60 protein-coding genes, 4 tRNA genes and 1 riboswitch (1 of these 65 cut by a window edge) are annotated in these 56,593 nt (G+C 39.9%); of the genes, 25 read left to right on the top strand and 39 right to left on the bottom strand.

Translation table 11 applies throughout. The features are described from left to right. Nucleotides 1-231 carry the final stretch of a tetratricopeptide repeat-containing sulfotransferase family protein gene (locus HJP15_RS16580; protein WP_249365885.1) on the top strand. Its footprint begins 1,290 nt before the window's first position, so 231 of the gene's 1,521 nt are visible here — the last part of the coding sequence; its start codon lies beyond the left edge, outside the window; the stop codon is at nucleotides 229-231. On the opposite strand, the gene HJP15_RS16575 is transcribed toward HJP15_RS16580, so the two are convergent. Further along, a complete protein-coding gene (locus HJP15_RS16575; protein ID WP_054203026.1) occupies nucleotides 228-1,070 on the bottom strand; it encodes a sulfurtransferase in 843 nt (280 codons plus the stop codon). The genes HJP15_RS16580 and HJP15_RS16575 overlap by 4 nt on opposite strands. Nucleotides 1,071-1,278: 208 nt before the next feature. On the opposite strand from HJP15_RS16575, the gene HJP15_RS16570 reads away from it, so the two are divergent. Continuing rightward, entirely contained in the window at nucleotides 1,279-2,019 is a 741-nt protein-coding gene (locus HJP15_RS16570; protein ID WP_170174175.1) for a glycosyltransferase family 25 protein, read from the top strand. Between the two features lie 126 nt (nucleotides 2,020-2,145). Here HJP15_RS16570 and HJP15_RS16565 read toward each other — a convergent pair whose 3' ends face one another. From HJP15_RS16565 to HJP15_RS16545, 5 genes are all read right to left on the bottom strand, one after another. Continuing rightward, on the bottom strand, nucleotides 2,146-2,565 hold the full coding sequence (locus HJP15_RS16565; RefSeq protein ID WP_170174174.1) for a group I truncated hemoglobin: 420 nt from the start codon (nucleotides 2,563-2,565) through the stop codon (nucleotides 2,146-2,148). Continuing rightward, entirely contained in the window at nucleotides 2,565-3,392 is an 828-nt protein-coding gene (locus HJP15_RS16560; RefSeq protein WP_170174189.1) for a DUF3034 family protein, read from the bottom strand. Before HJP15_RS16560 ends, HJP15_RS16565 begins: the two co-directional genes overlap by 1 nt. After that, nucleotides 3,385-5,703, bottom strand: coding sequence for a bifunctional diguanylate cyclase/phosphodiesterase (locus tag HJP15_RS16555; protein ID WP_054203022.1), 2,319 nt, complete (start codon nucleotides 5,701-5,703; stop codon nucleotides 3,385-3,387). Before HJP15_RS16555 ends, HJP15_RS16560 begins: the two co-directional genes overlap by 8 nt. Continuing rightward, on the bottom strand, nucleotides 5,696-6,355 hold the full coding sequence (locus HJP15_RS16550; RefSeq protein ID WP_170174173.1) for a methylamine utilization protein: 660 nt from the start codon (nucleotides 6,353-6,355) through the stop codon (nucleotides 5,696-5,698). The genes HJP15_RS16555 and HJP15_RS16550 overlap by 8 nt, the downstream gene beginning before the upstream one ends. Before the next feature lie 158 nt (nucleotides 6,356-6,513). Beyond that, complete coding sequence (locus HJP15_RS16545) at nucleotides 6,514-7,620, bottom strand: phosphoribosylaminoimidazolesuccinocarboxamide synthase (RefSeq protein WP_170174172.1); 1,107 nt, start codon at nucleotides 7,618-7,620, stop codon at nucleotides 6,514-6,516. A 186-nt stretch (nucleotides 7,621-7,806) separates the two neighbouring features. Here HJP15_RS16545 and HJP15_RS16540 point away from each other — a divergent pair, with 186 nt between their 5' ends. Genes HJP15_RS16540 through HJP15_RS16530 form a run of 3 tightly spaced genes read left to right on the top strand, consistent with a single transcriptional unit; the run spans nucleotide 7,807 to nucleotide 10,296 of the window. Beyond that, complete coding sequence (locus HJP15_RS16540; protein WP_170174171.1) at nucleotides 7,807-8,493, top strand: ABC transporter ATP-binding protein; 687 nt, start codon at nucleotides 7,807-7,809, stop codon at nucleotides 8,491-8,493. Continuing rightward, nucleotides 8,493-9,785: an ABC transporter permease gene (locus HJP15_RS16535; RefSeq protein ID WP_170174170.1), complete on the top strand. Its 1,293-nt coding sequence runs from the start codon at nucleotides 8,493-8,495 to the stop codon at nucleotides 9,783-9,785. The genes HJP15_RS16540 and HJP15_RS16535 overlap by 1 nt, the downstream gene beginning before the upstream one ends. A gap of 10 nt (nucleotides 9,786-9,795) precedes the next feature. Beyond that, complete coding sequence (locus HJP15_RS16530) at nucleotides 9,796-10,296, top strand: DUF3299 domain-containing protein (protein ID WP_054203017.1); 501 nt, start codon at nucleotides 9,796-9,798, stop codon at nucleotides 10,294-10,296. Between the two features lie 52 nt (nucleotides 10,297-10,348). Here HJP15_RS16530 and mutM read toward each other — a convergent pair whose 3' ends face one another. After that, nucleotides 10,349-11,158, bottom strand: a complete 810-nt coding sequence (mutM, locus tag HJP15_RS16525) for a bifunctional DNA-formamidopyrimidine glycosylase/DNA-(apurinic or apyrimidinic site) lyase (protein WP_169327580.1) — start codon at nucleotides 11,156-11,158, stop codon at nucleotides 10,349-10,351. A 1-nt stretch (nucleotide 11,159) separates the two neighbouring features. Next, nucleotides 11,160-11,678 carry a hypothetical protein gene (locus HJP15_RS16520; RefSeq protein ID WP_054203015.1) on the bottom strand — a complete coding sequence of 173 codons (519 nt, stop codon included), beginning with the start codon at nucleotides 11,676-11,678 and terminating at the stop codon, nucleotides 11,160-11,162. Nucleotides 11,679-12,025: 347 nt separating this feature from the next. On the opposite strand from HJP15_RS16520, the gene HJP15_RS16515 reads away from it, so the two are divergent. Further along, complete coding sequence (locus HJP15_RS16515) at nucleotides 12,026-12,952, top strand: manganese-dependent inorganic pyrophosphatase (protein WP_054203014.1); 927 nt, start codon at nucleotides 12,026-12,028, stop codon at nucleotides 12,950-12,952. 305 nt (nucleotides 12,953-13,257) lie between these two features. On the opposite strand, the gene rpmG is transcribed toward HJP15_RS16515, so the two are convergent. From rpmG to radC, 3 genes are all read right to left on the bottom strand, one after another. Next, the gene (gene rpmG / locus HJP15_RS16510) at nucleotides 13,258-13,413 is read right to left on the bottom strand and encodes a 50S ribosomal protein L33 (RefSeq protein ID WP_004335545.1); all 156 of its coding nucleotides are present in this window, start codon (nucleotides 13,411-13,413) and stop codon (nucleotides 13,258-13,260) included. Between the two features lie 11 nt (nucleotides 13,414-13,424). Next, nucleotides 13,425-13,661 (bottom strand): 50S ribosomal protein L28, encoded by a 237-nt coding sequence (gene rpmB / locus HJP15_RS16505; protein ID WP_054203012.1) that lies wholly within the window; start codon nucleotides 13,659-13,661, stop codon nucleotides 13,425-13,427. A gap of 275 nt (nucleotides 13,662-13,936) precedes the next feature. Then, nucleotides 13,937-14,611 (bottom strand): RadC family protein, encoded by a 675-nt coding sequence (radC, locus tag HJP15_RS16500; protein ID WP_054203011.1) that lies wholly within the window; start codon nucleotides 14,609-14,611, stop codon nucleotides 13,937-13,939. Nucleotides 14,612-14,790: 179 nt separating this feature from the next. Between radC and coaBC the strand changes: the two genes are divergently transcribed. From coaBC to HJP15_RS16485, 3 genes are all read left to right on the top strand, one after another. Continuing rightward, a complete protein-coding gene (coaBC, locus tag HJP15_RS16495; RefSeq protein ID WP_170174188.1) occupies nucleotides 14,791-15,984 on the top strand; it encodes a bifunctional phosphopantothenoylcysteine decarboxylase/phosphopantothenate--cysteine ligase CoaBC in 1,194 nt (397 codons plus the stop codon). A gap of 114 nt (nucleotides 15,985-16,098) precedes the next feature. Continuing rightward, on the top strand, nucleotides 16,099-16,686 hold the full coding sequence (gene slmA, locus HJP15_RS16490; protein ID WP_054203010.1) for a nucleoid occlusion factor SlmA: 588 nt from the start codon (nucleotides 16,099-16,101) through the stop codon (nucleotides 16,684-16,686). Between the two features lie 148 nt (nucleotides 16,687-16,834). Next, nucleotides 16,835-19,609 (top strand): alpha/beta hydrolase family protein, encoded by a 2,775-nt coding sequence (locus tag HJP15_RS16485; protein ID WP_170174169.1) that lies wholly within the window; start codon nucleotides 16,835-16,837, stop codon nucleotides 19,607-19,609. A gap of 83 nt (nucleotides 19,610-19,692) precedes the next feature. Here HJP15_RS16485 and HJP15_RS16480 read toward each other — a convergent pair whose 3' ends face one another. Both HJP15_RS16480 and HJP15_RS16475 read right to left on the bottom strand, forming a co-directional pair. Next, nucleotides 19,693-21,867 carry a YgiQ family radical SAM protein gene (locus HJP15_RS16480; protein ID WP_170174168.1) on the bottom strand — a complete coding sequence of 725 codons (2,175 nt, stop codon included), beginning with the start codon at nucleotides 21,865-21,867 and terminating at the stop codon, nucleotides 19,693-19,695. A 466-nt stretch (nucleotides 21,868-22,333) separates the two neighbouring features. Continuing rightward, nucleotides 22,334-24,529, bottom strand: a complete 2,196-nt coding sequence (locus HJP15_RS16475; RefSeq protein ID WP_170174167.1) for a bifunctional diguanylate cyclase/phosphodiesterase — start codon at nucleotides 24,527-24,529, stop codon at nucleotides 22,334-22,336. A 238-nt stretch (nucleotides 24,530-24,767) separates the two neighbouring features. Between HJP15_RS16475 and HJP15_RS16470 the strand changes: the two genes are divergently transcribed. Together HJP15_RS16470 and HJP15_RS16465 are read left to right on the top strand one after the other, a co-directional pair. Further along, nucleotides 24,768-25,298 carry an SRPBCC family protein gene (locus HJP15_RS16470; protein ID WP_054455874.1) on the top strand — a complete coding sequence of 177 codons (531 nt, stop codon included), beginning with the start codon at nucleotides 24,768-24,770 and terminating at the stop codon, nucleotides 25,296-25,298. Next, nucleotides 25,267-26,154, top strand: a complete 888-nt coding sequence (locus HJP15_RS16465; RefSeq protein WP_054203005.1) for a TIGR03899 family protein — start codon at nucleotides 25,267-25,269, stop codon at nucleotides 26,152-26,154. The genes HJP15_RS16470 and HJP15_RS16465 overlap by 32 nt, the downstream gene beginning before the upstream one ends. 31 nt (nucleotides 26,155-26,185) lie before the next feature. Here the strand turns inward: HJP15_RS16465 and HJP15_RS16460 are convergent, their stop codons facing one another. The 8 genes from HJP15_RS16460 to HJP15_RS16425 form a co-directional block, all read right to left on the bottom strand. Then, complete coding sequence (locus HJP15_RS16460) at nucleotides 26,186-26,962, bottom strand: TIGR04219 family outer membrane beta-barrel protein (protein WP_054203004.1); 777 nt, start codon at nucleotides 26,960-26,962, stop codon at nucleotides 26,186-26,188. A gap of 3 nt (nucleotides 26,963-26,965) precedes the next feature. Continuing rightward, the gene (locus HJP15_RS16455) at nucleotides 26,966-27,952 is read right to left on the bottom strand and encodes a DUF2333 family protein (RefSeq protein WP_054203003.1); all 987 of its coding nucleotides are present in this window, start codon (nucleotides 27,950-27,952) and stop codon (nucleotides 26,966-26,968) included. Between the two features lie 8 nt (nucleotides 27,953-27,960). Beyond that, complete coding sequence (locus HJP15_RS16450) at nucleotides 27,961-28,479, bottom strand: copper chaperone PCu(A)C (protein WP_054203002.1); 519 nt, start codon at nucleotides 28,477-28,479, stop codon at nucleotides 27,961-27,963. An 88-nt stretch (nucleotides 28,480-28,567) separates the two neighbouring features. Next, complete coding sequence (locus HJP15_RS16445; protein WP_054203001.1) at nucleotides 28,568-28,891, bottom strand: hypothetical protein; 324 nt, start codon at nucleotides 28,889-28,891, stop codon at nucleotides 28,568-28,570. A gap of 9 nt (nucleotides 28,892-28,900) precedes the next feature. Further along, nucleotides 28,901-29,107 (bottom strand): PspC domain-containing protein, encoded by a 207-nt coding sequence (locus HJP15_RS16440; RefSeq protein ID WP_054203000.1) that lies wholly within the window; start codon nucleotides 29,105-29,107, stop codon nucleotides 28,901-28,903. 10 nt (nucleotides 29,108-29,117) lie between these two features. Further along, entirely contained in the window at nucleotides 29,118-29,792 is a 675-nt protein-coding gene (locus tag HJP15_RS16435; protein ID WP_054455869.1) for a PspA/IM30 family protein, read from the bottom strand. Nucleotides 29,793-30,044: 252 nt separating this feature from the next. Further along, nucleotides 30,045-31,007, bottom strand: a complete 963-nt coding sequence (gene dusA / locus HJP15_RS16430) for a tRNA dihydrouridine(20/20a) synthase DusA (protein WP_212760701.1) — start codon at nucleotides 31,005-31,007, stop codon at nucleotides 30,045-30,047. Between the two features lie 175 nt (nucleotides 31,008-31,182). Next, nucleotides 31,183-32,061: a LysR substrate-binding domain-containing protein gene (locus HJP15_RS16425; protein ID WP_170174166.1), complete on the bottom strand. Its 879-nt coding sequence runs from the start codon at nucleotides 32,059-32,061 to the stop codon at nucleotides 31,183-31,185. A 94-nt stretch (nucleotides 32,062-32,155) separates the two neighbouring features. On the opposite strand from HJP15_RS16425, the gene HJP15_RS16420 reads away from it, so the two are divergent. The 5 genes from HJP15_RS16420 to HJP15_RS16400 all read left to right on the top strand — a co-directional run bounded on the left by HJP15_RS16420 (nucleotide 32,156) and on the right by HJP15_RS16400 (nucleotide 35,107). Next, nucleotides 32,156-32,782 (top strand): LysE family translocator, encoded by a 627-nt coding sequence (locus HJP15_RS16420; RefSeq protein ID WP_054202997.1) that lies wholly within the window; start codon nucleotides 32,156-32,158, stop codon nucleotides 32,780-32,782. 16 nt (nucleotides 32,783-32,798) lie between these two features. Then, nucleotides 32,799-33,515, top strand: a complete 717-nt coding sequence (locus HJP15_RS16415; protein WP_054202996.1) for a glutathione binding-like protein — start codon at nucleotides 32,799-32,801, stop codon at nucleotides 33,513-33,515. Nucleotides 33,516-33,517: 2 nt separating this feature from the next. After that, nucleotides 33,518-34,186, top strand: a complete 669-nt coding sequence (locus HJP15_RS16410; RefSeq protein WP_170174165.1) for a glutathione S-transferase N-terminal domain-containing protein — start codon at nucleotides 33,518-33,520, stop codon at nucleotides 34,184-34,186. A 139-nt stretch (nucleotides 34,187-34,325) separates the two neighbouring features. Then, complete coding sequence (locus tag HJP15_RS16405; RefSeq protein WP_170174164.1) at nucleotides 34,326-34,655, top strand: antibiotic biosynthesis monooxygenase; 330 nt, start codon at nucleotides 34,326-34,328, stop codon at nucleotides 34,653-34,655. Beyond that, nucleotides 34,652-35,107, top strand: coding sequence for a GNAT family N-acetyltransferase (locus HJP15_RS16400; protein WP_101154682.1), 456 nt, complete (start codon nucleotides 34,652-34,654; stop codon nucleotides 35,105-35,107). Before HJP15_RS16405 ends, HJP15_RS16400 begins: the two co-directional genes overlap by 4 nt. A gap of 289 nt (nucleotides 35,108-35,396) precedes the next feature. Here HJP15_RS16400 and HJP15_RS16395 read toward each other — a convergent pair whose 3' ends face one another. Beyond that, on the bottom strand, nucleotides 35,397-36,017 hold the full coding sequence (locus HJP15_RS16395) for a MarC family protein (protein ID WP_054202988.1): 621 nt from the start codon (nucleotides 36,015-36,017) through the stop codon (nucleotides 35,397-35,399). Between the two features lie 94 nt (nucleotides 36,018-36,111). Between HJP15_RS16395 and HJP15_RS16390 the strand changes: the two genes are divergently transcribed. From HJP15_RS16390 to HJP15_RS16380, 3 genes are all read left to right on the top strand, one after another. Continuing rightward, nucleotides 36,112-36,546 carry a transcriptional repressor gene (locus HJP15_RS16390; RefSeq protein ID WP_054203182.1) on the top strand — a complete coding sequence of 145 codons (435 nt, stop codon included), beginning with the start codon at nucleotides 36,112-36,114 and terminating at the stop codon, nucleotides 36,544-36,546. Between the two features lie 80 nt (nucleotides 36,547-36,626). Further along, nucleotides 36,627-37,094, top strand: a complete 468-nt coding sequence (locus HJP15_RS16385; RefSeq protein ID WP_054202987.1) for a chemotaxis protein CheX — start codon at nucleotides 36,627-36,629, stop codon at nucleotides 37,092-37,094. After that, a complete protein-coding gene (locus HJP15_RS16380; protein ID WP_054202986.1) occupies nucleotides 37,091-37,516 on the top strand; it encodes a secondary thiamine-phosphate synthase enzyme YjbQ in 426 nt (141 codons plus the stop codon). Before HJP15_RS16385 ends, HJP15_RS16380 begins: the two co-directional genes overlap by 4 nt. Before the next feature lie 115 nt (nucleotides 37,517-37,631). Here the strand turns inward: HJP15_RS16380 and HJP15_RS16375 are convergent. The 5 genes from HJP15_RS16375 to orn form a co-directional block, all read right to left on the bottom strand. Continuing rightward, a tRNA-Gly gene (locus HJP15_RS16375) sits at nucleotides 37,632-37,707 on the bottom strand. 49 nt (nucleotides 37,708-37,756) lie between these two features. Next, a tRNA-Gly gene (locus HJP15_RS16370) sits at nucleotides 37,757-37,832 on the bottom strand. Nucleotides 37,833-37,871: 39 nt separating this feature from the next. Next, nucleotides 37,872-37,947, bottom strand: a tRNA-Gly gene (locus tag HJP15_RS16365). Between the two features lie 39 nt (nucleotides 37,948-37,986). Then, a tRNA-Gly gene (locus HJP15_RS16360) sits at nucleotides 37,987-38,062 on the bottom strand. Between the two features lie 180 nt (nucleotides 38,063-38,242). Further along, nucleotides 38,243-38,788, bottom strand: a complete 546-nt coding sequence (orn, locus tag HJP15_RS16355) for an oligoribonuclease (protein ID WP_054202985.1) — start codon at nucleotides 38,786-38,788, stop codon at nucleotides 38,243-38,245. A 121-nt stretch (nucleotides 38,789-38,909) separates the two neighbouring features. Here orn and rsgA point away from each other — a divergent pair, with 121 nt between their 5' ends. Both rsgA and asd read left to right on the top strand, forming a co-directional pair. Continuing rightward, nucleotides 38,910-39,968 carry a small ribosomal subunit biogenesis GTPase RsgA gene (gene rsgA / locus HJP15_RS16350; RefSeq protein ID WP_054202984.1) on the top strand — a complete coding sequence of 353 codons (1,059 nt, stop codon included), beginning with the start codon at nucleotides 38,910-38,912 and terminating at the stop codon, nucleotides 39,966-39,968. A 17-nt stretch (nucleotides 39,969-39,985) separates the two neighbouring features. After that, nucleotides 39,986-40,852 carry an archaetidylserine decarboxylase gene (asd, locus tag HJP15_RS16345; RefSeq protein ID WP_170174163.1) on the top strand — a complete coding sequence of 289 codons (867 nt, stop codon included), beginning with the start codon at nucleotides 39,986-39,988 and terminating at the stop codon, nucleotides 40,850-40,852. Nucleotides 40,853-40,924: 72 nt separating this feature from the next. On the opposite strand, the gene HJP15_RS16340 is transcribed toward asd, so the two are convergent. From HJP15_RS16340 to HJP15_RS16305, 8 genes are all read right to left on the bottom strand, one after another. Next, a complete protein-coding gene (locus HJP15_RS16340) occupies nucleotides 40,925-41,698 on the bottom strand; it encodes a HesA/MoeB/ThiF family protein (RefSeq protein ID WP_170174162.1) in 774 nt (257 codons plus the stop codon). Continuing rightward, nucleotides 41,691-43,226 carry a thiamine phosphate synthase gene (gene thiE / locus HJP15_RS16335; RefSeq protein ID WP_169327572.1) on the bottom strand — a complete coding sequence of 512 codons (1,536 nt, stop codon included), beginning with the start codon at nucleotides 43,224-43,226 and terminating at the stop codon, nucleotides 41,691-41,693. The genes HJP15_RS16340 and thiE overlap by 8 nt, the downstream gene beginning before the upstream one ends. A 13-nt stretch (nucleotides 43,227-43,239) precedes the next feature. Continuing rightward, nucleotides 43,240-44,043 (bottom strand): thiazole synthase, encoded by an 804-nt coding sequence (locus HJP15_RS16330; RefSeq protein WP_054455861.1) that lies wholly within the window; start codon nucleotides 44,041-44,043, stop codon nucleotides 43,240-43,242. Nucleotide 44,044: 1 nt separating this feature from the next. Further along, entirely contained in the window at nucleotides 44,045-44,242 is a 198-nt protein-coding gene (gene thiS / locus HJP15_RS16325; RefSeq protein WP_054203180.1) for a sulfur carrier protein ThiS, read from the bottom strand. Between the two features lie 13 nt (nucleotides 44,243-44,255). After that, nucleotides 44,256-45,257, bottom strand: coding sequence for an FAD-dependent oxidoreductase (locus HJP15_RS16320; RefSeq protein ID WP_170174161.1), 1,002 nt, complete (start codon nucleotides 45,255-45,257; stop codon nucleotides 44,256-44,258). Nucleotides 45,258-45,336: 79 nt separating this feature from the next. Then, entirely contained in the window at nucleotides 45,337-47,289 is a 1,953-nt protein-coding gene (gene thiC / locus HJP15_RS16315; protein ID WP_054202979.1) for a phosphomethylpyrimidine synthase ThiC, read from the bottom strand. A gap of 152 nt (nucleotides 47,290-47,441) precedes the next feature. After that, nucleotides 47,442-47,552: riboswitch (TPP riboswitch) on the bottom strand. Between the two features lie 56 nt (nucleotides 47,553-47,608). After that, nucleotides 47,609-48,010 (bottom strand): META domain-containing protein, encoded by a 402-nt coding sequence (locus HJP15_RS16310; RefSeq protein WP_064435819.1) that lies wholly within the window; start codon nucleotides 48,008-48,010, stop codon nucleotides 47,609-47,611. A 125-nt stretch (nucleotides 48,011-48,135) separates the two neighbouring features. Then, on the bottom strand, nucleotides 48,136-48,531 hold the full coding sequence (locus HJP15_RS16305; protein ID WP_054202978.1) for an acyl-CoA thioesterase: 396 nt from the start codon (nucleotides 48,529-48,531) through the stop codon (nucleotides 48,136-48,138). Between the two features lie 124 nt (nucleotides 48,532-48,655). Between HJP15_RS16305 and HJP15_RS16300 the strand changes: the two genes are divergently transcribed. Further along, on the top strand, nucleotides 48,656-50,764 hold the full coding sequence (locus HJP15_RS16300; RefSeq protein WP_170174160.1) for a TonB-dependent receptor: 2,109 nt from the start codon (nucleotides 48,656-48,658) through the stop codon (nucleotides 50,762-50,764). A gap of 371 nt (nucleotides 50,765-51,135) precedes the next feature. Here HJP15_RS16300 and epmA read toward each other — a convergent pair whose 3' ends face one another. After that, a complete protein-coding gene (gene epmA, locus HJP15_RS16295) occupies nucleotides 51,136-52,110 on the bottom strand; it encodes an elongation factor P--(R)-beta-lysine ligase (protein ID WP_170174159.1) in 975 nt (324 codons plus the stop codon). Between the two features lie 61 nt (nucleotides 52,111-52,171). Further along, the gene (gene efp / locus HJP15_RS16290) at nucleotides 52,172-52,738 is read right to left on the bottom strand and encodes an elongation factor P (RefSeq protein ID WP_054202975.1); all 567 of its coding nucleotides are present in this window, start codon (nucleotides 52,736-52,738) and stop codon (nucleotides 52,172-52,174) included. Between the two features lie 42 nt (nucleotides 52,739-52,780). On the opposite strand from efp, the gene epmB reads away from it, so the two are divergent. Then, a complete protein-coding gene (epmB, locus tag HJP15_RS16285; RefSeq protein ID WP_170174158.1) occupies nucleotides 52,781-53,794 on the top strand; it encodes an EF-P beta-lysylation protein EpmB in 1,014 nt (337 codons plus the stop codon). Between the two features lie 9 nt (nucleotides 53,795-53,803). Here the strand turns inward: epmB and HJP15_RS16280 are convergent, their stop codons facing one another. Beyond that, a complete protein-coding gene (locus HJP15_RS16280; protein WP_054202973.1) occupies nucleotides 53,804-54,013 on the bottom strand; it encodes a hypothetical protein in 210 nt (69 codons plus the stop codon). Nucleotides 54,014-54,085: 72 nt separating this feature from the next. Here HJP15_RS16280 and HJP15_RS16275 point away from each other — a divergent pair, with 72 nt between their 5' ends. Then, nucleotides 54,086-54,376 (top strand): hypothetical protein, encoded by a 291-nt coding sequence (locus tag HJP15_RS16275; protein WP_054202972.1) that lies wholly within the window; start codon nucleotides 54,086-54,088, stop codon nucleotides 54,374-54,376. Between the two features lie 46 nt (nucleotides 54,377-54,422). Here HJP15_RS16275 and HJP15_RS16270 read toward each other — a convergent pair whose 3' ends face one another. Beyond that, nucleotides 54,423-54,920, bottom strand: coding sequence for a DUF3016 domain-containing protein (locus HJP15_RS16270; protein WP_054202971.1), 498 nt, complete (start codon nucleotides 54,918-54,920; stop codon nucleotides 54,423-54,425). Nucleotides 54,921-55,166: 246 nt separating this feature from the next. Between HJP15_RS16270 and galE the strand changes: the two genes are divergently transcribed. Then, nucleotides 55,167-56,180: a UDP-glucose 4-epimerase GalE gene (galE, locus tag HJP15_RS16265; RefSeq protein WP_054202970.1), complete on the top strand. Its 1,014-nt coding sequence runs from the start codon at nucleotides 55,167-55,169 to the stop codon at nucleotides 56,178-56,180. The last annotated feature ends 413 nt before the right edge of the window (nucleotides 56,181-56,593 follow it).

Below are 56,593 nucleotides of genomic sequence, written 5' to 3'. Positions count from 1 at the left end.
ACAAATAAATACCCTGATAATGTAATCACTATAAAGTACGAAGAACTCGTAACTAATCCGATTGCAAGCACGCAGCAGGTTTATGCATTTTGTGATTTAACGTGGCAAGAACAATGTTTAGATTTTTACAAACAACACAGCCCGTCAGCAACGGCAAGTAAAGTACAAGTACGCCAGCCTCTCAATAACAAAGCCATTGATTACTGGCAACACTACGGGTTTGCACTTTAACGTGCTGGGCTAGAGCCGGTTTCGATAGGCAACTCATCACGGCCGCCCCACTCACTCCATGAACCGTCGTATACATGTAAGTTTTCGTAGCCACATTCATCAGCAAACAATGCCAATATGCACGCTGTTACGCCCGACCCACAACTAAACTGTAAGATACTTTGGCCATCTATTACCGCCTCAAACGCCGCTTTTATTTGTGTCAGTGGCTTAGCTTCCCCGTCATTGAGTAATGCTGCAAACGGTAATGAACAACTATTAGGAATATGCCCACTGCGCATACCTTCGCGAGGCTCTGCCATTTCGCCAGTGAAACGCTTATAGCTTCGTGCATCAAGCAAAAGTACATCATCGTCATCAATACCATTAAACACGGCTGCTGTATCGATAAAGTACCCTACACGCGCTCTTGCTTTAAAATTACCCTTGTGGTGATTTTGGCTGTATTCAACTTGAGTGAGGTAACCGAGTGATTGCCATTTAGCTAAACCGCCACTGAGAACCTTAACGTTGTCAAAGCCCATTGCTTTAAACATCCACCAGCCACGCGCGGCACTAAATAGTCCGCCATCTTCATAAATAACAACAAGTGAATCATTATCAACACCCAGCAATTGCATTTGCTCGGTAAACTGCTCAGGACTACACATAGTATGCGATAAGCCGCTGGATAAATCCGCTAACTGCTTTTTAAAATCAAAGCGCAAAGCATTGGGTAGCTTAGCGTGAGGCTGATATTGCCCAGGTAAACCAGGACGCACCATTCCTGCATCAAAAATAACGAGTTTAGGGTCGGTTAGATGTTCATTTAACCACGTGGCGGTTACTAAATTTTTCATTATCGTCCTATTCAAATGAATTTAGGCAGGATATTTACTATACCTAAAATTACATAGTTTACTGTGTTTCATTGCTATACTAACTAAGCATCCTACAGTAATGAATACCACTTCATCTAAATGAACATGTGCCGCCACTATATTTTGCTGAAACATAAAAACAAAACTGCTAGAATTATAGCTTACTTTGACTACGAATTTAAAATGTATGACAGCCCCTATTTATATTATTAACATGCCATCATGTAAAGAACGTTGGCATACGACAGCTTCTCGATTAGAGCATATTGGGCTCAAAGCACAGCGTTTCACAGCGACCGTAGGTAAAACACTAACGCCTAAGGAGCGCGCTCTTTGGTATTGCCCTAAAAAAAATAAACAGCATTATCATCGAGATCTTACTCCCGGTGAAATTGGCTGCTATGTTAGCCACATGCGTTTATGGCAAAAAATGGTTGATGAAAATATCTTAACTTGCGTCGTTCTCGAAGATGACTTACTCATCGAAGAGCATTTAAAATCAATTATTAAAGTAACCGAAGAGTTAAAAGATTGGGACCTGATAAAGCTATCAAATAACAGAGCCATACCGTTTATTGACACGCTCTCTTTGACGCACAATTTAGTTTTAGGTAATTACTTAAAAGTACCAAATGGTACGCTAGGATATATTTTAAGCTTAGAAGGTGCAAAAAAACTATTAAACCGCAAACCTTTTTATCGACCTGTAGACATGGACATACAATTCCATAGCGAAGTTGGATTGAAAGTAGTTGGTATAAAACCATACCCTGTTGCTGAAGATGAGCATTTTGAAAGTGAAATAGCCCTTGCTAATTCCGGCTCTCATTCTAGTAGGAGTACATTTATCAGAAACTTAAAACATAGGATATGTATTTATTTGCAAAGAAAAAAAATATCTGCCGATATCTCTACCGTTTTGAAATAAGAATACTTAACTAAATTTACTTGTGTTGCTAATAATTATACTCGGCCACCGCGCTCCTTAAATACCACTTTGAATAAAAAGGGCCCAGTGAAGCTATTTTAAGTATCACTGGGTGCCTTCCCAAGTTTAAATTTCAATAATCTCAGCTCGTAATGGAGCCATTTTTGCTAACACTTTATTTTGCACTGTATGATTGATATTCAGTTCATTCATCGCATTAATAAGTAACTCAACAACATGATTGAAGTCAGTCTCATTAATATTCATACCAGTATGAATCGCGACCATGTCATCGCCGATGTACTCACAAGGCCCGTCAGTTAAAGCGCACAAGTGGTTAATAAACCCATCACGAAAATGCGTGATGTTTGCATCTTCAAAATAGTGAATTATTTTCTCATCGCGCGCAATCTGATTAATAAAGCTATCAATTAACCTTTCAATTCCTGCTTTACCATCTAGCTGCTGATACAACGTTGGAGCACCAGTGGATTTACAGCCCCCCAGCATCAGCAATAACGCGACTATTATTAGTGTGCTTTTCATTACCAATACCCTGTTACTGATAAATACCAACCCGTTTGATCATCTGCGCCAGCTATACTGCCCAAGTCGAGCCAAGCAGCCGTAACGCTGACATACTTATTAGGCATCCAAGCGACAAATACATCACGCCAATCTTCTTCACCCAAACCTAAATTGTTTGATTTTTGGCGATATTCAATACCTACTGCAATATCACGGCTTAGAAAGATAGCCGTACTGCCTTCAAATAATAATTTTTGACGACTATTAGCACCACCGTAGCCAAGCAACCCTAACTGATTCGCTTCACTGTAGCGCGTAGTCATATTCCAAAACCAGTTGTAGCCCGCCAAAGCGCCTAAATGAAGCTTACTTGCTGCAAGGTAAATGTCTGTACCGCTTGTTGTTTCTGCGCCGACAAGTGTTGCTACGGCGCCATCGCGTAGTGATTTATGTTGTACGCCTAAACTTAATTGTGGCCATTGGCTATACACTATATCGCCGTATAAACGGATTTTAGCACCGGTGATTGACTGCTCTATTTTTGTGTTTAATGCTGGCACATCAAAATGTTGCTCTGCATAACTGAATTCAACACGATTAAACAAATTGATCTGCGCACCACAAACATCAAGGGTATAATCACTTACGTCTGCGCGACTGCAAAACCCATTGATTGCAAACTCATCGTCTGTTGCATAACCTGCTAATTGCGCCCAAGGGACTAAACCTCCACCCGCGCTACCTTCAACTTGCGATACGCCAGGCGTTGCTAATAATTTCCCTTGCCCTGCAAAGTTACTAAATGGTAATAAACAAGCAATAAATCCCAAAAAAAACTTAAGCATGCTCATTGTTAAACTCTTTTAACCATTGTTCAAAAACATCCGCTTTTAAAGGTCGGCTCAAATAATACCCTTGCACATGATCGCATTTCATACTTTTTAACAACTCAAGTGACCCTGCGGTTTCCACCCCTTCTGCAACAACTGAAAACCCTAACTGGTGGCCAAGCGTGATCGTGGATTCTACAATAAATTGATCTTTTTCTGATTCATCAAGTTTTAAAATAAAGCACTTATCCAGTTTAAGCTCGTCGATAGGTAACATTTTCAAGCGCCCCAGCGATGTCTGTCCTACACCATAATCATCGAGTGAAATTTTCACCCCTATTGCTTTAAGATTTTCAAGCGCTTGAATGCCTTTCTCTTCATTTTCGATCATATCGCGCTCAGTCAGCTCTATTGTGATCAAGGCAGGCGCGACCGAATAATTTTTTAATGTGCTCACTAAATTAGAATGAAATCCAGGGTATGCAATATCTTGCGCTGAAACGTTAATTGCAGCTTGCATATAAATGCCATTTTTCTGCCATTGTTCAACCTGCTTAATCACCGTTTTTATAACCCACTCGGTCAGCTCGACTATCAAACCTGACTGCTCAGCTAAATCAATAAATAGCTCCGGCGAAATCCAACGGCCATCTTTTTGCTGCCAACGGATCAAAGATTCAACTTTATCAATTTTTTGTGAAGCAATATTTAATTTAGGCTGGTAAGTCATAAATAATTGGCCGTCGTCATCTGCGATAGCCTGCTTAAGCTCATCAATCATTACTAAGCGCTCTAGATGCTCCTCATCTTCACCCGCTTGATAATAATGAATACTCTCATGGGCATTTTCACCGTTATCAACAGCGATTAATACGCGACGAATTAAGTCATCCGCTTTTAGGCCTTGAGCAGGATATTGCACAACTCCGGTACTAAAACGCAGGTTAATTTTTAATTTCTGAATGGTGTAGCAAGCCTGTAACTGCGCCATTAAACCTACAATGTCATTTTTAAAGTTCTGGCTACCATCACTTGGAAATACAGTTAAAAACTCATCACCACCAATACGTGCATGCAAGCCACCAAACTCATCAGAAAACTCGGCTATACGACCTGCAACTGCTTTTAAGCAATCATCGCCAATGCGTGGTCCTAACTTATCGTTGATATGACGCAAGCCGCGGATATCGATAGCCACCAGTGTATATTCTCGATCTTTATTTAACTGCTCATTGAGTACTTCTAGCATTGCTGAACGATTATAAAAGCCTGTAAGGGTATCATGTTTAGCTGCAAAACTAATTTGCTGCTCACGCTCTTGAATATCGTTACCCATGTTTTTAAATGCATCAATGAGTGTTGAAATTTCACTACTTTGCTTTTTACTCATCGCATCAACGCTATAATTACCGCGCGCAAATTGACGCGCTAAACTGGCTAACTGCGATAACGGCATAGTCAAATTTTTTGCAAGTAGGCTACTGGTGAAAATACCTATTACTATCGTAATTGCGGCCAGAAACATTAATGTAAAAAATAGTCGCTCAAATTCACTGTAGCTTTGTGTTAGATCAGCACTGAGCATCACATTCACTGAATGCTGGTTAAGTGACGGTAGAGAAAGATCGCGATTGCGATATACAAGCTGCTCGCCAAAAATACGTGAGGTGGTTTTTTTATGGAAGTACTCTGTTGGTATAAATGGAACTGGTCGCTCTAATAAGGAGCTTCGTACTAAATCATCTCCTTTGGCAATAAAACTAACATCTAAACCGGTTAAGTTTTTAAGCTCCAGCACAACACTTTCATCAATTTTAAAACCCACCAAGCTATATGCTACGGTGCGCGGCGCCTTAACGGGTAGTAAAATCACTTGGTAAAGCTCATTATTTAATACAACAAAATTAGACTGTTCTGAGTTGTTTAATAACTCACTCATTAACTGTACTAAATCATTGCTAAAATTCTGCTGCGGGGTATTTGATGAAATTAACTTACCCGATAAATCAAGTAGTAGCATTAAATCTGCATTAATACGCTGGCTGTGGTTATATAATACACTACTAATAGTATCAGCATCGCGAGTGGCTACCGCTTGTTTAAAACCAAAATCAGAGGTCAATACTTTTGCTGCGGTGAGCAATAAGCTTTGTTTAGCGCTTAAGTATTGCTTATAAACATTTTCAGCGACATTAATATCCTGTGTGACCTTTTTTTCATTAAATTCGCTGGTTGACCACCAAAAACTAAATAGGCTAACCATTGTTGTTAGCAGCACCAAGCCAACACATAAAATAATGATGCGATTTTTTAAGCTATTAGTCATTGCGACCCTTAAACTTATTACCAAACGTGTTACGCGGTGCAGGATCTGCTGTTTGCAAGCTAAGTTGTATATTATTCGGTGTGTTTATCGCTAATGAAATAATTTTTTTCTCTTCAAGCGTCGCTTTTTGTAAAGGATTCCATGCGCTTAATTGAACAGGTAATGTCACATTTTTAAGTTCGATACGACCTTGTTCGTCACTTTGGTAAACATGCTTATTTTTTGACACATAGATATACCCAACCATTGAATCATGGATATTACAGCCTAAAACAACAATACCTTCATTATCAAATGTAATTGGCTTTTCAGGTTGTCCTGAATAAAGCTTTAATTGAAAGGGCTTTGTTGGTGAAAATGAATAAACATGATGGCGAATATTATCGCTATTAGGAAAATTAACTTGTTGACCTTGTTGGGCAATTAATAAAACCGGTGAAAATTGCTTATCCACTTGATCCATTTCAAGAATAGATAAATTATCTTGTGTCGTAACGCTGTTTGCATTTACATGCTCAACCACTGTATTGCTCAGAGGAGCGCCATACTGATCAACAAAATTAAGTGTTAGGTTAGCTGCAAATACGTTATTCGCAAATATAAGCCCGGCAACACCTAATATGTATTTAGTGATTACTAGTTGCCATGTCATTTGGCGATTCCTTGTTTTATCATCACTAATATATACCTTGAGTTCGTTTTAACCTAAGTTAATTAAAGACAGGCCCTAAATGCAAGAATAAAAGCCCAATCACTATAAATTATAGCTAAATTTTGGGCTTTTGATTCTGTTAACTTGAAAACTAATGACTAAGAATGGGAAACCAGTCCGTATTGCTCATCCAGTATCGCAATGACTTCAGCGCGAGGATCGGCAGGAATAGTTATATCGTGACCTACAATTTTACTTGCAATACCAACATACGTGTCAGATACAGCTAACATAACTGATTCTGGTAACACATAATCTTTCGCTAGTTGTTCGCGCTCCGGCATGCGGTCTTTATTAAGTAGCACATCGCTATCTGGAACATTGTTGATTAATAATTGACGGAAACCTTCTTTCGAGTTTTCTACAATTTTACCATCACGGTACGCTGCTTCATCCCAAATACGTGACGAATCTGGCGTGCCCACTTCATCAATATATATAAGCTTATTTGTGCCATTTAAATCTTCAACATAACCAAACTCAAATTTTGTATCGACAAAAATTTGGTCCAGTTTTGCTAATTCGTCACTGATTAAGCTAAAGCCTTCAACTAATAGCTTTTCATATTTGGCTACATCTTCTGGCGATTTAAAGTTAAACACACCAAGGTTGTTAATAATATTTTCACGTGTGATGTTCACGTCATCGACTTCAGGTATGTCGGTAACACCAGTAATAATACCTTTTGTTGAAGGTGTAATTAATACCTCATCAAGCTTTTGATTTGCAACAAGCCCTTCTGGTAACTCTAAACCACAAAAGTTACGCATACCTTTACTGTAATCGCGCCACATGCTGCCAGTAATATATTGACGAGCAATGGCTTCCACTTTTACAGTGCTCGCTTTGCGTACTATCCAAATATATGGGTGCGGAATATCAACAATATGATTTCCTGCCAGACCAGCCTTATCAAATAATTTAAACCAATGAGAGGCAACACTGTTCAAAGCAATGCCTTTACCAGGCACACCATTTAAACCATTTTCACCTTGCCAAATACAATCGAATGCAGAGATACGATCAGAAATAATCATAATAGCCAGCTCAGTACCTTTTGGCACTTGGTAACCTTTTTCACTGATCAAACGCGCGCTATCTTCGTCTGTTAACCAATAAACTGAACGAACTTTACCACTGTGGACAGGACCTTTGGTACGCACTGGTAAATCATCGTTTACGTCTAAAACTTTATAGCTAGTCATGCTATCTCCGAGTATATGGCATGCTCTTAAAGAGCACGTGTATGGTATTGGGGTTATAAGGAGCTAATGATAATCGAGACCGCCTAAAATCACAATTAAAGCGCAATGCGATTTAACGCAGTTTAGTTTGAATTTTATTCTCTACGTTATAAGATAACATCAAAATTCAGCAGTAATTGAATAATAATGATTGATATAGAAGAATTAAGCTTTCAATGGCAACCACAGCAAAGCAAGCCCACCTTGGCCATTCCACGCCTTCAAATAGCCAAAGGCGAACATATTTTTTTACATGGCCCCAGTGGTTGCGGTAAATCAACGCTATTATCGTTGTTAGCGGGTATAAACCGACCAACAACTGGTAAGCTGAGTATTTTTGGTTGTGAGCTTAATAAGCTCAGTAATAGTAAACGTGATGCATTTAGGGCCGATCATATTGGCTATATTTTTCAAAATTTTAACTTGCTGCCTTATTTGTCACCTATTGATAATGTCACTCTTGGGTGCCAATTTTCAAAACAACGCCATCAAAAGGCATTAACCAGTAGTCCTTCCCTCCCACTTGAAGCTGCGAGGCTTTTAAATGCATTGGGGCTAGATAACCAATTCCACCAGCAAAATGTTGCTAATTTAAGTATTGGTCAACAACAGCGTGTTGCCGCTGCCCGTGCATTTATTGGCGCTCCTGAACTCATTATTGCCGACGAGCCAACCTCAGCTTTAGATACCAATAATCGCCAATCATTTATTGCGCTGCTTTTTGCGCAAGCTCAAGCCGTTAACAGCACCTTAGTATTTGTTAGTCACGATGAAAGCTTACAGCCACTGTTTAATCGTAGTATTGATTTAGTCGCATTGCAGGAGCAAATTTAATGATTTTAATAAAGCTTGCTCTTCGTAGTTTATACAATCGCCGCGCCAGTGCATTTTTAACCTTATTCACTATCGCAATTAGTGTAATGCTGTTACTAAGTATTGAACGTGTACGGGTAGACGCAAAAACCAGTTTTAGTAATACCATTTCGGGGACTGACTTAATCGTTGGTGCCCGTACAGGTGATATACAACTGTTACTTTCGTCTGTGTTTCGTATTGGTCACGCAAATAATAGCGTTAGCTGGTCAAGCTATGAATACATTAAACACCAACGCGGCGTGAAATGGACGATTCCAATGTCACTGGGTGATAGCCATAAAGGCCAAGCAGTGCTTGGTACATCTGCCGACTATTTTAAACATTATAAGTTTGCTAAAAAGCAACCACTGAGCTTTCGCGACGGCCACGCTTTTAATCATCTAAACGAAGTTGTTCTTGGCGCACAAGTTGCGCAAAAATTAGGGTACAAACTGGGCGACAGCATTATTATCTCCCACGGTATGGGTAATACCAGTTTTCATCACCATGATGATAACCCATTTACAGTGGTTGGGATTTTAAACGCCACTGGCACGCCGGTTGATAAAACATTACACATCCCATTAGCTGCCATTGAGTTAATCCATGGTGGCACTGGCGGCCACGCTGAGCATGAGCATGAGCATGAGCATGAGCATGAGCATGAGCATGAGCATGAGCATGAGCATGAGCAGCATAGTGTTCTGATCGGTGAACCAAAACAAATTACCGCTTTTTTAATTGGCTTTGATTCCCCGCTATATACTTTGCAAGTAAGGCGTAACATAAACCAATTTAAAGCCGAGGCATTACTGGCAATCATGCCTGGCGTTACCTTACGTGAGTTATGGGAAATGCTCACAATTATAGAAAAAATCTTATTACTATTTTCGATGGTAGTGGTACTTGTGAGTTTACTTGGCATGCTAACAACCCTATTAGCGAGTCTCAATCAGCGTCGCCGTGAATTAGCAATTCTACGCTCTGTAGGCGCGCGTCCTTGGCATTTATTTACGCTGATCAGCATGGAATCGTTATTAACAACATTTTTAGGGTGCCTACTTGGGTGCGGCTTATTTTACATATTAATGTCTCTTGCTGCTGGTTACTTACAAGCGCATGCAGGTATTACAATTACTATAGCCATGCTTTCTAGCTATGAACTCATGTTGATAGGCGCTATTATGGCGGCCGGCTTTATCGTTGGTTTGATCCCAGCAACCCGCGCCTATTTTTACTCATTGTCAGATGGCATGAGCATTAAAATTTAAGAGGAACACCATGCAGTATTTTCGAAAGTTCACGCTACTGTGCTTAGTTATTTTTAGTTTTTGCTACAGTTTCAATGGTCACGCGAATGCACCAAAAGAGATTTTTTGGGAAGATTTGATCCCTAAAGGCCATGTACAAATAGACACTCAAGATCAAGCAAGTCATGAAGGAAGCGAACAAAACTGGATCCAACCAGATCTTGATGCCCCAGTTGTAAAAGAGCTTAATGGTCAATCGGTTAGCTTACCGGGCTTTGTTGTGCCACTAGAGGGCGACAGCGAAATGATCACCGAATTTTTATTAGTACCCTATTTTGGTGCCTGTATCCACGTGCCACCACCGCCACCAAATCAAATTGTCCATGTAACGATTAAAGGCGGCGTACCTATCGAAAGCTTGTACGATGCAATTGTGGTTACGGGTATTATTAGCACAGAAGGATGGAGTGGTGATATTGCCCAAGTAGGCTATAAAATTAAAGCCGTAGGCGTTGCACCATTTGAGCTATAAACTGTAAATACACAATTAAAACCGATGCCTAAACATCGGTTTTTTTTACACCTTATTTTTGGCAGTTGCTGCAATAAACTGTGCTACGTTGCCCTAATCGAATCTCAGTAAGCTCTTTTTCGCATTTCATGCATGGCTCACCTTTGCGGCCATAGACAAGTAATTGTTGTGCAAAATAACCCGGCTTACCATCACTTTGAGCAAAGTCTTTTAATGTCGTACCGCCTTGGGTAATTGCAGCTGCGAGAGTCTCTTTAATAATTGGGATCAATTGCTGATAACGTGCTAACGATACTTTACCCGCTTCACGTTTGGGGTGGATACCCGCTTTAAACAATGATTCGTTTGCATAAATATTACCAACCCCAACGACCACAGCATTATCCATAATGAACTGCTTAACGGGCACTTTTTTATTGCGAGAGTATTCATAGACTCGTTTTGCAGTGAACTCATCAGTTAACGGTTCAGGACCAAGTTTAGACAGTAGTTTATGAACCGTGTCTGGTGCTTGCCACAAACAACAACCAAATCGGCGCGGATCATTTAATCGCAGCGCCTTGTCATTACCAAAGATAAATTCAATATGATCATGCTTTTTCAGTGGCTCATTTTTATCTACAACCCGTAAGTTACCCGACATGCCTAAATGCAAAATCACGCTGCCGAGTTCACATATCAGCAGTAAGTACTTTGCCCTGCGCTCAACCGCGATCACAGGTAAGTTAGTAATCTGATAAACATCATCAGGTACAGGCCAGCGCATATTCGGATTGTGAATATTCACTTTAGTGACTGTTTGCTGCAAAATATGAGGAGTGATCCCCATCCGACTAACCTCAACCTCTGGTAATTCAGGCATACTATTTAGACTCACTAATTGGAAAATTAAAGCTCACGAACAACCCCCGCGCTGTCACGCTATCTAGTAACATTACACGTTGTGTACTTTTATCTAATAAATAATACCCCTGCGGCGCTTTGTATAATTGATACAACCAAGGTAACTGCTCACCAGCAAGCCATATCGTAGCAACACTGAGCGGAACATTACTCTTTAATGACGTAGAGGCAGGCGCAAGCGGTAACTCACTTCCTTGCCATTTATTAATCAATTGTACAATATTGCTCTGAGTTGATTGCCATTGACTCTCTGGCGCATTTTTAAATAAAGCCTGACTGCGCCACGCAGTCCCGATACGCTCTATTTTTTGATCAGGAAACTCCAGCGCTAAAATAAAGCTTTGCGCAGGCAAGAGTGTTTGTATCCCTGATTCAACAGGAACACTATTAAGCTTTTTATGAAGGCCATTAAAAAAAAAGATCATCAATAACATAGAAAATATAAGAACATTATTCCACGCTTTGCGGCTGAGCTGCATTAGGGCACTCTTCTATGTAAATTCAAGTCGTTAAAGTGTAACCAAAAAGATTAAAAAAGGGCAGTCGAATTTTCTCTGCTTACCATAAACAAGTAACTTCAAAATACTTGCTTCAGTTAACCCAAGTACTAAAAGCGCTTTAGCAAAATATTGATTGCAAATAATAGTCAATCCTTCTTAAAAACGAATGTGTTTGGTGCTAACTAGCGCTTGATATTAGCTCCCTACAACATGCTAAATTGTGAACAATGAGGTTGTTTGGGTATATTATAAAAATTCACCAATGGGGATGTGTCAAAGCACAATTACTTTGTTAGAATATCGACAAATTTTAAGGAGCTCCGTCAATGTCAATGTATGTAGTGGGTCATAAAATCCCAGATTCTGATTCTATTTGTGGTGCAATTGCACTTGCTTATTTAAAAAACCAAATCGATGAGCCTGCAATTCCAACTCGTCTTGGTGATATTTCACCTGAAACACAATTTATCCTTGATAAATTTGGCTTTGAAGCACCAGAGCTAAAATTAAGCTATGCTGGTGAAGACGTTTACATCGTTGATCATACTGAAAAAACGCAAGCACCTGATGATATTGATCTAGCCCGCGTAGTTGGTGTTGTTGATCACCATAAATTAGGTGACCTAACTAGCTCAACACCACTTGAATGTTGGATCCGCCCAGTTGGTTGTTCGAACACCATCATTAAAATGATGTATGACTTTTACAATGTTGACATTCCGAAAGACATTGCAGGCATCATGTTATGTGCCATTTTAAGTGACACGGTTATTTTTAAATCGCCAACCTGCACCACTGCTGATATTAAATGTGTTGAAGCACTTGCTGAAATCGCCGGCATTGAAGACTTTAAAGAACTAGGCATGGATATGTTCCGTGTTAAATCAGCGGTTGAAAACACTCCTGCACGTGATTTAGTAATGCGTGACTTTAAAGACTTTAATATGAACGGCCAACTAGTGGGTATTGGCCAACTAGAAGTTATTGACCTTGCTGTATTTGATGATATTAAAGCAGACCTAGAAGCTGATATTGCCAAGCTGAAAGAAGAAGGCGGACGCCACTCGGTATTTTTACTGCTTACTGACATCATGAAAGAAGGTTCACAAATGCTAATCGTATCTGATGATGCGGGCATAGTAGAACGTGCTTACGGTGAAACACCTAAAGACGGTAAAGTATGGTTAGACGGCGTACTGAGTCGTAAAAAACAAGTAGTGCCACCATTACAAGATGAGTTTGCTAAGCTGTAAGCTGTAAGCTGTAAATTCTAAAAACCGTTGTTATGTAAATAGCAACGGTTTTTTGTTGGCTGTAAGCCATTTATACAAATAAACCGAAGGAGTAAAAACTTCCATAATGCAGTTTTTTGATGCAGACAGAGAGGGTATTTTTTCGTTGGGTTTCGCGCTGCTCAACCACAACCTACGTAGCCAATTTTAACGCCGTTCAGCTTAAAACTTACAGCTTAGTGCTCCTAGCTGCTCTTAACTGACGGCTAGTCTAAAACAAAAAACCCAGCCTAAGCTGGGTTTTTAATATTCATAAAAAACTAAAATTACTTGATTTTAGCTTCTTTGAAAAGAACATGTTTACGGATTTTTGGATCAAACTTTTTGATTTCCATTTTTTCCGGCATGTTACGCTTGTTCTTGTCGGTAGTGTAGAAAAAACCAGTACCAGCTGTAGAAACTAAACGGATCTTATCACGCATGACTCAGGTCCTTAAACTTTTACGCCGCGACCACGGATTTCTGTTAGAACCGTGTCGATGCCTTTTTTATCGATAATACGCATACCTTTAGTAGTAGTGCGTAATGTTACAAAACGTTTTTCACTTTCAACCCAAAAACGGTGTGTTTGTAGGTTAGGTAGGAAACGACGTCTAGTCGCGTTTCTCGCGTGTGAACGGTGATTACCAACCGCTGGACGCTTACCTGTAACTTGACATACTTTAGACATGTCTATATATCTCCAATAACTTCGCTCGAGCTTAATTTTCCCTTAGGCCATGTATTTTGTGCCCCAGGGATAAATCGAAGGGCGCTCTTTATACAGCTTATACAGGCAAAGATCAAGTAATTGATCTTATCCAACCAGCTCATGTGTAAATTTGATAGCGGCTAATTATAAAGATCGAATGCCCTTAGGGAAAGTAAAAACTGCATTTAAATTAAACTAATTTGCAAAACAGCACTAAACTGCTCATTTTTAACACGCTAGTAATCCGAAACCGCTTAAATCAACCCTCTTTGTGCAAAAGAAACACAATTATCACCACCAACAATGATGTGGTCTAAGATATTTATATCGACTAATTGCAGTGCTTGCTGCAATTTATTCGTAATAAGCTTATCAGCTTGGCTTGGTTCAGCGATACCTGATGGGTGATTGTGTGCCAAAATAAGTGCTGCAGCATTATTTTTTAAGGCTGCTTTTAACACTTCCCGTGGATAAACAGATGCTGAATTAATTGTCCCATAAAAAAGCGTTTCTTCTTTTATTAAGCGATTTTGACTATCCAAGTACAACACCATAAATACTTCTTGCTGCAATCCTCGCAGCTCGAGTGTTAAATAGTCATACACAGATTGTGGCGAGTTAAATACTGCTTTTCGCTGGCATTGCTCCATCATGTAACGACGACTTAATTCTAATACAGCTTGTAACTGCACAAACTTAGCTGTGCCTAATCCTTTTTGTGCACAAAAATCATCAATCGATGCGTTAAATAAATTATGTAATGTTTGGTTTTGCGTCATAAGGTGCTGTGCTAACTCAACGACATTCATGCCCGGTAACCCTGTTCGCAAAAATATCGCGAGTAACTCGGCATCACTGAGCGACTTTGCCCCCTTAGCTAATAGCTTTTCTCGTGGTCGCTGATTACTCGGTAAAGAAGTGAGCTGCATTATTTCGTCCCTAAAATCTAATGTAGTCATTTAACTGTAATGCAAAAATAAAGTTTCGCCTCTAAAACGCTTAATAAAATTCAAAATTAAAAACTTCGTCCATTCGCCAAAGATTTGCTATCGTTAGCGCATATTGAAAAGAGCTTTATCAGCTTATGGCAACGTTTATGGCAGATTTAATGGCAAAGTTAGCAAATAAAAAAATTGTATTGGGGATCAGTGGTGGAATTGCCGCTTATAAGTGCGCAGAATTAGTAAGGCGCTTAAAAGATCACGGTTGTGAAATAAAAGTGGTGATGACTGAATCAGCCAAACACTTTATCACGCCACTTACCATGCAAGCCGTTAGTGGTGAGATTGTTTCTGATTCATTATTAGACCCATCTGCAGAAGCTGCAATGGGCCATATTGAGTTTGCTAAATGGGCTGATTTGATCTTAGTCGCACCAGCCACCAGCAATATAATTGCAAAAATGGCCGCTGGCATTGCGGATGACTTGCTCACAACCTTGTTACTGGCAACACCTGCCAAGGTTGCGGTTGCCCCAGCGATGAATCAACAAATGTACGCCCACCCCGCCACTCAAGCTAATCTAGCTACATTAGCGCAGCGTAACGTGGCTATTTGGGGACCTGGTAAAGGTGAGCAAGCTTGTGGGGACGTAGGTGCTGGCCGTATGCTTGAACCACATGAACTTGTAACGCTATGCACACAACCTGCACAACCGCAGCTGTTAGCAGGTAAAACGATTACAATTACAGCTGGCCCAACTCGCGAACCACTTGACCCTGTACGCTTTATTTCAAACCACAGCTCAGGAAAGATGGGGTATGCACTTGCTCAAGCTGCACTATCGTTAGGCGCACACGTAAATTTAATTTCAGGGCCTGTCACAATAACGCCACCCGCCGGTGCTAACGTGATTCAAATACAAAGTGCACAGCAGCTATTGAATGAGTCTTTACTCTTAGCCCCTCTTTCTGATGTGTTTATAGGCTGCGCTGCTGTAGCTGACTATCGCGCTAGTGCTGTTGCAGATCAAAAAATGAAAAAGCAAGGTGACGAACTCATTCTCACCTTAGTTAAAAACCCTGATGTTATTGCTGCTATTGCAAACCTTACAGAAGGCCGCCCTTACACAGTTGGTTTTGCAGCCGAAACTCAAGATGTAGCGAATTATGCTAAAGGTAAACTCAGTAATAAAAACCTCGATATGATTTGTGCAAATGATGTGTCACAAGCAGGCCTTGGCTTTAATTCAGATCATAATGCACTGACTTTATTTTGGTTAACTGAGCAAAAAGAGTTAGCTATCGAGACAAAAAGTGCATTAGCCCTGAGCGTAATGACCGAGGTTGCTAAACGGTTGTAAAAAGGCTGGAAAGAAGCTGCATAAAACATTAACATGGCCTTAATCGCTTGTTCAAAAAATAACTGGCGAGTAGTCATTAAAGCTAAGTAAATTACTATAAAGAAAGGAATGTTCATGCCTGCGACAAAAAGAAGTAATCGCAAAGAGCAAATACTACAAGCACTCGCACAAATGTTAGAAACAAGCCCAGGACAACGCATCACCACAGCCAAATTAGCTGCTGAAGTGGGCGTATCTGAAGCAGCGCTATATCGTCATTTCCCGAGTAAAGCACGGATGTTTGAAGGCTTAATTGAATTTATTGAAGACACTTTACTGTCGCGTATAAACCTTATTCTTGAAAACGAAAAAGAAACGCAAAGCCGCGTTTATAATATTTTATTATTACTATTGGCTTTTGCAGAAAAGAATCCAGGTATCACACGTATTTTAACGGGTGATGCACTTCAAGGTGAGCAGGAACGTTTGCGTGAACGCGTGCAGAGCTTATTTGAAAAACTTGAAACTCAGCTTAAACAGGTTCTACGTGAACGTAAATTGCGTGAAGGCAAAACGTTTCAAAGTGACGAGCTAACAATCGCAAACTTTTTGCTTGCCTATATTGAAGGTAAAATGAACCAATTTGTGCGTAGTGATTTTAAAGCTAAACCCAGTGCACAATTTGAAAAACAATGGCTTGAGCTGCAAAAGATCTGGCTTTAGCTCCTAGCTCCTAAAATGATCAACCTTGCGAATCTCTTCGCAAGGTTTTGTTAGGTTCACCCCTCTTTTTAAGCCACTTATCGTATCTACTCGAATTGTTTAACAAAACCGCTATGATGGGGATGATCAAACAAAAAGAGAATCAATAATGAAAGCCCAACTTTCCCTACTAAGCATTGCCCTAGTTGCAAGCCTAAATAGCGTACCTGCCCACGCAAAAGACGCGCTACAATTTAAAGATGTATTCAATTTTAAAGCAGCTAAAACAACACAGTTATCAGAAGACGGTAAAGTGCTCAGCTTTAGTGCAACACCCTATCGCGGCAATGCAACAGGCCAAGTTTATACGTTAAACAACAATAAACTACTCGCCGAAGTTGAGCGCGGCACTAAACCTCAGATAAATAAAGTCGCCAACTGGGTGGCATTCACTCAAGTTCCGACTTTGCTAGCAAAAGAAACCACCAAAAAGAAAAGTACATTAAAAAATAATCTGGTATTGGTAAGTACTGCCACTGGTGAACAACAAACTTTTGATAACGTAAAAGACTATCAGCTCTCTGATGATGGAAAGTGGTTAGCATACCGTTTAGACCAAAAAGCAGATAAAGACGATGATAGTAAAGATATTGATGATGCTAAAAATACCGATAAAACCAGTGAAATCAAACCAGATAAGAAAGATAAAGTATTTGATCTCATTGTTGTAAATTTAACAGATGCTACAACCCATACAATAAATAGTGTGTTTAGTTACGCTATTAATGCATCTGGCAGCGAGCTTATAGTCAGCCAAAGCTACCCAGATGGTAGCGATAATCAGGTGGCGTTAATTTCATTAAATAATACGTTTGAAACAAGTGTATTAATTGATGAACCAGGTGTTGTTGCAAATAAAATTGCCTGGCATCCAACTAAAAACATCGCCGCGTTCACACTGGGCAATTATGTGAATGACGATATGCGCCGTCGCGACCATCAATTAAAATTATGGCAAAACGAACAGCTTACAGATATAACCTCACCTAAAAAAAATTGGACTATCGGCAAAACAGCAAAACTGAGCTGGTCTGAAGACGGTGAGCGCTTATACTTTGAAAATCACCCTAAGTTAGCAGCTAAAGTTAAAGACAAAAAATACACGGATCAAGCCTCACTTTTTGATTACGACACGATACGTGCGCAAAAAGGTCTTAATGTGTGGCATAACAATGACGCCGAAATAAAACCTCGCGAAGAGCAACAGTGGAACGAAACCAATAAAAATAAGCATTACCAAGCGGTTTATCATCTTAATGGTAAGCGGGTCACTCAACTAAGCGACGTAGATATGCCCAATGTGGCACTAAATACTAACAGTCGTAATGCGCTACTTGGTTCATCTAATTTACCTTACCTCGAACGTATTATGTATGGCGGTTTTTTTGCAGATTACTATGCTGTAGATGTGAATACCGGCGAACAAAAAGCAATCATAAAAGATTACCCGTTTAGACCTAGCTTATCGCCAAGCGGCGAGTTTGCTGCCTACTTTAATAACAGTCAAGTGCAACTTAAAGACTTAGGTAACAATAAGGTAAGCACCTTAACAAAAGCAATAAAAGCTGTTTTTGCTGATGATAAACATGATTACCCATCAGCCCAATCAGGCTACGGATTTGCTGGCTGGTTAGAAGATAGCAGCCAAGTACTTGTGTACAGTAAATATGACGTATGGGCGTTTGATGTCAACACCCTCAAAGCAACCCAACTTACGCAAGGTAAAGAGAGTAATACGCAATATCGCATTATTAAGCTTGATAAAGAGCAAGTAGGCTTTGCTAAAAACGACACTCTTCTAGTGAGTGCCACAGACCTTCAGAACAAGCAAACCGAGATTGCCAAACTTAACTTAACTGATAATTCAATTACTAAAGTTTTAACAGGCAATAAGCGCTTTGATGTAATTAAAAAAGCTAAAAATGCTGATAAATATTTGTTTACTGAGCAAACCTATCATCAGTTTCCTGATATTTATCAAACAAATTTTAGTTTCAAAAAAGCACAGCGCGTCACTCACTTAAACCCACAAGTGGATAACTTTGCATGGGGCCAAAAACCAGAACTAATAAATTACAAAGGCTTTGATGGGGAAGACTTGCAAGGTGTGTTGATCAAACCTGCAGGCTACAAGAAAGGCGATAAAGTGCCTGTTGTTGTGTACTTTTATCGTTATATGAGTCAGCGTATGTTTGATTTTCCAAAAATGGAATTAAACCATCGCCCCAACTTTCCTATGTTTACCTCAAATGGTTATGCAGTATTTTTACCTGATATTCGCTTTGAAATAGGCCATCCTGGCAAATCATCAACACAAACGATGATCAACGCGACCCAAAAACTGATTGATTTAGGTATTGCCGACCCTGATAAAATTGGCCTGCAAGGTCATTCGTGGGCAGGCTACCAAAGTGCCTTTATGATCACCCAAACCGACATGTTCAAAGCGGTTGTATCGGGCGCACCTGTATCGAACATGACCAGCGCTTACAGTGGCATTCGATTAAAGTCAGGCCTTGCTCGTCAGTTTCAGTATGAAACAGGCCAAAGCCGTATCGGTAAAAATCTATTTGAAGCCCCTGAACTTTATATTGAAAATTCACCGGTATTTTTTGCAGATAAAGTAAATACACCTATTTTAATCATGTTTGGCGATAAAGATGATGCTGTACCATGGCATGAAGGTGTGCAGTATTACTTAGCGCTCCGTCGTGCAGGTAAAGATGCTACATTTTTACAATATGAAGGTGAACCACATCACTTAAAAAAATTCCCTAACCAAGTGGATTTCTCAATTCGTATGATGCAGTATTTTGATCATTACTTAAAAGGTAAACCAGCCGCTAAGTGGATGACCGAAGGCGAATCGTTTATTGAAGAGTAAGCTGAAGAATAAGTAGCGACTATTTACTCGTTCAAAACTAAAACGCCCAGCAAATGCTGGGCGTTTTGACGTGTGCTGTAAAGCTATCTAGCCCGCTGGCGGTTTCCACCCACTTTGGGTTTAGTATTGGCTTTTTTAAACTGACTAAACCCGGTATGACGGCTCAGTGCAGGACGCCCGCCTTTGCTTGCTTTAAGTGACTTTTCGTCACGCGTTTCTTCTGGCACTAAACAGTTAGGCCCTTTACCAATGAGCTTTGCTTTACCCATATTTCGCAGGGCTTCGCGGATCATTGGCCAACCAGCAGGATCGTGGTAGCGCAGTATCGCTTTATGTAAGCGACGTTGGCGCGCACCTTTTGGCACGGGTACTCGCTCAGTATTATTTTTAATATTACGTAGCGAGTTCATCTCAGTGTGATAAATAGTGGTTGCGTTTGCCATCGGTGATGGGTAAAAATTTTGCACTTGATCAAGTTTAAAATCATTCGATTTAAGCCACAGTGCCATATTGACCATGTCTTCATCTTTAGTTCCTGGGTGTGCGGAAATAAAGTACGGGATCAAATATTGCTTTTTACCCGCTTCTTTAGAGTACTTATCAAATAACTCTTTAAACTGATCATATGCGCCCATACCCGGCTTCATCATTTTAGATAATGGCCCGTCTTCAGTATGCTCTGGCGCTATTTTTAAGTAACCACCAACATGATGCGTTACTAACTCTTTTACATAACGTGGATCTTGTACAGCTAAATCGTAACGTACACCGGAGGCAATAAGGATTTTTTTCACCCCTTTTACTTCACGGGCTTTTTTGTATAAATCGATTGTTGGCGTGTGGTCAGTATCCATATGCTTACAAATATCTGGATACACGCACGATAAACGACGACAGGTACTCTCTGCTTTTTTACTCTTACAACGCAGTTTGTACATGTTTGCAGTAGGGCCACCTAAATCAGAAATAACCCCAGTAAAGCCAGGTACTTTGTCACGAATTTGTTCGATTTCTTCAATGATCGACTCTTGCGAGCGACTTTGAATGATCCGCCCTTCATGCTCTGTAATAGAGCAAAATGAACAACCACCAAAACAACCCCTCATGATATTGACCGATGTTTTGATCATGTCATAAGCAGGGATTTTTTCACTTCCATAGCGTGGATGAGGAATGCGCTGATAAGGTAAACCAAACACGGCATCCATTTCATGAGTTTCTAATGGATACGCTGGCGGATTAACCCAAATAGAACGCTCACCGTGGCGCTGAAACAATGCTCGGGCACAACCAGGGTTAGTTTCTTGGTGTAAAATACGCGATGCATGGGCATATAACGGCTTGTTAACGCTTACTTGTTCGAATGCTGGTAACTTAACATAGGTTTTTTCCCACGGCTTAGGGCGCGCTGGTTGAATGGTAATTGGCTTAGCAGCTTCCGCTTTTAAATCGATGCCTGCTTGTTTAAATTCACTTTTACCACAACCAACATCATCTGCGCCGTACGGATTAGGGATCGGATCAATCTTGCCTATTTTATCAATTGCCGTTGAATCACTACCACGCCAACCCGGAAGCGGCTCTTTACGTATAACTGCAGTACCACGAATATCTTGAATCGTATCCATTGTTTCGCCTGCCGCTATGCGGTGCGCAACTTCAACTAAAGGACGTTCAGCATTACCATAAATAAGAATGTCAGCTTTGGCATCAAACAAAATACTACGTCGTACTTTTTCTTGCCAATAATCATAATGAGCAATACGACGAAGGCTGGCTTCGATACCACCAATAACGATAGGAATGCCTTTATAGGCTTCGCGGCATTTTTGAGAATAGATCATAACTGCGCGATCTGGGCGCTTACCACCAATATTACCTGGCGTGTAAGCATCATCATGGCGCATACGCTTTTCAGCTGTGTAACGGTTGATCATCGAATCCATGTTACCGGCTGTCACACCAAAAAATAGATTCGGTCTGCCAAGCTCCATAAAGGCATCTTTTGACTGCCAATCAGGCTGGGCAATAATACCCACTCGAAAGCCTTGCGCTTCAAGTACTCGACCAATCACTGCCATACCAAAACTAGGATGATCAACGTAAGCATCGCCACTAATTATGATTATATCGCAGCTATCCCAGCCAAGTGCATCCATCTCTTTGCGTGTAGTTGGTAAAAATGGTGCTGTGCCATAACACTCGGCCCAATATTTTGGGTATGAGAATAAGGCTCGTTTGGCTTTAAGTGCGCTCATGAATTAATGACCAATTGCTTTAAAAAAGGTCGCAAAGTATACCCGAATTAATTACCAAACGATATTAACGATTTACTTCACAGTCCCAACTAATACAACAATACTATTTGGGTCTGTTTATCTTTTGAGGTTGAATTTCAAGCGGTGTGTTTAGTTTTCAAGCAAGGCGGAGCCGATGTAATGTAGTTGCTCCCCATAAATAGGCGATATCGCAGCATAAATGCCAAACACGCGCTGCCCGAAGAGTTCTGCCTAGGGCGATTAACTCTTTGTTACTTCCATGGATGTAGGTAAGGGGCGTAAGCAGGGCGCAGAAACTTTGCTCGATTTTGACTTATTCTCACATGGATGTGAGCCAGTAGAATAACGCAGGAGCAGTTATCGAGCCCACTCGATTCCAAACCTCACGCCGCGATTAAATCGCCCCTAGATTGAACAAATTTCAATCCACAAAGGTCAACAACCCCTAACTTTTGCTCTCAAAGTACTGAATAAGTTGCGCTTCAGGCATCGGCTTAGCATACATAAAACCTTGTACTTCATCACAACCAAGCTCCCTAAGTAAATCAGCCTGCTCCTGTGTTTCAACGCCTTCTGCAATTGTTTTCAACCCAAGCTGCGCACCAAGAGCGACTACTAATGCTGCAATGGCTCCTGAATCTTTCTCCGGGAGATCTTTTATAAATGTCCGATCGATTTTCAACCGATCTATTGGCAGCTTTTGTAAATAACTTAATGAGGAAAAACCAGTACCAAAGTCATCTATAGCAACTTGAATGCCAAACTCTTTCAATTCTTGCAATGTTTCTATCACGGCATTCATTTCATCCATGACGACACTTTCGGTCACTTCTAGCTCTATATTTTTAGGCTTCACATGATACTTTAATAATGTATTTTTTACCTGCTGGGCAAAACCTTTTACTTTAAATTGCGGGACAGAGACATTAACAGCAATACAGATTTCTACCCCTGTTGCTTCTAAGCGTTTTTGTTGCATACATGCTTGCTCTAATACCCATTGGCCTATGCCAACAATTAAACCAGCGTCTTCGGCGAAAGGTATGAAGATAGCAGGAGAGATATAATTCCCCTGACCTGAAGGCCAACGTAACAAAGCTTCACAACCAATAAGTGCTAAATCATTGAGTGTGAACTGTGGCTGATACCACACCTCTAATTTATTATGCTCAAAATCTTGGCGAAGTTGGCGAATAATACCTAAACGCCATGCCATTTGCTCTTCCATATCAGGTGTATAGCACACCGCAGTGTTATACTTACCTTTTTTTGCTTGGTTAAGTGCTATATAAGCAAGCTTTAAGGTTTCAATACCGATTGCTTGAAAATCTTTTTGCTCGCAAATGCCAATTTTGAACGTGACAGGTAAAATATGTTCTGCGGCTGCAAAAGGTAAATTTAAATTATCATAGAGCTCAGTTTGGTCAAACCCCTGCTGCTCGATTAAAAAGCCAAATACATCAGCTCCAATCCGCGATAATAATTTAGCTGCTGGGTACTCTTGTTTCAAACGTTCAACAATCGCAACAAGTAAGTTGTTTCCAACTTCCTGCCCCAAACCATTATTTATATCAGAAAAATGCGCTACATCAATCAGCACAAACACATGATCATTGTTAGTTAAGCGGTGATATTTTTCTATTTGCTCAGTAAAGTAGGTACGATTAGATAGCCCTGTTAATACGTCTTTAAACGCCGCATCTCTGAGGTTATTAAACAGTCGCACGTTATCTAAACCGACACTGACGTTAGTAAGAAATATTTCAGCAAATTGCAGCTGAGCATTACTCGGCTGGCTAACATACTCAAGATAAATTGCAGCTTGGCGGCTTTTACTTTTCAGTAATAAGGTCGTATCGTGCTTTGTATGTTGGTGTTCTTCATATTCAAAACAGTTTTGCACTTGTAAAATAATGCGCCCATTATCAAGCTGCTCAATACCTTGACTAAAAAAAGCACTAAACTGAGTACTCCCCCCGAGCACGCTAATACGATTACTATCATCAAGCGTGCCACATACAACCCCTGTTGCCTCACAATCAAGAATGACACTAAGCTGTTTAATTACCGCCATGGTAAATGCTTTAATATCAGTAAAGCCTAAAATAGCTTTAGAAGCACATAAAATATTATTTAGGGCTTTGCTTTGGGCTTCTAGCTGACATACCTGTTCATAAGAGCGGATTGCAGTGATTAAAGATGTCACTAACTTGCTGCGAGTTAGCTCAGTTTTTGTTTTATAATCGTTAATATCATATTCACGAATCACCTGTTCTTCAGGTGCATATCCAGGCTGCCCTGTACGTAATATAATGCGCACGTTATGGTTTTTTAGTGTTTCACGCACCTCTTTAACCATTTTTAAACCCGCATCATCAGACTCCATAACAACGTCAAGAAGTAACACTGATACATTAGGCGCTTTGCTTAATACTTCTATACCTTCCACTGCTGAATATGCATGATGAAAGCGCAAACCCTTTCCCCAAAATTCAACCCCAGAAAGAGCCAGCTTCGTCACTGAATGTATTTCTGGGTCGTCATCTACAATTAAAATATCCCAAAACTCTGTAGGCACAACCTCATTTAGAGGTTCATCTTGATGATTAAAAAACAAAAAATCACTGTGCTCTGACGTCATTTTAAATCCTTCAGTTTCAAATACGGTGTACAGTTAAAGGGTTAAGATCGAACCAATGTTGACTCACAGCGTATCATTACTTAGCCTGTAGCTCATAATTATTGATTAATATTGGTAAATAGCATTTTACATATTATAGTCGAAGTTCAGCAGCTTGATACTCGTATAGCTTAAATATATTTAAGGAATAATTATTAAAGTCATAAAAAAAATTACCCAATTTATTTTTGTTATTTGTATGCTGTTATTGGTATTAGGGCTAGTACTGCCACAACAGTATCAAGTAAATAAAAGCATAATAATTCAAGCTGAACAGGTGATTATTGAACCATATATAAATGACTTTTCAAAGTGGCAACTATGGTCTCCTTGGGAAGCCGTGGACCCGAGCATTATTTTTGATGTTTCAAACCCTAGTTCAGGTGTGGGTGCCCATCAATTTTGGCAGAGTAACTGGGGGTTCGGTGAAATGACAATCACCAACATTACACCATCAACAATTCATTTAAATATTTTATTTAATGAAGAGCATATTGCCACGGGGACTATTAATTTTACACGCAAAGCCAATGATAATTTAATCTCTTGCACTTTACTTGGCGAAGTAACAACACCTATATTAGGTGGATACTTAGCGTTAATAAGTCAGTATATTCTTACTAATACCGTTGAACTTGGGCTCAACAATTTAAAAACTGTCGTGCAACTACAGACGATACAAGACATTGAGGTCAAGAATGACAATACAAGCAGCACAGGCGAAAATTAACTTAGCTCATATAATTGAGTCAAAGCTTGGTTGCCCAATACGTAAGGCAAGCACGGTTCGAGTTTCACAAAAAAGTGAGGATAGCTACGGACCGCAGGGACGTCCCCCTTTGGCTTATCACGTAAATAGTGAAGATCCAATACTTACTCGCGCCCAACATCGTCAACAGCTATTACTGGTAAATCAACAGCAAAATATCGAAGCAATTATGGCTATGGCAATGAGCTTTTGCCCTGATGTAACCTGTAAAGGGCAGCCGGACAGCGACTGGGTTGAGCGCTTTATCGCACTCTGTGAAGATACATCGAACGAATCAATGCAAAAACTATGGGCCAAAATTTTAGCCGGTGAAACGGTATCTCCGGGCACTTTTTCAATTAAAAGCCTACAAACGCTAAAGCAAATGACACAACGAGAAGCCGATGCGTTACAAAAATGTACTGCGATCTGCGGTTTTAATGAAAAAGATAATAGCCATTTAATTCTACTTGGTTTTTATAAAAAGCCGTCGTTATTTGATTTACTTCGTAAAGGTAACAAAGTATCACTCAACCTTGGTAGAGCGGGTATTAGCTTTCCTGACATTCTGACTTTAATGGATATCGGCCTAGTTTATCGAAAAGAGATTGAATCCCCGGCACTCAAAGCAGGGCATGAAATGAACTTAGCGTTTTTAACGCAACGAGTAATCCTTAAATCTAAAAGCAACGATCTCGTTCTTAGCTATTACAAGTTTACACAAACTGGAGATGAGTTAAGAAAATTAATAAATATGCCTATTAATAAGGGCTACAAAAATTTGTTAAATACTGCGCTTGATGAGGAGTTTGATGTAACGTGGCATTCGAAAAAATAATGCCACGTTAAAATTTTAATCCCTAATGAGATTAAAAATGAATTTGAATACCTGCAAATGGACCTGAGGCGTCGATATTAGTATATACGTTATCAATATCATCAAGCTCAATGACCATTGAGCGATAGCCCGCTTTAATATCCATATCAACCGCTAAGTTATCAAGTAGCGCCCATGCAATACCAGCTTGGTAATCTTGCACTTTACTGTCATCGATTGCTAATAAGCTACCCTCGAAGAAAACACTAAGCCCCGTTAACGGTAAGCCTACTTCAGCACGACCGTAAACCAATGGTACAAAACCTGAGAAATCTATTTTTTCAGTGACTTGTACATCATTAGCATTCGAACTATCAGTACCGCTTACTGTAATTTCACCATCAAACTGCTTCGCGTTTATACCTAAATCGATAGATACCAAGTCATTATCAAAAATTTCGTAGTAAAGAATATAGTCGATGTGCGATAAGTCACTCATCGTACTTGCGACTGTATTATTTCTATATGTTGTGCCATTAAATTCAAATGCTGTATCGAGCGTAGTAGAACCATTTAGCTCCAGCTCTGTATACTTTAATTTAATATTTGGCACTAATGGCACAGGATGCTCAAGCGCTGCGTAGTAACTAACAAAAGTTTCATCTTCAAAATTAAAGTTTTGTGCTGTATTACCTTTGTCAGCAAAACTACCTGAATTATCAGATTGCCAGCCATCAACACCAACGTATAAACCCAATATGGTATCTGCGTGGGCAACAGGTGCTAAGAAAGCCATCGAAAGGGCGGCAGCTAAACAGTACTTTTTCATGTTTTATCCTTGCGCTAAAAGTTCGCTAAGTTCGATAAGAGCCGCGTTGGCTCTAGATATGTAATTTGCCATCACTAATGAATGGTTTGCAACAAAACCAAAACCATTACCATTTAGAATAACCGGACTCCAAACAGTTTCTTGGGTTGCCTCAAGCTCGCGAATAATTTGCTGCAAGCTAACACGTGCATTTTTTTTCTCAAGTACATCAGCAAAGTCGTATTCTACCGCTTGCAAAAAATGTAATAAAGCCCAAGTTGCGCCTCGTGACTCATAAAAAACATCATCAATTTCCCACCACGATGTTTTAACCTGACTTTGTAACGGAGCATACGTTGCTTGATGTGCCTCTTTATCTCCGGCTAAATCTGTATTTAAACGCTCTTGCCCAACACTTGCACTTAAACGTTGGCTTAAACTACCTAAACGTTTTTCAGCTTCTTTTAACCAGCCTCTTAAGTTATCAGCGCGAGAATAAAACTGGCTTTCACGCGCATTTTGATCTGCAATTTGTGAACGGTAGACCAATAAAAAGTCGATCCCTTTTTGGTATTCGCTTTCTGCGCTTGGCCATGCCCACGCTTCAGAGCTAATATTAAATTGTGGCTGCGCTTTTTTTAATGCTTCATGCTCTGTTGATTGTGACTGCGAACGACTAAAATCTTTACGCATTGAGAGCGCTAAATCGCGGCTCATTTCTAATGCACCATACTCCCACGCTGGCATATTATCCATAAGCACACTCGGCGGCATCATATCATTCGATAAATACCCACCTGACTTATTTAATAATGTACTTGTAACTTCAATTAATGACGTTGTGGTTGTATAACCTGTAACAAACTTTTCACCACGTTGTTGTGCTTGCTGCTTTGCGTGTGTAATTATGTCAATACGGGCTGGTTCAACGCTCCAATAAACTGCCGTCGCATAAAATAAAATAAACACGAGTATCAGCGCACTGATAATTTTCCCTTTGTGTTGTGACATTTAACCTCCTAATGATGCATATGGTGTTGTTTAGACTGCTCAGCTTGTTCTGCTTGGCTCTCTAACGAAACCACTTTTGCCTGAGTGAAAACACGGTTACCGTCGCTAAAATATAGCGTGAGTTTAAGTTCTTGCCCTACTTTTAATGGCTCTTTTGGTTCAAATACCATTAAATGATAACCGCCCGGTTTAAAGTCGATTTGTGAATGAGCTTTAATTTTTAATGAATCTACTTTATTCATTTTCATCATGCCATTAACGTGTTGGTGCTCATGAACTTCTACACGGCCTAAATTTTCAATACTCGCCTTGGTAAGTGTTACTGCGTTATCGCCCTGATTAACCAAGTTAAAATAACCGACACTCGATTTACTCGCAGGTAGAAAAACCCTTACTTGTGCGTTATTTACAACAATATGACTGTCAGTATCGTGATGGTGTTCTGCATGTGCAATAACAGGTGAGGTGTATAGGCTAATCCCTAAAAGAGCACTAGAGAGTGCTGTAAGTAATGGCTTAAGAGTCATTTCAATCCTTGTTACGATAATCATTTTATTGACTAAATTTAGCATAATTGTGAAAAAATAGTCAGTAAAATTAGTATTTAGGTGGTTGTTAGGCCACCTTTTTATTATCAGAAACAAGCCAACATAAAAATGCAATGAGTAGTAACGGCCAAGCAATCATTAATGAACCAAATAATAACGCAATGAGCAATCCTAAAGAGACTGCAATACCAGCACCTAACAGCCCCACACCAACCAATGCGATACATACAATAACTGCTAGCACGGCTAAAAGTGCGCCTACGAGCTCAATACCTATCCAGCTGAGATCGGTGAACCATAGCGGTAATTGCCATGAATCAAACTGCATAATCTCAAATGGACTTGATGTCATAAGTAACAAAATTAATAGACAAACTGCAACAATCTTCATGGCACTCTCCTAATATACTTTACTTTCTAAGCAACAATGGGCAATTAAATAACCTGCACCTATGACTAATGGAAACTGAATAAGCATTAAGATAGTAACCAATCGAGTAACCCACACAGGTAGATCTAATCGTCGTGCTAACCCACTACACACTCCTGATATTTTTTTATTTAATGGGTCTTTATACCAACGTTTTTGACTATTATAAGTATTCATAACAACACTCCTAAGCTGACTTTTTAACTTTAATTTTTAACGCTGCAAGCTCTTGCTCTAGTGCATCATTTTTAACTAATGCATCAATTTGATCGGCTGTTGTATTTTGATTAGCCGAATCAGTGATTTCATAAGCCTCAACCTGCGCTTCAATCGCATCAACACGACGCTCAATAACATCAAAACGTGAAAGTGCATGCGCTACTTTTTCACTGTTTAATTGATGATTTACACGCACTCTGGCATTCACCACGTTATGTACTTGCAGCAAGCTTCTTTGCTTTGCTTTAGCCGCGCCAAGCTTTTCTTGCAAACGCTGAGCGTCATCTTGCAATTTTTCTAGCGAGTCGGTCAGTTTAACTAACTCAGGCTCAATTGCCGCTAAATCAGACGCTACTCGCTGCTTTTCTTTGAGAGCCGCAGCCGCCAAATCATCACGGCCTTTACTTACCGCGATTTCCGCTTTTTCCTGCCATTGTGTAATACTGTTTTGTTTTTCTGTCTGCTGACGTCTCAATACTTTTTCTTCACACAAAATTGCCGCAGCAGTTGCTCGGCACTCACCAAGCGCTTGCTGCATTTCTTGAATAAGCAAGTTTAAGAGCTTTTGCGGATCTTCTGCTTTATCTAGCGCAGCTACTATATTTGATTGAATCAGATCACTTACACGATTAACTAAGCCCATGACTTTCTCCTGTTGATTATGGGTGATTACCACTTAATGATTCCAAGACTTGTGCCATGTTATTCGAATAAAATAAAAACCAAATAATATCAAAAACTTAAATAAAAAAATAACAATTTAAAATGACTTTGAGCTGAATATTAAATGGTTAAAAAAACTAAAATAGTTGCTTTTTAACCATAATTTAGGATCAAAAAAAGCCACTAAAAAGTGGCTTTTATAATCTACTAATTACGGTATTAAATTAGTGATTTACTGCGGCACAAAACTTAACGCCTTATCCATCACAGATAAATCAGCTTGTTTTCCGTGGCCATTTTCCGATAAATGACGTCGAAAGCCACGGGCACCAGGTTGGCCCTGAAAAATACCCAGCATATGGCGCGCAATATGCCAAAAGTTGGCACCTTGCTGCATCTCAGATTCAATATAATCATACATTGAACGCACTACATCATGGCGTGATTGAGTGAAATTACCGTCACCGTAAATCTTTTCATCAACTTCGCTGAGTATAAATGGGTTACTATATGCTTCTCTGCCAATCATAATACCATCAACATGAGCAAGGTGTGCTTGACTGTCAGCAATCGTTTTAACACCACCATTTAAACTTAAATGTAATTGCGGGTAGTCTTTTTTTAGCTGATAAACACGTGGGTAATCAAGTGGCGGTACTTCACGGTTTTCTTTAGGGCTTAAGCCTTTTAACCACGCTTTTCGTGCGTGAATAATAAAATCATCACAACCAACATTATGACTGGCCTCAATTAAAGCACATAAGAATTCATACGAATCTTGCTCATCAATACCTATACGGGTTTTAACTGTAACAGGGATATTAGCCTGCTCTTTCATTGCAGCTACGCAATCAGCAACAAGTTGCGGTTCACCCATTAAACATGCACCAAAACGACCATTTTGAACACGATCTGACGGACAACCCACATTAAGATTAATCTCGTCATAGCCACGCTCTGCGGCTAATTTTGCACACTGAGCAAGTGCTTTAGGATCTGACCCGCCCAACTGTAAAGCAACCGGTCCTTCATGCTCATTGAAATGCAGATAATCACCACGGCCAAATAAAATAGCACCCGTAGTTATCATTTCAGTATACAACACTGTGTGCTTTGTCATTTTACGATGAAAAGTACGGCAATGACGATCAGTCCAATCAAGCATAGGAGCAACGGATAGCTTTTTAGAAATCAAAGGTTTACCTATAAAAATAAAATTAGAAATTAGTGTAAACACTAAGGGAAATAACTGGTGATTTTTGAGGATTATACAAGAATTAAAAAGGTAAATAAAATTAATTTATAACCTACGATTGGACAGATAGTTGTTTTAATCTCGCAATGATCAAATTAAAATACTGCAAATGCAGTTACCTCTGATAGTTTGAAACAAAATCAATAAACAATCGTATCTTGAGAGGTAATTGTTTTTTCGCTGGATAGAGTAAATGAACTGGTCGTGGGTTAGGTTCTTCTCCAATTAATATTCTAATCAAGGTGGAATTATCTAGGTTCTCTTTAAGCAGTGAAGATGGTTGAAGAATTATTCCTTTACCTTGGCAGGCTGCAACTCTTAAGCAATTACCACTATTACTCACAAATTTACTATCTTCAATCCGTAATGATTCTATTTGAAATTCTCTTTTCAACCTAGAGTGTGTTTGCCAAGGTTTAAATCCCAAAAATAGATGTGCTTCAAGATTATTAATGTTATTTGGTATACCAAAATCTTTTAAATATGCAGGAGAAGCACAAAATATGAGTTGTTGCTCATCGACTTTTTTAGAGATATAAGATGCATCCTTTAACTCACCGACCCTAAAGGTCATATCAAAATCATCCAACAGTACATCAGACAATGAATCCGAAAGCTCTAAATCAATATGAATATCAGGATACTTATCCATAAAATCACTAATGAGATAAGTTAGCTGGTATGTGCCATACGTCACAGGAGCATTTATTTTTATGCGACCTTGAGGCTCCCCTGAAAAATATTCCATCTCATGCATCAGTTGTTGATATTGTGCAGATAACTTTGCCGCTTTACTCAAATACAACTCACCTGCCTCTGTTAGTTTTTGACCTCGTGTACTCCTACTCAAAAGCTTTACATTCACCTCTTTTTCTAAAAAATTAATGTATTTACTTACCATCGTTGGTGATAACTCAAATTCATTAGCAACTTTAGAAAAACTCTTTTCCCGACATACCGCGATAAAAATATTAATTGCTTTTATTCTATCCACTATGAACCCTCAGTTAAAGCTGTTAACACCTAATCACTGTTAATCATTCCATGCTAGCAAGATAGACTAGCCACGTAAACTAGTAGGAGTAAGAATGAACACATACTTAATAAGCTTTTTTATTTTATCTTTGATAACGGTTTTAAGCCCAGGTCCAGCGGTATTATTTACAATTCACAACACGCTGAATTATAAGTTAACTAAAACGTTTTTGGGTATTTTCGGGGTCGCTACTGGAATTTTTTTTGTGGCTGCATTTGCAACGTTGATCCTTATTTTTGCAGCAAATACATTAAACTTTGCTCTTCTGGTAACTAGCGTTACTGGCTCACTGTATTTTTTCTATCTATCATTTAACAGTTTGCAAACGAGCGTACCAAAAGAGCATAAAAAAGACGTACAACTTAATTCATTTAAGCATGGAATACTGATCAGCTTATTGAACCCTAAAGCGCTTGCCTTTTGTATTTTTATATTTCCTTTATACCTAGATACTAAAACAATTAGCTTTCACAAACCTGCTCTCTTATCACTAATATTCTCATTCAATGTGATTATTGTGCACAGCATATATACATACGTTTTTACACGTATAGCAAAATCAATTGACCTTAAAAAGCTCACTTATATCTTTAATAAAATATCAGCTGCCCTATTTTTTACATTCGGTGTTTTGTTAATAAAACAAACTATCGAAAACACATCTAATTTATTCACTTAAGAAAACAGAGGTAACTATGATCGACTTATATTACTGGACTACACCTAATGGTCACAAAGCTACAATGGTGCTTGAAGAGCTACAATTAGCATATAACATTCACCCGATAAATATTAGTGAAGGAGAGCAATTTTCAGAAAAATTTTCAAGTATCAGTCCAAACCAAAGGATCCCTGCAATCGTTGATAACTCGCCAAATGATTGTGATAAAAGTATAAATATTTTTGAGTCTGGTGCAATTTTACAATATTTAGCTGAGAAAACAGGTCACTTAATAGGAAATACAACTGAAGATAAATACAAAGTAATTCAGTGGTTAACTTGGCAAGTTGCTGGACTTGGACCAATGGCAGGGCAAAATCATCATTTTAGCCATTATGCTACTGAAGAAGTACCTTACGCAATAAAGCGATACCAGAATGAGACAAGCCGTTTATATAGTGTTATGGACAAACAATTAGCATCTACTGAATACCTTGCAGGTACTTTCTACTCTATTGCTGACATAGCGTGCTTTCCTTGGATAAGAATTCATGAATATCAGAACCAAGATATTTCTAACTTTAAGCATCTAGAACGCTGGCTGAAAGCAGTAAGTAAAAGGCCTGCTACGATTAAAGCATTAGAAGTAGCTAAAAATATCAACACAAAACCAACTGTAAATGAGAAGGCTTCAAGTTTATTATTCAACCAAGTTAAGGTGACTACACCACATCAAAATAGCGAGAAATAAACATGATCAAATTATATGAATTAGCAGGTAAAAACAACGTCATTTTTAGTCCTTATTGTTGGCGAGTACGTTTAGCGTTATTACATAAAGAATTAGATTTTTTAAGTGTAAAAACAGCATTTACTGACATACAAAAAATATCTGACAGTAAATTTAAAACAGTTCCAGTTATCCATGATGGAAACGTAAATATGAACGATTCTTTTAAAATAATTGAGTATTTGGAGGCTAACTATCCTGAAAAACCCTCATTATTTAGTTCTAATGAGGGACGTGTTTTATCAATTTTTATTGAAGCATGGGCAAATTCTTTACATTCAGACATAGCGAGAATGGCAATTGGAGATATACATAGCCACTTGCAAGATCAAGACAAACCTTATTTTAGAAGAACACGGGAAAGTTTCTTCGGCAAGAAGCTAGAAGATGTTCAACAAGAAAATTACGATACAGCTAAAGAAAGTTTTCTCTCAAAACTCAGTGTACTCGAAAAATATTTAACCAAAACAGAATTTATCGGGGGAGCTAGCCCACTATACCCAGATTTCATTGTTTTTGGCAGCTTACAGTGGTTATTTACAACTAGCCATACATTTGAGATTAATGAGTTAAGTAGCAACTGCAAAAATTGGTTTTTAAAGATTAGTCAGATTTATGTTATTCAGGGTTGAGGAGCTTAATCTGAAAGTACATAGCATTGATGAACTAGCGGAATAATGCTAACTGAGTCTAAATGAATATTACATACAGGAAATGTGATAACAGAACAAACTAAAATATTTCAACAGCTACCACCATTGGAGATGAATAATGATTACTAGAAAATGGACTGCACCAATACCCACATCTAAGCGTGATGAATATATAGATTATATAATGCAAACTGGCTTTGCAGATTATAAGAGTACAAAAGGTAATATAGGTGCGTTTTTAACGCTAGAAGAAAAAAACAATAAACTTTATTTTACAACACTGACTTTTTGGGACTCTTATGAGTCGATTAAAAATTTTGCAGGTGAAAATTATCATCTGGCAAAATATTACCCTAAGGACGATGATTTTCTTATTGACAAACCCAAGTATGTTGAACATCAAGAAGTCGTTTATGGTAATAGTGAGGCAATAAGGATGGACACATGAAAATAAGAAAAGCAGGTCAAGCAGATAAATCCCAAGTTATAAAAATAGTTGAGAGGCTTGCTGATTTTGAAACTCCATACTGGAGAACTGATAAAGAAATTGTAAAGGGTGATTTGAAAGTTATTGAGGCTTACTTTAATAAACGTCAATCAAACCAGTATTTGTATGTCGCAGAGCTAGAAAGCAAAGTAGTCGGCATTTTATTTGTAGAAACAAGACAAGACTTTTTTAACAATAAAAGTTTATTGCATATTTCTATTTTGGCCGTTCCTAAATTTCATGAAGGACTTGGTATTGGCTCTAAACTACTTAAATATTCTGAAGAATTTGCTCGAGAATTGAATATTACAAATATTAGTTTAAACGTTTTTTCCTCTAATCAACATGCAAGAGACATCTATATAAATAGAGGTTTTAATGAAGAAACAATATTTATGCTTAAAGAAGTATAAATTAAAACACGATAGGTAGCCTGTAGATAAACCTTAATTATTCACAGGCTTAACATTATCCCTTTTTGTCCCTTATTAAAACGAACAAAACACTAAACCCTTGAATTAAAATAAAAATAACCATTCAATCGCATCCATCAAGCATCGGGGCCACAGAAAAGCGTCTATTCAAAGTAAAATCCTCAGGTAATTAATAACAGTTAGGGCTAAATAAAAGCCCCACATTTTACATAAATGCAGGGCTTCCATCAATCTTAAGCATTCAAATCAAAAAACATCGATCACAAACTTATGAAAACACCTGCAACCCGAAGTAATGAGCAATGCCATCTAATATATTCGTAACGGCAACAGATGTAAGAATCAATCCCATGATCCGACTAATAATGCTCGCGCCGCTATCACCTATTAACTTATGAACATGAGTCGCCAGCAATAATAAAACTAACACCACCGCAAGTACTGCAAGCATGACAGCTGAAGTAATTGATTGTTCGACCCACGTATACTCATTATTACGTGTCATAAGCACAGCCCCGAGCATTGCCCCAGGGCTAGCAATTGACGGAATTGCCAAAGGAAATATAGCCGTTGCCGTACTATCTCTCACACTTTTGATTTCGGTTTCAGGCTTACTTTCACCAAAAATCATAGATAGTGCAAACAAAAGTAGGACAATACCACCTGCAATCTGAAAAGCAGACAGTGGAATTTTGATTGCATTTAAAAGCAGCTCTCCCGCCAGAACAAAAAACAACAATACTACTGCAGAAACCGCAACAGCCTTGTAAGCTACTTTACGCTTAAACTGCTCACAGTCGCCACGCGTAGTAGCAATAAAAACAGGAACAGTGCCAATTGGATCGATAACCGCAAAAAAGAAGATAAATATCGCTAATAATTCATTCATTGCTAGACTTCCTAGAATAAAACTGTCTAATAAAAACGCTGCAAGTACAACACAGTATGTTAGTATATCACGGTAGCGTAAGGATAAGAGAATGATGAATATAGAGTCACTCGTTAGTAAAGCAAAACAAGTATGCGACAATCGTGGCGCCCGATTTACACCGATCCGTGAAAAAGTATTTCGCCTACTGGCTAGCGCCCAAGGCGGCGTTGGGGCTTATGATTTATTAGAACAACTTAAAATCACTGAGTCAGGGGCTAAACCTGCGACGATATATCGTGCATTAGACTTTTTAGCAGAACTAGGCTTTATCCACAAAATTGAAAGTACTAACGCATTTATGCTGTGTCATCATTTTGACCACATTCATCCTGTACAACTTTTAATATGTGATAAGTGCGGTTTTGTCAAAGAGTTACACTCAACTGTGATTTCACACGAACTTAACAGTCTTGCCGCCGAAAGCGAATTTACTGTATCAGGGCAAACAATAGAAGCCCATGGTATTTGTGGTTCATGTAAGGAATAATTAAGTGCAGAGCTCAAATTAGCCGCTACACTTTAATTTATAACAGCAGTATAAACTGCCAACTCAAGGGATAAGTAACAATGAATGTAGAGTTCATCAATCCTTTTTTAACGTCTCTGTTAAATGTACTAGGTACAATGGCTCAAACCGAATTAAAACCGGGTAAGCCTAGAATTAAAAAAGATGAAGTTGCCTGTGGTGATGTTTCAGGTTTAATAGGTATGGTAGGCCCGCAAACTAAAGGTTCATTTTCTATTACCTTTGATGAAAGCTTAGCGCTGACTATTATGGAACGTATGCTAGGTGAGCGCCCTGACTCAATTGACGAAGAAGTAACTGACATGGTTGGTGAAATAACCAACATGGTTACCGGTGGTGCAAAAAACCTACTGGGTGAAAAAGGTTATGACTTTGACATGGCCACACCTATAGTTGTATCTGGTAAAGGCCATACTATTACGCATAAAAGTGATGGCGCAAAAATACTCATCCCATTCACCTCTGATGCAGGTAATGCAAATATTGAAGTCAGTTTCGATAAAATATGAGTTGGTTACAAAAACAACTGGTTTTGAAGCCTCGCTCTCGAGGCTTTCATATTATTGATAATGAAATACTCACTCAACTCCCTGAAATCTCCCATTATAAAATTGGCTTACTCCACCTTTTTATTCAACACACTTCTGCCAGCTTAACGATTAATGAAAATGCTGATCCTACCGTACGTATGGATATGGAGAGTCATTTCAATAAGTTTGTACCCCAGTGCCAACCTTATTATCGTCATGATTATGAAGGCGATGACGATATGCCAGCACATATCAAAAGTAGTACCTTAGGGTGTGAGCTTACAATTCCTATTAATCAAGGATGTTTACAATTGGGGACATGGCAAGGCATTTATTTAGGTGAGCATCGCGACCATGGCGGCACAAGAAGACTTATAGCGACACTGCAAGGGCAAGTTTAAAGCCATCAGCCATCAGCCATCAGCCATCAGCCATCAGCCATCAAGAAAAGCATACAGTTCTTTAAGGTTTAAGATAATTTACTTAATAGGATATTTTGATTTGTTTAATAAACATTGGAGCGGTACACGAGGCTCGAACTCGTGACCTCGACCTTGGCAAGGTCGCGCTCTACCAACTGAGCTAGTACCGCTTTATAAATTGTATTTTTAAAAATAATTCAACTTCTTATGGTTAGAAATTGGAGCGGTACACGAGGCTCGAACTCGTGACCTCGACCTTGGCAAGGTCGCGCTCTACCAACTGAGCTAGTACCGCATTAATTTTTAAATCACTCTAATTTCTTTGGTTAGAAATTGGAGCGGTACACGAGGCTCGAACTCGTGACCTCGACCTTGGCAAGGTCGCGCTCTACCAACTGAGCTAGTACCGCATTAATTTTTAAATCGCTCCAATTTCTTTGGTTAGAAATTGGAGCGGCACACGAGGCTCGAACTCGTGACCTCGACCTTGGCAAGGTCGCGCTCTACCAACTGAGCTAGTGCCGCATTTAAATAGTCAGTAATTCGTCCGTTGTCACGCGACTAGTCGCAGTGAACGTTCAGGCAACTGAGCTAGTGCCGTACTACATGTTTATTTCAAGCAACTTAAACACACTAACCCCGCAGGGGTTATCGTCTTAAGCGGGGCGGGATTCTACAATAATTCCATGTGTTTGCAAGTGTTTTTTACAATTTAAAGAATTTTTCTTGATAGACTTTTAATTCCATAATGGAATCTTTAATATCATCAAGAGCAAGGTGTGAGCCTTTTTTGTTCACTTGCGCTAAAACTTCAGGTTTCCAGCGTCGTGCGAGCTCTTTAATTGTACTGACGTCTAAATTGCGGTAATGAAAGTAATCTTCCAGTTCGCGCATGTATTTATTCATAAAGCGTCTATCTTGCCCTATCGAGTTACCGCACATAGGTGAGGCACCTGCTGGAACCCACAACTTTAAAAATGCCAATGTTTGCTCAACGGCATCTTGCTCTGTGAATTTACTCGTCTTACAACGAGCTGTTAGACCTGATTGACCGTGCTGGTTAGTGCACCATTCATCCATACCATCGAGCAACTCATTACTTTGATGAATTGCAATAGTTGGACCTTCGGCCAAGATGTTTAGCTCACTGTCGGTGACAACGGTGGCGATTTCGAGTATTTTGTCTGTACTTGGTTCTAGACCTGTCATTTCGAGGTCGAGCCAAATCAGATTTGATTTATGAAAAGACATAATTACCTTGCGGTGCTTTCCTTTAGATCTAACGCATTTAGATATATCATATTAGTATCATCAGTCGACCTAAAGCTTTTTTTTCAAAAAGCACGACATTTAACTAAGTTATGGGCCAAAAGTGGCAAAACAGAAGAAATTAAGTAAAGGTCAATCCCGTAGGATTAAGGCCAATCATGAAAAACGCTTATCTAATGCAGATTCTGCACCAGCCAAAAGTAAGGCTGATAAGTGGCAAACCGATAATTTAGGTGCGCCTGAAAATGCTGTAGTGATCAGTCGTTTTGGTCAACATGCCGATATTGAAACCGATGACGGTGACGTATTGCGCTGCAATATTCGCCGTACTGTTAAAGGTATTGTTTGTGGCGATGAAGTGCAATTTCGTCGCGCTAAAGTAAGTGAAGGTGATTTAGCCGGCGTTATTGAAGCAATGCATGAACGCCGTTCGCAGCTTACACGCCCTGATTTTTACGATGGTGTAAAAGTCATTGCCGCCAACATCGATCAAATTTTGATGGTGTCAGCAGTATTACCTGAATTTACCCCCAGTATTATCGACCGCTACCTTATTGCCTGTGAAGACATGGGCATAGAGCCTATTTTAGTGCTCAATAAAATAGACTTAATTGATGAGCAAGGGCTTGCCAATATTAATAAAATTTTGGATATTTATAGAGCACTTGATTACCAAGTGTTACTGGTTAGTAATATTACAGGCAAAGGTATTGATGAACTCAAAGATACTCTGGTCGATAAAAATAGCATTTTTGTTGGTCAAAGTGGTGTCGGTAAATCTACGCTCGTGAACACGGTATTACCTAATGCCGAAATACTTACCAAAGAAGTCTCTGAGAACAGCGGCCTTGGTCAACACACAACAACAGTGTCACGACTTCACCACTTACCTTCTGGCGGTAACTTAATTGATTCTCCTGGTATTCGTGAATTTGGCTTGTGGCATTTAGATGTAGAACGCGTTACTTGGTGTTTTAAAGAGTTTCGTGAGTTTATTGGTGGTTGTCGCTTTAGGGATTGTAAACATTTGAATGATCCTGGCTGTATAATTCGCCAAGCAATCGATGAAGGTGATATTTCACAGCTACGTTTTGATAGCTACCACAGAATTTTAGAAACTATGGCCGATGGCCGCGCCGGAGCGCGTGCTCCTCGTATTTAATTTTTAGGAAGAAACTTGTGAGTTTAGATAAATTCAAAATCGCAATGCAGTACGCAATGCCAAAACATTTTGTATCTCGTATGGTAGGCAAGTTAGCCGCGGCTAAAGCTGGTGCATTAACCACTACTTTGATCAAATTGTTTATTAAACAATATAAAATAGATATGAACGAAGCGCAGTATAGCGATCCGGCTCACTATAAAACCTTTAATGAGTTTTTTACTCGCCCATTAAAAGAAGGTGTGCGCCCATTAACAACCGATGATAGCATCATTACTCATCCCGTTGATGGTGCAATTAGCCAGCTAGGCGCTATCGTAGACGGTCAGCTTATTCAAGCTAAAGGACATGATTACAGCTTACAAGCGCTACTAGGTGGCTCTGAGCAGGATACAGCACCATTTTTAGGTGGCGAGTTCGCAACGATTTACCTTGCTCCGAAAGACTATCATCGTATTCATATGCCGATTGATGGCACCTTGAGCAAAATGATTTACGTTCCGGGTGATTTATTCTCAGTAAACCCACTGACCGCGCAAAATGTGCCTAACTTATTTGCACGTAATGAGCGTGTAGTGGCGATTTTTGATACTGAAATTGGCCCTCTTGCTATGGTGCTAGTGGGCGCAACAATTGTTGCCAGCATCGAAACCATTTGGGCTGGTACAGTTACCCCACCAGCAGGTAAAGATGTCTTTAGCTGGAATTACCCAACCTCAGGTGACAACAGCATTACCTTGAAAAAAGGCGATGAAATGGGCCGTTTTAAATTAGGCTCAACCGTTATTTTAGCCTGGGGTGCTAATAAAGCAGGTATTTTAGATGATCAAAAGCCGGAAACGGTAACGCGTATGGGCACACCATTTGCCAAGATTAATTGTTAATTGTTAATTATTAATTATTAATCTTAAATAAAAACGCGGAAGACTAATTCAGTCATTCCGCGTTCTATTATTTCAAGCCTCTTCACAGCCACACTCTGCACACTGCGGCGCTTTACTTAATTTAAACTGCTGCTGCACTAAACCTAAGCCATCAAAGCGAACAAATTTACTTCCCTGATGATGACCTAAAATTACATTAACCGCTAATAATGCCTGCATTGAACCAATCACACCTAATAACGGACTTAACACACCAGCATTACTGCAGTTAAGCGTCTGCTCATCAGCGGTTCGTGGAAACACACAACCGTAACATGGGCTGTGTTGATCACGAAAATCAAAACACATTAGCTGTCCATCGGTTGCGATTGCTGCACCAGAAACCAAAGGGATAGCGAGCTTTAAACAAAAACGATTAACCACATAACGAGTATTAAAGTTATCACTGCAATCAAGCACTAGGGTTGCGTCTGTAAAAATCTGCTCGGCATTTTCAGCACTAAGCTGAATGTTTAAGGTGTTAATCGTAATTTGATTATTTAAGCTACTCAGTACTTTACCCGCCGCACTGACTTTCTGTTGCCCAAGGTGATTTACTTTATAAAGCACTTGGCGCTGTAAATTTGAAAGCTCAACGTTATCATCATCCAATAAAGTAAGCTTGCCAACGCCAGCAGCAGCTAAATACAACAAGGCAGGACTGCCTAAACCACCAGCGCCAACCACCACAACGTGAGCTGCCTTGAGCTTTAACTGCCCTTCAAGGCCAACTTCTTTAAGCATTAAATGGCGACTGTAACGCAACTGCTCTTTGCCAGATAAAGTGCCCTCGATTACCTCAGCCATCGCTGTTAATCGCCATTTGTAATTCTGCTATCGCCTGTTGATAATCACTTGCCTCTGTAATGGCTCTAACAACAGCCACACTGCCCACGCCAGTTGCTGCAACCTCACTCGCGCGTGCTAAATCAATGCCACCGATCGCCACTGTTGGGTAATCGCTCATTAACGGCACAAAGTGTTTTAGTTTTTCAAGACCTTGTATTTGCCCTGTCATATCTTTAGTGGTGGTTGGGTATATTGCCCCAAACGCCATATAACTAGGACGATAATTATGAGCACGAAGCATTTCATAAAACCCATGCGTCGAAAGTCCCAAACGCAGCCCAGCTTCTTTAATGGCGACTAAATTAGCCTCAAGCAAATCTTCTTGACCTAAATGTACACCGTACGCGCCATGCTTAATTGCTAACTGCCAGTGATCGTTTATATATACATGACCATCGTATTTTTTACCCAGCATCACCGCAGCAGCCACGGCATCATCAAGCTCACGCTCTGTACCTTGTTTCATTCTTAACTGGACGGTTTTAATACCTTGCGCCAGGCATTTCTCTAACCAATCAACAGTATCAACAACGGCATATAAACCAAGCTGTTTGCTCTCACAAGCAGGAAAACCAGCAGCCATAGTAAATTCATTTGGCGCATCAAAGTCTAATTCGTCAGCAAGCCAACTCCCGGCTTCAATCACTTGTGGGTAATCATCAAGGTTTTCAGGGAAACACGTTTGTGCCACAGGGCCAATCCCTTCACCATAACGTACTGCGGCTTTTAAGCCTTGGTTGATATACGCTTTTGCTAAAATAAAGGCATCTTTTAAGGGGTATTGTTTTGCTAAACACGCCGCAATAACAGAGGCCATACTACAGCCAGTCCCATGGCTATGTGGTGTTTGAATTTTTTCATTGCCGAGCCAATACTCACTCCCCCCATCGGTGCTGCCATCGATACAATAATCAATACAATAACCGCTCGGGTAATCCCAATGACCGCCCTTGATCACCACGGCTTTTGCGCCCCAGCTTTGTAACTTTGCTGCGGCTTCTCTTACGGCGCTTGGTCCAATTAAATACACACCCGTTAACAGCTGCGTTTCGTGCGTATTCGGGGTGATCACATCTACCAGCGGCAATAAACATTCTTTAATTGCACTAACGGTGTCTTCTTCGGTAAGTAAATCACCACTGCTGGCAATCGCAACGGGGTCATACACTACTAAAGGCGGCACAGGCCAAGTACTTTGATAATGCTTAATATGTTCACTGACAAGTTGAATTTGCTGTACATTTGCTAACATGCCGATTTTAATTACTGCGGCTTTCATATCATGCTCAAGCGCAAGTAACTGCGATTCAATAACCTCTGTAGAAATAGGATTTAGTGCTTCAACGCCTAAACTATTTTGTGCAGTGAGTGCGGTAATTGCTGTACAGCCATGCACACCAAAGCTTTGCATCGCTTTAATATCAGCCTGAATACCTGCACCGCCACCTGAATCTGAGCCTGCAATTGTCCAAACAACCTGTTTCATAAACACATTTATCCTAAATTTTATCTTGATGCCAAAATGGCATACCCATTGTTGGTGTTGAGGGAGCCGCAACCTCTTTTTCAGGCATTGCTTTAGCCAAATAACCAAAACGTCCAGCTTCAACCGCAGCTTTAAATGCACAACTCATAGTGACAGGACAACCCGCCCCCGCAATGGCTGAATTTAATAATACCGCATCATACCCCATTTCGAGTGCTTGGCAGGCATGTGAGGGGAGACCAAGGCCCGCATCAACTATTAAAGTCAGCTCTGGCAATCGTTCTCGAATAGTTTTTAAATTATATTGATTTAACAACCCTTTACCTGTGCCTATTGGCGCACCCCATGGCATTAACACTTCACACCCGGCCTGCGCTAAGCGCTGGCATAGCACTAAATCATCCGTGCAATACGGTAGCACTTTGAATCCTTCAGCTAAAAGGATTTTAGTCGCTTCAAGCAGTGCAAAGGGATCGGGTTGCAGGTTGTATTCGTCGCCGATTAACTCTAATTTAATCCAATCGGTGGCAAACACTTCTCGGCACATTTGCGCCAATGTAACCGCTTCTTTAACACTGTGGCAACCTGCGGTGTTAGGTAATATTTTTAAGCCAGTGTCTTTTATTAATTGCCAAAAATCATCCCCCGCAGCAGCACTTTGCTGGCGGCGTAAAGACACAGTGACAATCTGCGAACCAGACGCCTCAATCGACTCAGCCATAATCGCCGGTGAGGGATACAGTGCAGAGCCAATTAATAATCGACTATTAATCTGTTCGCCATAAATATTAAAACTGTCGTCGATACAATCTTTCATACTATCCCCCTTGAATTGGCGAGAGTAACTCAAGGCTATCACCTTCATTCAATTGTGTATCTGCACATAAGCTACGCGCGATAAAAACCCCATTTAATGCCACTGCAAATGGCTCTTTCGCGCCAAATTGGCTAAGCGCATCGAGTAACGTGTGCTTATCACTTAATACAAATGGCTGTCCATTTATCATTATATTCATAGTTTTATTCATCTTATTCGATTTTAGCTACGGCATCAGCCACTAGACTTGGCGCTAATAAATAACCATGGCGATACAGGCCATTAATGCTGATCACCTTACCTTGCTTGCTTACTTGTGGGCGGTTATCGCTAAATGCTGGGCGTAAACCAGTTTGAATATTTAACAGTCTCGCTTCAGCAAAACCACTGTGAACGGTGTATGCAGCAGAAAGTAACTCAAGCGTTGAACGCACTGTGGCTGGACCATTATCTTGTGATTCAATTTCGGTCGCGCCAATAACATATTCATGCTTAGGTTTAGGTGCAATATAAATGGGATAACGTGGATGCATTAGTCGTATGGGCCGAGTAAGTTTAACCTCAGGCGCATATAAACGCGCAACTTCACCACGGACTCCACGTAATTTACAACTGACGCTTTTTGCCCCAAGCCCTCGACAATCAATTATATAGTCAAACGCGCCTTGTATACTTTCTGAATTTATATCAATTGTTTTACCAAATTCAAAACTCACGCCTCGTGCTTGTAGTGTTTTATAACTTGCCTGATAAAATGCTTGGTTATCAATTTGCCCTTCGCAAGGTAAATAAAGCCCTTGGTTAAAACGCCCAGATAACTCAGGTTCGAGTTCATTAATATGTGTACTGGTTAGTGAATGAGCCTGATGCCCCAGCAAAGGTTTTAGGCGCTGAGCAAAGCTTTGTAAATCGCCTTTATCTTGCTGATGAGCAACCACTAATGTGCCCTGCTGTTGAAAAAACACCTCATCATCTAACTGCGCTAAAATAGCAGGCCAACGGGCTATCGAATCAAGCCCCATGAATGCTAAATCTTGTTCACACAAAACAGACTCAGCAAGTGGTGCAAGCATCGCCGCCGCAACACGGCCTGCACTATCAAGCGCTTGCTCATCACCCGCTTCAAATACAGTTACCTGATGCAGCATACTCAATTCAAGCGCCGCCAAACGCCCAGTTAAACCAAAACCTATTACCGCAATTTTGTAAGACATAATAACCTCTCAGCTATAAGCTGTAAGCCATAAGCGGTGCTCTGCTTACAACTTAAAGCTTATCGCTTACAACTAGCTTTTAAACCGCTTTATGGTAAATCTCTGAGCCAGTTTGTTTAAACTCGTCAGATTTAGCTTTCATCTCAGCTTCCACATCAACCATTTTTATTTCAATACTCTCACCAACATTGTTTGGATCGATACCTCTGGCTTCTAGGTCTTTGGCATATTCGCGCACTTCTTGGGTGATTTTCATTGAACAGAATTTTGGCCCACACATAGAGCAAAAATGCGCTACTTTTCCTGACTCTTGCGGTAGCGTTTCATCATGGTATTCGCGGGCGCGAACTGGGTCTAAACCAATATTAAATTGGTCATGCCAGCGGAACTCAAAACGCGCTTTTGACAATGCATTATCACGCTCTTGTGCTCCCGGGTGACCTTTTGCTAAATCTGCAGCATGGGCCGCTATTTTATAAGTGATCAGCCCTTCTTTTACGTCTTCTTTATTTGGCAGACCTAAATGCTCTTTGGGTGTTACGTAACACAACATTGCACAGCCATACCACGCAATTTGTGCCGCACCAATACCGGAGGTAATATGGTCATAACCTGGTGCAATGTCAGTTGTAAGCGGGCCAAGCGTATAAAATGGTGCTTCATCACAATGCTTAAGTTGCTCTTCCATGTTTTCTTTGATCATGTGCATTGGCACATGGCCTGGGCCTTCAATAAAGACTTGTACGTCGTGCTTCCATGCTATTTTTGTCAGCTCACCAAGTGTGCGCAATTCACTAAATTGTGCATCATCGTTGGCATCAGCAATTGACCCCGGACGCAGGCCATCACCTAATGAGAAACACACATCGTATTGCTTTAAAATCTCGCAGATATCTTCAAAATGCGTATAAAGAAAGTTTTCTTTATGGTGCGCTAAACACCACTTAGCCATAATTGAACCACCACGCGATACAATACCGGTAACACGCTTTGCCGTCATAGGTACATAGCGTAGTAAAACACCAGCGTGAATAGTAAAGTAATCTACGCCCTGCTCAGCTTGTTCAATTAGGGTGTCGCGGAAGATTTCCCATGTTAGGTCTTCTGCTACACCATTTACTTTTTCAAGTGCTTGATAAATTGGTACGGTACCAATTGGTACAGGCGAGTTACGTACTACCCACTCGCGGGTTTCGTGAATATAACGCCCTGTTGATAAATCCATTACGGTGTCAGCGCCCCAACGGGTTGACCACACCATTTTTTCAACTTCTTCTTCGATAGATGAACTTACTGATGAATTACCTATATTTGCGTTTACTTTCACTAAAAAGTTACGCCCTACTATCATCGGCTCGGTTTCAGGGTGGTTAATATTGTTTGGTAAAATTGCACGTCCGCGAGCAATTTCATCACGCACAAATTCAGGAGTAATAAACTCAGGAATGCTCGCGCCAAACGATTCACCTTTATGCTGCTGCGCTAATAACTCTTTTTGAATTTGCGCACGACCCATATTTTCGCGTACTGCGACATATTCCATTTCTGGTGTGATAATACCTTGGCGAGCATAATGCATTTGCGTGACGTTTTTACCCGCTTTAGCGCGACGAATTTTAGGTAAGTGTTCAAAACGAATGTGGTCAAGACCTTCGTCAGCCATACGTTGCTGCGAAAATTGCGACGTGACTGATTCCAACACCTCGGTATCATCACGGCTTTCAATCCACTGCTCACGATATTTATCAAGGCCTTTTCGCACATCAAGAGTGAAATCTGGGTCTGTGTATGGGCCCGATGTATCATAAACACGCAGTGGTGCATTTGACTCGTACACTGGGTTTTCATCAGTGCCACCAATGAAAGTATCGCTTAACGTAATTTCTCGCATACCAACGCGTACATTCTCTTGGGTACCTTGTACATACACTTTGTGTGAACTTGGAAAAGGTTGCCCAGTAAGGTTATAAATATAATCTGATGCAGCCGCACGGGTTTCGCGGCGAGACGGTTTATTTGATGTATTTGACATGACTTACCTCATTGCTAAAGGGTTGTCTCGTCAGATATTGCAATGCAATAGAGAGTAGCAAATGCTACATGGATCGTAGATTGGTGTTACAAAAAAGCACTACCAACCTTGGCAGCCAGAGTACTTATACGCCAAACAGGCGCACAAGCACCCGTTTATGGCAGCTTGTTCCCTACGCAGGTGTTAGCCTGATCAGGTTCACGGATCCCGCTTTCGCGATCTCAGCCTTTGAGCTAAAACTCAAGGCACTCCGACAAGTAAAAATTCTATATATTGTTCGCTGACGAGTGTACGTCAGATGTAATTAGCCTGCAAGGGGTTAACTTGCAGGAATAAACGCAAATGTCTGTTCGCCATTTAAAACTAATTGTTGATTTTGGATTTGTAACGGCACACCCTGCTTCAACGCATTTAAAAATTGCTGCTCAAACGCATCTAACTCATCACCACATGATTTTCGGGTCATGCCTAACTTATTAACCGTTAAATGATTATCATCCAGCAAGCCTTCGCCAAAAAATTTATTGCAACCCGCAAAACCATTGACTTGCAACGCTTCAATAAAACTTAATGATGCAGTGTAAGATGTCGGGATCGCTAAACCATCAACATGTGATAGTTGCCACTTAGTGTATTTCAATTGCTCACTTGTGACTGTCCCTGTCGATGAGCAGCCAATACAAAAACCGATAACAAGCATCGGTATTGCTGCTAATTTCATGTGATTCTTAACCTAAAATTCAATCAACATATAGTAACAATAATTAACAGTTTTTACCGTTAATAATGCATGTTTTAAATGTAAAAAATTGTTCTAAGATAGTAAAAAACATTCGCACTAATGAATTATTCACTTTTAAATAGCTGATTAACTTGCTCTGGTAAAAATGGTCGCCCTTGCTCGTTGACACTAGTTCCTATTACTAATGCTTTAAGCATGACTTTATCATCACTTTTACGTATCACGGTTTGCCTAAATCCGAATTTTAATCTGCTAATACGCTCCGGCTCTACAGCAACATAAAACTCATCGCCAGGCACTAAAGACTGTTTATAGTCTATCTCACTACGCATAACCACTAAATTAATTTTATCTCGGGCAAGCTGCGCGAAATCAATGCCGTTGGCGTATAAAAATTCATGGCGAGCATGCTCTAAATAATTAAAATAAACACTGTTGTTTACTATACCCTGTAAATCACATTCATAGTCGCGCACTTTAAAGTCTACTTTAAATGTCATATTCGTAATCCTAATTATGTATACTGTGCGCGTTTATAACATATAGACACCCAAAAGTTGAATAACGACTTTAATGAGAATAGTTGTTATCATACAAGTCCCTGAAATGGAGTTAAGCAACCGAATGAAACTACGTCTGTCTTTAATTACCGCTGCGCTACTACCTTTATTAAGCGCCCCAGCTTTTGCTGAAGATACTGATCTTGAAAAAATACTTGTTACTGGGGACTTTCAAAAAGAAAGTATTCAAACCCTCAGTGCCAGCGCCAGTTTATTTAGCCAGCAAGAAATTAATGACCGAGGCGCTAACTTTTTAGATGAAATGTTGGCCAGTGCCGCTAATGTTAACTTTTCATCTGGTGCATCTCGCGGACGCTTTATCCAAATTCGTGGGGTTGGTCTGCGCTCACAATTCGTTGATCCAATTAACCCATCGGTTGGTTTAGTGATTGATGGCATTAACTATTCAGGTCTTGGTGGCAGCTCATTACTTTTTGATGTAAACCAAATTGAAATTTATCGCGGCCCACAAGGTACGCGCTTTGGTGCTGATGGTTTGGGTGGGATGATCCAAATGGAATCAGCTGATCCTACATTTGATCCTAGTGTAAAGGTTCAACTAGGTGCTGGTAACTATAATAGCTACGAAGCAGGTATTGCTGCCGGCATTGGTATTACTGACAGCACTGCGGTACGCGCCAGTATTTACCAACGTGAATCTGATGGCTTTATGGATAATGAGTATTTAGGTAAGCCAACACAACAACAAGATGAAATGATCAGCCGCTTTAAGCTACACAGCCAATTAAGCGATCATTTACGTACTGAATTAAGCGTTCACTATATTGATATTAACAATGGCTATGACGCATTTACCCTTGATAATAGCCGTAATAGTGTAGCGGATAGCCCAGGACAAGATAACCAAGAAAGTATTGCTGTAGGGCTTGCCAATATTTATACCGGTTTTGATCTATTTGATGTGAGCTTAAACTTATCAGGCATAGACAGTGAATTACTATATAGCTTTGATGAAGACTGGGTATGTAATGATACCAGTAAGCCAAAATTATGTGGTGCAGGTTTACATGAGAAAAGTTATAGCTACAAAGATGCATACTATCGTGATCGCAAAGATAAAACGGCAGAGCTGCAATTTAATGGAAAAGCCCAAGACTGGATTACCGGAATCTATTATCAAAACCGTAATGTAGGGCTTGATCGTCAACGCATAGAAAATTCTGATTTAGCTTTATTTAATTCTACTTATGAAGTTAGTAATGTTGCTGTTTATGGTCAATTAGCCACTCCAATAAATGCTAAAACAACATTGATTACTGGTCTACGTGTTGAAGAGCACAGTAGTGATTACAGTGACAGTAATGGGTTTATTGTGAGTAGTGATGATGTAATGGTCGGTGGTAAAGTAGCCCTTGAATATCAAGTAATTGATCGAACAATGATCTACACAAGTATTACTCGCGGCTACAAAGCTGGCGGCATTAACTCTGAAGCCCTCGCCAAAGCACAAGAGTTCGGCCTCGGCGCTGACTTTTTTCAACAACACACAACTTTTGATCCTGAGTACTTATGGAATGCCGAGTTCGGCGTTAAAGGCAGCTCATTGGATGACAAATTTGTACTGCGCTTAGCGGCATTTTATATGTACCGTGAAGACATGCAATTAAAGTCTTGGTTGGTAGAAGGTCAAAACTTTACTAGCTATTTTGATAATGCAGGATCTGGTGAGAACTACGGTCTAGAAATTGAAGGCAGCTACCAGCTAACCGATGATTTATTTTTTACTGGTAGTGTTGGTTATTTAGATACTAAGATTAATGATTATGTAGCTAGAACAAGCCTCTATTCACCTCCATTAGATCAAGACGGTCGTGAGCAAGCTCAAGCACCTAAATACCAGTACGCATTTACCGCTCGTTATAACTTTACTGATGAGTTATTTGCTACGGTAGGTATTGAAGGTAAAGACGACTATTACTTTTCTGATAGCCACAATTCACAAGCGTCCAATGTTAATCTAGTTAATTTTACTGCTGGATATGAGGCCGACCAATGGTCAATCCGCGCTTGGGCCCGTAATGTATTTGATGAAGAGGCACCTACCCGCGGTTTTGAATTTGGTAACGATCCTCGTGATGGCTGGGTTACTCATACATATACACAGCAAGGCGAGCCTATGGTCGCTGGTGTTACCTTTATTTACGAATTATAGATAATAAGCTCTAGGGCGTGTTGACCTTTGTGGATTGAAATTTGTTCAATCTAGGGGCGATTTAATCGCGGCGCGAGGTTTGTAACCTAGCGGGCTAAGTAAAAACCGAGCAAAGCTTCCGCGTCCTGCTCACGCCCCTTACCTACATCCGTGTAGGTAACAAAGAGTCAATCGCCCCTAGGAAGAACCCTTTGGGCAGCGCATGTTTGGCATTTATACTGCGTTATCGCCTATTTATGGGGAACAACCACACTGCATAGGCGCTGCCTTGCCTAAATACCAAACATACTGCTGCAAAATCAATCACGAAAGGTCAACACGCCCTAGGTAGCTAGGCTCTAGAACTTTCTAGTACCTAGCTACCTTACTAGTCACGCTCTTTCAACATCAAACGCGATAACTTCTTTGATGCTATTTTTATCTGTCGCTAGCATCACTAATCTATCAATTCCTAATGCGACACCGGCACATTGTGGCAAGCCATGCTCAAGCGCGGCAATTAAACGCGTGTCTATAGGCACCGCAGTTAAGTTATTTGCATTACGGTACACATTGTCAACATTAAAGCGCTTTGCTTGCTCCTGTGCGTTTGTAAGCTCATTAAAGCCGTTTGCAAGCTCCATGTTCTGATAATAAAGCTCAAACCGCCCAGAAACTCTTGTATCATGCTCACAAATACTCGCCAGCGCAGCTTGTGATGCGGGAAAGTGATACACAAAACACGGTTTATCTTGGCCTATAATCGGCTCTACTTTCATACAAAACAATAACTGCAATAATGTATCGCGATGCGTTTCATGCTTAGCTATATCGGCAAAGCCCTGCTCGCAGGCAATGTTTTGCAGTTGTGCAATTGTAGCTGTTAGCGGGTCGATCCCTAGCGCTTGCTCAAAAACCTGTTGATAGGTTAAACGTTTTGCAGGCTGCACATTTAAAATTAACTGTATCAGCTCATCCATTTCGTCCATTAAGGAAAATTCATCAAACCCCGGTCGATACCACTCAAGCATAGTAAATTCTGGGTTATGATGATTGCCAGCTTCTTCATTACGAAATGCTTTACAGATTTGATAAATCGCGCCGCTGCCCGCAGCCAATAAACGCTTCATGGCAAATTCTGGGGATGTTTGTAAATACAAAGGTAAACCTTGCGCGTATCCTGGACCAATAAATTGCGTTTTGAAACTCGCTAAATGCACGTCGGTAACACTTGCACTACTTAAACTAGGTGTCTCAACCTCCATCACCTGACGCTGATAAAAAAACTCACGAATAGCTCGTAAGATTGTAGCTCGTTGCGCCAAAGTATTTACTTGTGCGCTTGGCTGCCAAAGATCGATTGACATATTTTCTCCAAAAAAAATCCCAGCTTAAAGCCAGGATTTAGTTAAGTCGTATTTTTAAAGCTTACTTAACACGGCTTACGTATTCACCGTTACGAGTGTCTACTTTAATAACTTCACCAATTTGCACGAATAAAGGAACACGTACGACTGCGCCAGTGCTTAAGGTCGCTGGTTTACCACCAGTACCCGCCGTATCACCCTTAAGGCCAGGATCTGTTTCTGTGATCTCAAGCTCTACAAAATTAGGCGCAGCAACAGCAATTGGGCTGCCATTCCATAACGTAATAGTACATACGTCATTTTCAACTAACCACTTAACAGTATCGCCAAGTGCTTTTTCATCTGCAGCAATTTGCTCAAATGTTTCGTTGTTCATGAAATGCCAAAACTCACCATCAGTGTAAAGATACGCAAGATCGGTATCCATTACATCAGCACCTTCAACTGACTCACCCGATTTAAAGGTTTTTTCAAGTACTTTACCTGAAATAAGCTTACGAATACGAACACGGTTAAACGCTTGGCCTTTACCAGGTTTTACCATTTCATTTTCTAAGATACTGCAAGGCTCGCCGTCCATCATAATTTTTAGGCCGCCCTTGAACTCGTTGGTGCTATAATTCGCCATCGTTTCCTCTATCTAATAATTTTTCGAGTAATTTACGTGCCAATGATACAAAGAAATGAAGCAAATTTGCATAAAAACTGGCAAAAAGAATTAGCGAATGTCGTTACTTGCCCAAAAGTACTATTAGAAATGCTTGGCTTATCAAGCCAAGTCCATGAAAACGACATAAAAGCTCGCAGTTTATTCCCTGTTCGTGTGCCTGTCCCTTTTATAAAAAAAATGCGCCGTGGTGATGTAAATGACCCTCTTTTATTACAAGTCATGCCACGCCACCAAGAATTCATTGCAAAAACAGGCTTCAATAAAGATCCCTTAGAAGAACAAGATAACAAACAACCTGGGCTATTACACAAGTATCGTTCTCGTGTTTTAGTGATGTTTAAAACAGGCTGTGCTGTAAATTGCCGTTACTGTTTTCGTCGCCACTTTCCGTATCAAGAGAACCAACTAAACAAACGCAGTTTAATTGATGCACTCGATTACATTAAATCGGACACGAATATTAACGAGGTGATTTTAAGTGGTGGTGATCCATTAATGGCCAAAGACGATGCGATTAGTTGGTTTATGGATGAACTTGAACAATTACCACAAATTAAGCGGATGCGAATTCACAGCCGTTTACCTGTTGTGATCCCATCTCGGGTTACTGATGAACTATGCCAGCGCTTGGCTGACTCACCGCTAAAGATTATATTTATCAATCATATTAATCATGCCAACGAGATCGATAATGAATTCAAAACGGCTATGCAAAAGTTAAAAAAAGCAGGTGTTACATTACTCAATCAAGCGGTGATTTTAAAAGATGTAAATGATAGCGCTCGGGCTCAAATTGATTTAAGCGAAGCATTATTTGATGCCGATGTACTACCTTACTACTTATACCTGTTAGACAAAGTTGAAGGTGCGAGTCATTTTGATATCAAAGAGGAGCAGGCACGCAAAATTGTGGGCGAAATGCTACTCGCATTACCTGGTTTTTTAGTGCCCAAACTGGTGCGCGAGATCGGTGGACAACAAAGTAAAACCCCTATCGATCTCAAGCTTACATGAACGTAGAGTCTATACGTATACGTTTACGTTATTACCCAGTGATGCTGTAACCGACTTAGTAGGCGTTTGTGCTGCACTAGAGCTTGCTGCACCTTCAATTAAGGCTAATGCAGCGGCGCCATCAGCTTGTTGCTGCTTTTTAGCTAAAGCAGCGCTGTATACTTCGCCGCTTTGTGCTGTGCCACTCATGGCTGGTAAACTTCCACCTGATATATTCATAGTTCAATACCTGACTTTTATATGCAATCCACGTAATATATCGGCATCGCAGTTTAAAGCTTTAGGAAAAAAATGGATTCAATTATTGAGCAACTAAATGAAAACTTAAAAGTTGTTTATCGTCAATCACTTGATGCCGATAAAAAATTAGATGAGCTTCAACAACAAGGCCACGGTAAATTTAAGGCTCTCTTCCCAGCCGATGCAGGCTTTGATTTTGAAGCTAAGCGCTTCAAACCATACGTACTTGATGTTGCAGCCGATGTCGAAAGCTTAAGTAGCGATGGCTTTAGTGAAGAAAAATTAAAAACAACCGTGATTAAATTACAACAAATATTGCAATTATTAACAACGTTTAAATAATAACTAAAGGCACTAATACTTGAATATTCGTGCCTTTTAAATTTACTTATTGAGGCACAACTGCTGGAATTAATTCTTTTTTAAACCAATCTGTTAGCAAACGCTTATCGTAATAAAATGCATCATCACGGCCCATTTTAATTTTATCCATAAAACCCATATCTTTTAACGATACTTTGTCACTTTCAGTCAAAATCTTTCCATTTTTATCTGTCACAGAGTATGTAAATTCAATACGTGGAAAGTAGATAGGTTTTATAATACGTAACTCATTCATACCACCAAAACGAACATCTCCGGCTAAATCTAGCTCCGTTACTTCTACATTAAACTTATAGCCTTCAGGTAAATTTTCGGCGAGCTTAGTAAAATGCTTTTCAAAACTCGATGCTACGCGTTTATGAAAAGACCCTCTCACTTCATTTGATGGACGAACATCACGATAATCATTAAAATCTTGCCACTTAACTACGGCCTCACCTGCTTGGGCAAACACAGGTAATGCGACTAAGAAAGTAAGTGCAATTTTTTTGACCATATTCATAATTTTCTCCAATAGGTAACTAACCAAATATAAGTAAGATACTAGCAGTAACGACTTAACTATAGCTTAATATATGCACATTAAGTTGTTATCATTTACATCAATTATGTAATCAAATATACCTCTATTCGCCAAAAAGATATACATATCAAATAAACGGACTAAATTTAACGATAGCGCATGCAATTCATCACTATATATGATGGAATTACGTCAACTTAAAAGCTTGCCCTATATGGAGATTACATGACAATTTTAGTAACAGGTGGTGCTGGGTATATTGGCTCGCACACAGTATTAGAGCTTCTACAGCAGGGTAATGACGTCGTCGTTATTGATAATTTAAGCAACTCGTCAAAAGAATCGCTTACAAGAGTAAAAAACATAACAGGTAAAGAGATCACTTTTTATCAAGGTGACATTCTCGATAAGGCGTTTTTAGCTAATGTGTTTTCAAAGCATACTATTAAGAGTGTTATTCACTTTGCAGGACTGAAAGCTGTAGGTGAATCTGTAGTAAAGCCTATCGAGTATTATCAAAATAATGTGCAAGGTACACTTACCCTTGTAGATGCTATGCGAGATGCTGATGTTTTTAAACTCGTCTTTAGCTCATCCGCAACAGTATATGGTGATCCAGCGAGCTTACCTATTCGTGAAGATTTCCCAGTAGGTGGCACAACAAATCCATACGGTACATCAAAACTCATGGTGGAAATGATGCTGCAAGATATAGCAAAATCAGATGAACGCTTCGCTTTTGCTATACTGCGTTACTTCAACCCCGTTGGCGCACATGAATCTGGTCTGATTGGCGAAGACCCTAATGGTATCCCAAACAATCTACTCCCTTATATTTCACAAGTTGCTGTTGGTAAATTAAAACAGTTAGGCGTATTTGGTGATGATTATGACACCGTTGATGGTACTGGTGTACGCGATTATATTCATGTTGTTGACTTAGCTCTTGGCCATTTAAAAGCATTGAATAAAATTAATCAAGATACTGGTGCACATGTATACAACCTTGGTACAGGTAATGGTTACTCTGTACTACAAATGCTCAATGCGTTCAGTAAAGCCTGTGGAAAAGAAGTTCCCTATCAAGTGTCTCCACGCCGCCCTGGTGATATAGCATCTTGTTATGCTGCACCTGAAAAAGCACTCACTGAGCTTAATTGGCAAGCAGAACGTGGACTAGAGGTAATGATGCAAGACGCGTGGCGCTGGCAAAACAATAACCCTAACGGATATAAATAAGCTTTCTTATACCAATCTGGATAGATATGGGGTCTATTTAATGACAAGAAAATTGCGCTATAACTAGGCAAAAATTTTTATATCTAGTTGTTCTAAATAAAAATTTTTAACGACGTTATAGCGTGATTTAATTCGTTAAATTGTTCAAATATTTATGCAGATTGGTATTACACACACTATTTGAGCTCACTCAGTAAGATGTAGGTCGTGATTTATCGCGACAACCGATATATGAGGGCATATCGCTTTCAGATGAATGCCCGAGCGACACTGGCCACCTTGCACCTGCTCGCTTTTTCACTTTCCTGCAGACGTAAAAAAGCCCGACTCAGTGAGTCGGGCTTTCTTTATTTGGAGCCTGGCGATGACCTACTTTCACATAACAAATGCTACACTATCATCGGCGCTGTTTC

This window comes from Pseudoalteromonas sp. NEC-BIFX-2020_002 (assembly GCF_013002825.1).
Classification (GTDB): domain Bacteria; phylum Pseudomonadota; class Gammaproteobacteria; order Enterobacterales; family Alteromonadaceae; genus Pseudoalteromonas; species Pseudoalteromonas neustonica.
Note: the sequence above shows the minus strand (reverse complement) of the source record. Positions and strands in the feature narration are given on the sequence as shown.

Excerpts from the sequence above, each read along its gene's own strand:
- HJP15_RS16575 (WP_054203026.1), bottom strand. The coding sequence starts at position 1,070 with ATGAAAAATTTAGTAACCGCCACGTGGTTAAATGAACATCTAACCGAC.
- HJP15_RS16570 (WP_170174175.1), top strand. The coding sequence starts at position 1,279 with ATGACAGCCCCTATTTATATTATTAACATGCCATCATGTAAAGAACGT.
- HJP15_RS16565 (WP_170174174.1), bottom strand. The coding sequence starts at position 2,565 with ATGAAAAGCACACTAATAATAGTCGCGTTATTGCTGATGCTGGGGGGC.
- HJP15_RS16560 (WP_170174189.1), bottom strand. The coding sequence starts at position 3,392 with ATGCTTAAGTTTTTTTTGGGATTTATTGCTTGTTTATTACCATTTAGT.
- HJP15_RS16555 (WP_054203022.1), bottom strand. The coding sequence starts at position 5,703 with ATGACTAATAGCTTAAAAAATCGCATCATTATTTTATGTGTTGGCTTG.
- HJP15_RS16550 (WP_170174173.1), bottom strand. The coding sequence starts at position 6,355 with ATGACATGGCAACTAGTAATCACTAAATACATATTAGGTGTTGCCGGG.
- HJP15_RS16545 (WP_170174172.1), bottom strand. The coding sequence starts at position 7,620 with ATGACTAGCTATAAAGTTTTAGACGTAAACGATGATTTACCAGTGCGT.
- HJP15_RS16540 (WP_170174171.1), top strand. The coding sequence starts at position 7,807 with ATGATTGATATAGAAGAATTAAGCTTTCAATGGCAACCACAGCAAAGC.
- HJP15_RS16535 (WP_170174170.1), top strand. The coding sequence starts at position 8,493 with ATGATTTTAATAAAGCTTGCTCTTCGTAGTTTATACAATCGCCGCGCC.
- HJP15_RS16530 (WP_054203017.1), top strand. The coding sequence starts at position 9,796 with ATGCAGTATTTTCGAAAGTTCACGCTACTGTGCTTAGTTATTTTTAGT.
- mutM (WP_169327580.1), bottom strand. The coding sequence starts at position 11,158 with ATGCCTGAATTACCAGAGGTTGAGGTTAGTCGGATGGGGATCACTCCT.
- HJP15_RS16520 (WP_054203015.1), bottom strand. The coding sequence starts at position 11,678 with ATGCAGCTCAGCCGCAAAGCGTGGAATAATGTTCTTATATTTTCTATG.
- HJP15_RS16515 (WP_054203014.1), top strand. The coding sequence starts at position 12,026 with ATGTCAATGTATGTAGTGGGTCATAAAATCCCAGATTCTGATTCTATT.
- rpmG (WP_004335545.1), bottom strand. The coding sequence starts at position 13,413 with ATGCGTGATAAGATCCGTTTAGTTTCTACAGCTGGTACTGGTTTTTTC.
- rpmB (WP_054203012.1), bottom strand. The coding sequence starts at position 13,661 with ATGTCTAAAGTATGTCAAGTTACAGGTAAGCGTCCAGCGGTTGGTAAT.
- radC (WP_054203011.1), bottom strand. The coding sequence starts at position 14,611 with ATGCAGCTCACTTCTTTACCGAGTAATCAGCGACCACGAGAAAAGCTA.
- coaBC (WP_170174188.1), top strand. The coding sequence starts at position 14,791 with ATGGCAAAGTTAGCAAATAAAAAAATTGTATTGGGGATCAGTGGTGGA.
- slmA (WP_054203010.1), top strand. The coding sequence starts at position 16,099 with ATGCCTGCGACAAAAAGAAGTAATCGCAAAGAGCAAATACTACAAGCA.
- HJP15_RS16485 (WP_170174169.1), top strand. The coding sequence starts at position 16,835 with ATGAAAGCCCAACTTTCCCTACTAAGCATTGCCCTAGTTGCAAGCCTA.
- HJP15_RS16480 (WP_170174168.1), bottom strand. The coding sequence starts at position 21,867 with ATGAGCGCACTTAAAGCCAAACGAGCCTTATTCTCATACCCAAAATAT.
- HJP15_RS16475 (WP_170174167.1), bottom strand. The coding sequence starts at position 24,529 with ATGACGTCAGAGCACAGTGATTTTTTGTTTTTTAATCATCAAGATGAA.
- HJP15_RS16470 (WP_054455874.1), top strand. The coding sequence starts at position 24,768 with ATGCTGTTATTGGTATTAGGGCTAGTACTGCCACAACAGTATCAAGTA.
- HJP15_RS16465 (WP_054203005.1), top strand. The coding sequence starts at position 25,267 with ATGACAATACAAGCAGCACAGGCGAAAATTAACTTAGCTCATATAATT.
- HJP15_RS16460 (WP_054203004.1), bottom strand. The coding sequence starts at position 26,962 with ATGAAAAAGTACTGTTTAGCTGCCGCCCTTTCGATGGCTTTCTTAGCA.
- HJP15_RS16455 (WP_054203003.1), bottom strand. The coding sequence starts at position 27,952 with ATGTCACAACACAAAGGGAAAATTATCAGTGCGCTGATACTCGTGTTT.
- HJP15_RS16450 (WP_054203002.1), bottom strand. The coding sequence starts at position 28,479 with ATGACTCTTAAGCCATTACTTACAGCACTCTCTAGTGCTCTTTTAGGG.
- HJP15_RS16445 (WP_054203001.1), bottom strand. The coding sequence starts at position 28,891 with ATGAAGATTGTTGCAGTTTGTCTATTAATTTTGTTACTTATGACATCA.
- HJP15_RS16440 (WP_054203000.1), bottom strand. The coding sequence starts at position 29,107 with ATGAATACTTATAATAGTCAAAAACGTTGGTATAAAGACCCATTAAAT.
- HJP15_RS16435 (WP_054455869.1), bottom strand. The coding sequence starts at position 29,792 with ATGGGCTTAGTTAATCGTGTAAGTGATCTGATTCAATCAAATATAGTA.
- HJP15_RS16420 (WP_054202997.1), top strand. The coding sequence starts at position 32,156 with ATGAACACATACTTAATAAGCTTTTTTATTTTATCTTTGATAACGGTT.
- HJP15_RS16415 (WP_054202996.1), top strand. The coding sequence starts at position 32,799 with ATGATCGACTTATATTACTGGACTACACCTAATGGTCACAAAGCTACA.
- HJP15_RS16410 (WP_170174165.1), top strand. The coding sequence starts at position 33,518 with ATGATCAAATTATATGAATTAGCAGGTAAAAACAACGTCATTTTTAGT.
- HJP15_RS16405 (WP_170174164.1), top strand. The coding sequence starts at position 34,326 with ATGATTACTAGAAAATGGACTGCACCAATACCCACATCTAAGCGTGAT.
- HJP15_RS16400 (WP_101154682.1), top strand. The coding sequence starts at position 34,652 with ATGAAAATAAGAAAAGCAGGTCAAGCAGATAAATCCCAAGTTATAAAA.
- HJP15_RS16395 (WP_054202988.1), bottom strand. The coding sequence starts at position 36,017 with ATGAATGAATTATTAGCGATATTTATCTTCTTTTTTGCGGTTATCGAT.
- HJP15_RS16390 (WP_054203182.1), top strand. The coding sequence starts at position 36,112 with ATGAATATAGAGTCACTCGTTAGTAAAGCAAAACAAGTATGCGACAAT.
- HJP15_RS16385 (WP_054202987.1), top strand. The coding sequence starts at position 36,627 with ATGAATGTAGAGTTCATCAATCCTTTTTTAACGTCTCTGTTAAATGTA.
- HJP15_RS16380 (WP_054202986.1), top strand. The coding sequence starts at position 37,091 with ATGAGTTGGTTACAAAAACAACTGGTTTTGAAGCCTCGCTCTCGAGGC.
- orn (WP_054202985.1), bottom strand. The coding sequence starts at position 38,788 with ATGTCTTTTCATAAATCAAATCTGATTTGGCTCGACCTCGAAATGACA.
- HJP15_RS16340 (WP_170174162.1), bottom strand. The coding sequence starts at position 41,698 with ATGGCTGAGGTAATCGAGGGCACTTTATCTGGCAAAGAGCAGTTGCGT.
- thiE (WP_169327572.1), bottom strand. The coding sequence starts at position 43,226 with ATGAAACAGGTTGTTTGGACAATTGCAGGCTCAGATTCAGGTGGCGGT.
- HJP15_RS16330 (WP_054455861.1), bottom strand. The coding sequence starts at position 44,043 with ATGAAAGATTGTATCGACGACAGTTTTAATATTTATGGCGAACAGATT.
- thiS (WP_054203180.1), bottom strand. The coding sequence starts at position 44,242 with ATGAATATAATGATAAATGGACAGCCATTTGTATTAAGTGATAAGCAC.
- HJP15_RS16320 (WP_170174161.1), bottom strand. The coding sequence starts at position 45,257 with ATGTCTTACAAAATTGCGGTAATAGGTTTTGGTTTAACTGGGCGTTTG.
- thiC (WP_054202979.1), bottom strand. The coding sequence starts at position 47,289 with ATGTCAAATACATCAAATAAACCGTCTCGCCGCGAAACCCGTGCGGCT.
- HJP15_RS16310 (WP_064435819.1), bottom strand. The coding sequence starts at position 48,010 with ATGAAATTAGCAGCAATACCGATGCTTGTTATCGGTTTTTGTATTGGC.
- HJP15_RS16305 (WP_054202978.1), bottom strand. The coding sequence starts at position 48,531 with ATGACATTTAAAGTAGACTTTAAAGTGCGCGACTATGAATGTGATTTA.
- HJP15_RS16300 (WP_170174160.1), top strand. The coding sequence starts at position 48,656 with ATGAAACTACGTCTGTCTTTAATTACCGCTGCGCTACTACCTTTATTA.
- epmA (WP_170174159.1), bottom strand. The coding sequence starts at position 52,110 with ATGTCAATCGATCTTTGGCAGCCAAGCGCACAAGTAAATACTTTGGCG.
- efp (WP_054202975.1), bottom strand. The coding sequence starts at position 52,738 with ATGGCGAATTATAGCACCAACGAGTTCAAGGGCGGCCTAAAAATTATG.
- epmB (WP_170174158.1), top strand. The coding sequence starts at position 52,781 with ATGATACAAAGAAATGAAGCAAATTTGCATAAAAACTGGCAAAAAGAA.
- HJP15_RS16280 (WP_054202973.1), bottom strand. The coding sequence starts at position 54,013 with ATGAATATATCAGGTGGAAGTTTACCAGCCATGAGTGGCACAGCACAA.
- HJP15_RS16275 (WP_054202972.1), top strand. The coding sequence starts at position 54,086 with ATGGATTCAATTATTGAGCAACTAAATGAAAACTTAAAAGTTGTTTAT.
- HJP15_RS16270 (WP_054202971.1), bottom strand. The coding sequence starts at position 54,920 with ATGAATATGGTCAAAAAAATTGCACTTACTTTCTTAGTCGCATTACCT.
- galE (WP_054202970.1), top strand. The coding sequence starts at position 55,167 with ATGACAATTTTAGTAACAGGTGGTGCTGGGTATATTGGCTCGCACACA.